Annotated in this window: 49 protein-coding genes and 2 pseudogenes (1 of these 51 running past the window's edge); 22 read left to right on the top strand and 29 right to left on the bottom strand. The window is 72.1% G+C overall.

Going from position 1 to position 56,570, the window contains the following annotated elements; all coding sequences use genetic code 11:
* From AC6EXY_RS12385 to AC6EXY_RS12360, 6 genes and pseudogenes are all read right to left on the bottom strand, one after another.
* Positions 1 to 254, bottom strand: partial view of a cytochrome P450 gene (locus tag AC6EXY_RS12385; protein WP_101833186.1) — the 5' end (the start) only. It extends 1,006 nt beyond the left edge of the window; only the first 254 of its 1,260 coding nucleotides appear in the window; the start codon lies at positions 252 to 254; its stop codon lies beyond the left edge, outside the window.
* On the bottom strand, positions 251 to 880 hold the full coding sequence (locus AC6EXY_RS12380) for a GTP-binding protein (protein WP_499817504.1): 630 nt from the start codon (positions 878 to 880) through the stop codon (positions 251 to 253). The genes AC6EXY_RS12385 and AC6EXY_RS12380 overlap by 4 nt, the downstream gene beginning before the upstream one ends.
* Complete coding sequence (locus AC6EXY_RS12375) at positions 861 to 1,172, bottom strand: DUF742 domain-containing protein (RefSeq protein ID WP_499842339.1); 312 nt, start codon at positions 1,170 to 1,172, stop codon at positions 861 to 863. The genes AC6EXY_RS12380 and AC6EXY_RS12375 overlap by 20 nt, the downstream gene beginning before the upstream one ends.
* A 45-nt stretch (positions 1,173 to 1,217) precedes the next feature.
* On the bottom strand, positions 1,218 to 1,649 hold the full coding sequence (locus AC6EXY_RS12370; protein WP_101833189.1) for a roadblock/LC7 domain-containing protein: 432 nt from the start codon (positions 1,647 to 1,649) through the stop codon (positions 1,218 to 1,220).
* The gene (locus tag AC6EXY_RS12365; protein ID WP_499817519.1) at positions 1,646 to 3,400 is read right to left on the bottom strand and encodes an ATP-binding protein; all 1,755 of its coding nucleotides are present in this window, start codon (positions 3,398 to 3,400) and stop codon (positions 1,646 to 1,648) included. The genes AC6EXY_RS12370 and AC6EXY_RS12365 overlap by 4 nt, the downstream gene beginning before the upstream one ends.
* A 282-nt stretch (positions 3,401 to 3,682) precedes the next feature.
* Positions 3,683 to 3,940: pseudogene (locus AC6EXY_RS12360) on the bottom strand (replication initiator); the annotation flags it as partial.
* Between the two features lie 1,216 nt (positions 3,941 to 5,156).
* On the opposite strand from AC6EXY_RS12360, the gene AC6EXY_RS12355 reads away from it, so the two are divergent.
* The 4 genes from AC6EXY_RS12355 to AC6EXY_RS12340 all read left to right on the top strand — a co-directional run bounded on the left by AC6EXY_RS12355 (position 5,157) and on the right by AC6EXY_RS12340 (position 9,081).
* The gene (locus tag AC6EXY_RS12355; RefSeq protein WP_499817505.1) at positions 5,157 to 6,113 is read left to right on the top strand and encodes an ABC transporter ATP-binding protein; all 957 of its coding nucleotides are present in this window, start codon (positions 5,157 to 5,159) and stop codon (positions 6,111 to 6,113) included.
* Complete coding sequence (locus tag AC6EXY_RS12350) at positions 6,110 to 6,904, top strand: ABC transporter permease (protein ID WP_499817506.1); 795 nt, start codon at positions 6,110 to 6,112, stop codon at positions 6,902 to 6,904. The genes AC6EXY_RS12355 and AC6EXY_RS12350 overlap by 4 nt, the downstream gene beginning before the upstream one ends.
* Before the next feature lie 29 nt (positions 6,905 to 6,933).
* Entirely contained in the window at positions 6,934 to 7,722 is a 789-nt protein-coding gene (locus AC6EXY_RS12345) for a MerR family transcriptional regulator (protein ID WP_499817507.1), read from the top strand.
* 1,122 nt (positions 7,723 to 8,844) lie between these two features.
* On the top strand, positions 8,845 to 9,081 hold the full coding sequence (locus AC6EXY_RS12340; protein ID WP_499817508.1) for a hypothetical protein: 237 nt from the start codon (positions 8,845 to 8,847) through the stop codon (positions 9,079 to 9,081).
* A 65-nt stretch (positions 9,082 to 9,146) separates the two neighbouring features.
* Here AC6EXY_RS12340 and AC6EXY_RS12335 read toward each other — a convergent pair whose 3' ends face one another.
* On the bottom strand, positions 9,147 to 9,839 hold the full coding sequence (locus AC6EXY_RS12335) for a hypothetical protein (RefSeq protein ID WP_499817509.1): 693 nt from the start codon (positions 9,837 to 9,839) through the stop codon (positions 9,147 to 9,149).
* Positions 9,840 to 10,078: 239 nt separating this feature from the next.
* Here AC6EXY_RS12335 and AC6EXY_RS12330 point away from each other — a divergent pair, with 239 nt between their 5' ends.
* Positions 10,079 to 11,158, top strand: a complete 1,080-nt coding sequence (locus AC6EXY_RS12330; protein WP_499817510.1) for a sensor histidine kinase — start codon at positions 10,079 to 10,081, stop codon at positions 11,156 to 11,158.
* Positions 11,155 to 11,940, top strand: a complete 786-nt coding sequence (locus AC6EXY_RS12325) for a response regulator transcription factor (protein ID WP_499817511.1) — start codon at positions 11,155 to 11,157, stop codon at positions 11,938 to 11,940. The genes AC6EXY_RS12330 and AC6EXY_RS12325 overlap by 4 nt, the downstream gene beginning before the upstream one ends.
* A gap of 30 nt (positions 11,941 to 11,970) precedes the next feature.
* Here AC6EXY_RS12325 and AC6EXY_RS12320 read toward each other — a convergent pair whose 3' ends face one another.
* The 4 genes from AC6EXY_RS12320 to AC6EXY_RS12305 form a co-directional block, all read right to left on the bottom strand.
* Positions 11,971 to 12,606 carry a hypothetical protein gene (locus AC6EXY_RS12320; RefSeq protein WP_499817512.1) on the bottom strand — a complete coding sequence of 212 codons (636 nt, stop codon included), beginning with the start codon at positions 12,604 to 12,606 and terminating at the stop codon, positions 11,971 to 11,973.
* Between the two features lie 137 nt (positions 12,607 to 12,743).
* A complete protein-coding gene (locus tag AC6EXY_RS12315; RefSeq protein WP_101832923.1) occupies positions 12,744 to 13,715 on the bottom strand; it encodes an epimerase in 972 nt (323 codons plus the stop codon).
* Between the two features lie 539 nt (positions 13,716 to 14,254).
* Positions 14,255 to 15,034 (bottom strand): SAM-dependent methyltransferase, encoded by a 780-nt coding sequence (locus AC6EXY_RS12310; protein ID WP_101832903.1) that lies wholly within the window; start codon positions 15,032 to 15,034, stop codon positions 14,255 to 14,257.
* Positions 15,035 to 15,346: 312 nt separating this feature from the next.
* Positions 15,347 to 15,871 (bottom strand): PaaI family thioesterase, encoded by a 525-nt coding sequence (locus tag AC6EXY_RS12305; RefSeq protein WP_243407736.1) that lies wholly within the window; start codon positions 15,869 to 15,871, stop codon positions 15,347 to 15,349.
* 667 nt (positions 15,872 to 16,538) lie between these two features.
* Here AC6EXY_RS12305 and AC6EXY_RS12300 point away from each other — a divergent pair.
* From AC6EXY_RS12300 to AC6EXY_RS12285, 4 genes are read left to right on the top strand one after another with little or no spacing between them, the layout of a single operon-like run.
* The gene (locus tag AC6EXY_RS12300; RefSeq protein ID WP_101832924.1) at positions 16,539 to 17,780 is read left to right on the top strand and encodes an ABC transporter substrate-binding protein; all 1,242 of its coding nucleotides are present in this window, start codon (positions 16,539 to 16,541) and stop codon (positions 17,778 to 17,780) included.
* Positions 17,777 to 18,673: a carbohydrate ABC transporter permease gene (locus AC6EXY_RS12295; RefSeq protein ID WP_101832905.1), complete on the top strand. Its 897-nt coding sequence runs from the start codon at positions 17,777 to 17,779 to the stop codon at positions 18,671 to 18,673. Before AC6EXY_RS12300 ends, AC6EXY_RS12295 begins: the two co-directional genes overlap by 4 nt.
* Positions 18,673 to 19,587, top strand: coding sequence for a carbohydrate ABC transporter permease (locus tag AC6EXY_RS12290; protein WP_279354666.1), 915 nt, complete (start codon positions 18,673 to 18,675; stop codon positions 19,585 to 19,587). Before AC6EXY_RS12295 ends, AC6EXY_RS12290 begins: the two co-directional genes overlap by 1 nt.
* Before the next feature lie 9 nt (positions 19,588 to 19,596).
* Positions 19,597 to 20,838, top strand: coding sequence for an ABC transporter ATP-binding protein (locus AC6EXY_RS12285; protein ID WP_243407737.1), 1,242 nt, complete (start codon positions 19,597 to 19,599; stop codon positions 20,836 to 20,838).
* Here the strand turns inward: AC6EXY_RS12285 and AC6EXY_RS12280 are convergent.
* The gene (locus AC6EXY_RS12280) at positions 20,816 to 21,814 is read right to left on the bottom strand and encodes a M56 family metallopeptidase (RefSeq protein WP_499817513.1); all 999 of its coding nucleotides are present in this window, start codon (positions 21,812 to 21,814) and stop codon (positions 20,816 to 20,818) included. The genes AC6EXY_RS12285 and AC6EXY_RS12280 overlap by 23 nt on opposite strands.
* Before the next feature lie 5 nt (positions 21,815 to 21,819).
* Entirely contained in the window at positions 21,820 to 22,290 is a 471-nt protein-coding gene (locus tag AC6EXY_RS12275) for a BlaI/MecI/CopY family transcriptional regulator (protein WP_101832907.1), read from the bottom strand.
* A 94-nt stretch (positions 22,291 to 22,384) separates the two neighbouring features.
* Here AC6EXY_RS12275 and AC6EXY_RS12270 point away from each other — a divergent pair, with 94 nt between their 5' ends.
* Complete coding sequence (locus tag AC6EXY_RS12270; RefSeq protein WP_499817514.1) at positions 22,385 to 22,975, top strand: DUF2231 domain-containing protein; 591 nt, start codon at positions 22,385 to 22,387, stop codon at positions 22,973 to 22,975.
* Here the strand turns inward: AC6EXY_RS12270 and AC6EXY_RS12265 are convergent.
* A complete protein-coding gene (locus AC6EXY_RS12265; RefSeq protein ID WP_499817515.1) occupies positions 22,945 to 23,991 on the bottom strand; it encodes a CobW family GTP-binding protein in 1,047 nt (348 codons plus the stop codon). The two genes, AC6EXY_RS12270 and AC6EXY_RS12265, sit on opposite strands and share 31 nt — an antisense overlap.
* Positions 23,992 to 24,473: 482 nt before the next feature.
* On the opposite strand from AC6EXY_RS12265, the gene AC6EXY_RS12260 reads away from it, so the two are divergent.
* The 3 genes from AC6EXY_RS12260 to AC6EXY_RS12250 are packed head-to-tail and all read left to right on the top strand — an operon-like array spanning position 24,474 to position 31,393.
* A complete protein-coding gene (locus AC6EXY_RS12260) occupies positions 24,474 to 27,656 on the top strand; it encodes a hypothetical protein (protein ID WP_499817516.1) in 3,183 nt (1,060 codons plus the stop codon).
* Entirely contained in the window at positions 27,646 to 30,477 is a 2,832-nt protein-coding gene (locus tag AC6EXY_RS12255) for a CHAT domain-containing protein (RefSeq protein WP_499817517.1), read from the top strand. Before AC6EXY_RS12260 ends, AC6EXY_RS12255 begins: the two co-directional genes overlap by 11 nt.
* 1 nt (position 30,478) lies before the next feature.
* Positions 30,479 to 31,393, top strand: a complete 915-nt coding sequence (locus AC6EXY_RS12250) for a toll/interleukin-1 receptor domain-containing protein (RefSeq protein ID WP_165818476.1) — start codon at positions 30,479 to 30,481, stop codon at positions 31,391 to 31,393.
* 141 nt (positions 31,394 to 31,534) lie between these two features.
* On the opposite strand, the gene AC6EXY_RS12245 is transcribed toward AC6EXY_RS12250, so the two are convergent.
* The 4 genes and pseudogenes from AC6EXY_RS12245 to AC6EXY_RS12230 form a co-directional block, all read right to left on the bottom strand.
* The gene (locus AC6EXY_RS12245) at positions 31,535 to 33,292 is read right to left on the bottom strand and encodes a serine/threonine-protein kinase (RefSeq protein WP_499842337.1); all 1,758 of its coding nucleotides are present in this window, start codon (positions 33,290 to 33,292) and stop codon (positions 31,535 to 31,537) included.
* A 263-nt stretch (positions 33,293 to 33,555) separates the two neighbouring features.
* Positions 33,556 to 35,085, bottom strand: a complete 1,530-nt coding sequence (locus tag AC6EXY_RS12240; protein WP_499818699.1) for a class I adenylate-forming enzyme family protein — start codon at positions 35,083 to 35,085, stop codon at positions 33,556 to 33,558.
* A 58-nt stretch (positions 35,086 to 35,143) separates the two neighbouring features.
* Entirely contained in the window at positions 35,144 to 36,106 is a 963-nt protein-coding gene (locus AC6EXY_RS12235; RefSeq protein ID WP_101832915.1) for an LLM class flavin-dependent oxidoreductase, read from the bottom strand.
* Between the two features lie 54 nt (positions 36,107 to 36,160).
* Positions 36,161 to 37,213, bottom strand: a pseudogene (locus AC6EXY_RS12230) (ABC transporter substrate-binding protein); the annotation flags it as partial.
* A 572-nt stretch (positions 37,214 to 37,785) separates the two neighbouring features.
* On the opposite strand from AC6EXY_RS12230, the gene AC6EXY_RS12225 reads away from it, so the two are divergent.
* Positions 37,786 to 38,178 carry a hypothetical protein gene (locus AC6EXY_RS12225; protein WP_101832917.1) on the top strand — a complete coding sequence of 131 codons (393 nt, stop codon included), beginning with the start codon at positions 37,786 to 37,788 and terminating at the stop codon, positions 38,176 to 38,178.
* 29 nt (positions 38,179 to 38,207) lie between these two features.
* Here AC6EXY_RS12225 and AC6EXY_RS12220 read toward each other — a convergent pair whose 3' ends face one another.
* A complete protein-coding gene (locus AC6EXY_RS12220; RefSeq protein WP_279354667.1) occupies positions 38,208 to 38,336 on the bottom strand; it encodes a hypothetical protein in 129 nt (42 codons plus the stop codon).
* 450 nt (positions 38,337 to 38,786) lie between these two features.
* Between AC6EXY_RS12220 and mptB the strand changes: the two genes are divergently transcribed.
* Positions 38,787 to 40,352 (top strand): polyprenol phosphomannose-dependent alpha 1,6 mannosyltransferase MptB, encoded by a 1,566-nt coding sequence (gene mptB, locus AC6EXY_RS12215; protein WP_133150741.1) that lies wholly within the window; start codon positions 38,787 to 38,789, stop codon positions 40,350 to 40,352.
* Positions 40,353 to 40,514: 162 nt separating this feature from the next.
* Here the strand turns inward: mptB and AC6EXY_RS12210 are convergent, their stop codons facing one another.
* Entirely contained in the window at positions 40,515 to 41,327 is an 813-nt protein-coding gene (locus AC6EXY_RS12210) for an Fpg/Nei family DNA glycosylase (protein ID WP_101832919.1), read from the bottom strand.
* Between the two features lie 131 nt (positions 41,328 to 41,458).
* Here AC6EXY_RS12210 and AC6EXY_RS12205 point away from each other — a divergent pair, with 131 nt between their 5' ends.
* Positions 41,459 to 41,734: a hypothetical protein gene (locus AC6EXY_RS12205; protein WP_133150742.1), complete on the top strand. Its 276-nt coding sequence runs from the start codon at positions 41,459 to 41,461 to the stop codon at positions 41,732 to 41,734.
* Positions 41,735 to 41,966: 232 nt separating this feature from the next.
* Here the strand turns inward: AC6EXY_RS12205 and AC6EXY_RS12200 are convergent, their stop codons facing one another.
* Positions 41,967 to 42,665 carry an NADPH-dependent F420 reductase gene (locus tag AC6EXY_RS12200; RefSeq protein WP_101832926.1) on the bottom strand — a complete coding sequence of 233 codons (699 nt, stop codon included), beginning with the start codon at positions 42,663 to 42,665 and terminating at the stop codon, positions 41,967 to 41,969.
* Positions 42,666 to 42,988: 323 nt separating this feature from the next.
* Here AC6EXY_RS12200 and AC6EXY_RS12195 point away from each other — a divergent pair, with 323 nt between their 5' ends.
* The 3 genes from AC6EXY_RS12195 (at position 42,989) to AC6EXY_RS12185 (ending at position 44,833) form a co-directional block, all read left to right on the top strand.
* Positions 42,989 to 43,393 carry a response regulator gene (locus AC6EXY_RS12195; RefSeq protein WP_499818700.1) on the top strand — a complete coding sequence of 135 codons (405 nt, stop codon included), beginning with the start codon at positions 42,989 to 42,991 and terminating at the stop codon, positions 43,391 to 43,393.
* Positions 43,393 to 43,743 carry a hypothetical protein gene (locus AC6EXY_RS12190; RefSeq protein ID WP_499818704.1) on the top strand — a complete coding sequence of 117 codons (351 nt, stop codon included), beginning with the start codon at positions 43,393 to 43,395 and terminating at the stop codon, positions 43,741 to 43,743. The genes AC6EXY_RS12195 and AC6EXY_RS12190 overlap by 1 nt, the downstream gene beginning before the upstream one ends.
* Positions 43,744 to 43,885: 142 nt before the next feature.
* Positions 43,886 to 44,833 (top strand): carbohydrate kinase family protein, encoded by a 948-nt coding sequence (locus AC6EXY_RS12185; protein ID WP_499818701.1) that lies wholly within the window; start codon positions 43,886 to 43,888, stop codon positions 44,831 to 44,833.
* A 236-nt stretch (positions 44,834 to 45,069) separates the two neighbouring features.
* Here the strand turns inward: AC6EXY_RS12185 and AC6EXY_RS12180 are convergent, their stop codons facing one another.
* Together AC6EXY_RS12180 and AC6EXY_RS12175 are read right to left on the bottom strand one after the other, a co-directional pair.
* Positions 45,070 to 45,441 carry a nuclear transport factor 2 family protein gene (locus AC6EXY_RS12180; protein ID WP_499842336.1) on the bottom strand — a complete coding sequence of 124 codons (372 nt, stop codon included), beginning with the start codon at positions 45,439 to 45,441 and terminating at the stop codon, positions 45,070 to 45,072.
* A 245-nt stretch (positions 45,442 to 45,686) separates the two neighbouring features.
* The gene (locus AC6EXY_RS12175; RefSeq protein ID WP_101833073.1) at positions 45,687 to 46,079 is read right to left on the bottom strand and encodes a TraR/DksA family transcriptional regulator; all 393 of its coding nucleotides are present in this window, start codon (positions 46,077 to 46,079) and stop codon (positions 45,687 to 45,689) included.
* Positions 46,080 to 46,284: 205 nt separating this feature from the next.
* Between AC6EXY_RS12175 and AC6EXY_RS12170 the strand changes: the two genes are divergently transcribed.
* Positions 46,285 to 46,737, top strand: coding sequence for a nuclear transport factor 2 family protein (locus AC6EXY_RS12170; RefSeq protein ID WP_101833074.1), 453 nt, complete (start codon positions 46,285 to 46,287; stop codon positions 46,735 to 46,737).
* A gap of 117 nt (positions 46,738 to 46,854) precedes the next feature.
* Here AC6EXY_RS12170 and AC6EXY_RS12165 read toward each other — a convergent pair whose 3' ends face one another.
* Complete coding sequence (locus AC6EXY_RS12165) at positions 46,855 to 48,255, bottom strand: HNH endonuclease signature motif containing protein (protein WP_499818702.1); 1,401 nt, start codon at positions 48,253 to 48,255, stop codon at positions 46,855 to 46,857.
* A 309-nt stretch (positions 48,256 to 48,564) separates the two neighbouring features.
* On the bottom strand, positions 48,565 to 49,704 hold the full coding sequence (locus tag AC6EXY_RS12160) for a serine hydrolase domain-containing protein (RefSeq protein WP_243407559.1): 1,140 nt from the start codon (positions 49,702 to 49,704) through the stop codon (positions 48,565 to 48,567).
* Positions 49,705 to 50,001: 297 nt separating this feature from the next.
* On the opposite strand from AC6EXY_RS12160, the gene AC6EXY_RS12155 reads away from it, so the two are divergent.
* Entirely contained in the window at positions 50,002 to 51,696 is a 1,695-nt protein-coding gene (locus AC6EXY_RS12155; protein ID WP_207770314.1) for an AMP-binding protein, read from the top strand.
* 117 nt (positions 51,697 to 51,813) lie between these two features.
* On the opposite strand, the gene AC6EXY_RS12150 is transcribed toward AC6EXY_RS12155, so the two are convergent.
* The 4 genes from AC6EXY_RS12150 to AC6EXY_RS12135 form a co-directional block, all read right to left on the bottom strand.
* The gene (locus tag AC6EXY_RS12150) at positions 51,814 to 53,565 is read right to left on the bottom strand and encodes an AMP-binding protein (RefSeq protein WP_243407558.1); all 1,752 of its coding nucleotides are present in this window, start codon (positions 53,563 to 53,565) and stop codon (positions 51,814 to 51,816) included.
* Between the two features lie 220 nt (positions 53,566 to 53,785).
* Complete coding sequence (locus AC6EXY_RS12145) at positions 53,786 to 54,970, bottom strand: thiolase family protein (RefSeq protein WP_101832056.1); 1,185 nt, start codon at positions 54,968 to 54,970, stop codon at positions 53,786 to 53,788.
* Between the two features lie 40 nt (positions 54,971 to 55,010).
* Positions 55,011 to 55,781 carry an enoyl-CoA hydratase-related protein gene (locus tag AC6EXY_RS12140; RefSeq protein WP_101832055.1) on the bottom strand — a complete coding sequence of 257 codons (771 nt, stop codon included), beginning with the start codon at positions 55,779 to 55,781 and terminating at the stop codon, positions 55,011 to 55,013.
* Positions 55,781 to 56,570, bottom strand: a 790-nt coding sequence (locus AC6EXY_RS12135; RefSeq protein ID WP_499818703.1) for an SDR family NAD(P)-dependent oxidoreductase, incomplete at its 5' end; no start/stop codon positions are given. The genes AC6EXY_RS12140 and AC6EXY_RS12135, both read right to left, overlap by 1 nt.

The following is a 56,570-nucleotide window of genomic DNA, read 5'->3' as shown; positions in this document are numbered from 1 at the left end:
ACGACGCCGTCAGACAGCAGCCGCCAGTGCAGGGGATTGCGGGCGAACAGGCGCTCGTTGCGCACCACGTGAAGAATCTCGGGATAGCCCATGACCAGCCAGGCCGGTACACCGGGTTCGAGCTCCACCGGCGCGACCTGCCCCCACCGCTCCCGCAGCACCCGGTAGGCGGCCTGGGGGTCGACGCAGGTGGTGGTCTCCGACAGCGGAGTCAGACCCGTGAAGTCGGACAGCGAATGGCGGGTGGAAATCATCGCTGCGCCCCTGCCAGCCGGGCGGATCCCATCGCGTGCTCGACCAGAGTGATCAGGGCCTGGACCGAGGACTCCTTGTCCAGGGCCCGGCAGGACGTCATCGGCGTATCGGTGGGCAGATCCAGCGCGGCGACGACCTGGTCCAGCGGGATATCCGGCGTATCGGGGAACACATTCACCGCCACGGCGAAGGGCGTGTCGCTCAGTTCCATCTGGTCGAAGACCTCGAAGCTCTCCTCCAGCCTGCGCGTGTCGACCAGGACCAGGGCGCCGATCGCGCCCTCGGCCAGCCCGGCCCAGTGGTCCCAGAATCGTCGTTGCCCCGGAGTGCCGTAGAGATACAGCACGATGTCGCCCCCGAGGGTGATCCGACCGAAGTCCAGGGCGACCGTCGTCGACGTCTTGCGCTCGACGCCCATCAGCGAGTCGACCCCCAGGCTTTGCCGGGTCATCTGTTCCTCGGTACGCAGCGGTACGATCTCGCTCACCGAGTCGATCAACGAGGTCTTGCCGACGCCGAACGGGCCCGAGACCAGAATCTTGACCGATTGGCGCACGGTCGGCGAGACGTATCGGTCCGCCTCGTCACGATCGGCCCCGCGGTGATCAGAGACTACGGAGGCCATGCAGGACCCTTTCGAGAAGCTCGTGGTTCGGGGTATCCGGATCGGCCCCCACCGTGCGCACGGCGAGATGGCCGGTGTCGACCAGGTCCGAGACCATGACCGCCGCGACGCTCACCGGAATCTTCAGGTGGGCGGCGGCCTCGGCCAGCGACAGCATTCCTCGGCACAGCTGCACCAGGGACCGATGCTGACGCGTGGCCGAGGGCGGCAGGCTGGCGTCCGCGTTCGCCACCAGCAGGGTCTCCGGCCGGACCGTGTTGCGGCTGGGGCGCGCCTGGCCACCAGTCAGCACATACGGTCGAATCGGGCCGAGATAGTCCGTGGGGTCGACCACGGCTCAGTGCGGGCGCTCGGCGGAGCTCAACGACTTCTCGCCGATCTTGCGTACCGTCGTGGTCATCTGGTGGGCGACGAGCGCCGGGTCGATCACGGCCTCGGTGATCACACCCAGGTAGGTGCGTTCGCCGGCGCCGCGGAACATCAGCTTGGCGCCGTTGAGCTCGTACACCACGTGGCTGGGAATGCCACCCGCACCATGTTCCGCGGCGACCGCCCTGCCCAGCGACGCCATGGCCGAGCACGCGGCGGCGAGCTTCTCAGCGCCGTCGCGGTCCATGCTGCTGGAGACGGCGGTCACGAAGCCATCGGTGGTGAAGACGAACGCGTGCCGTACGCCTTGCGTCGTCTCGATGTCCTCCACCATCCAGCGGTTGGCGTCGATCCCACGCCAGTGGTCGGTGTGGAGCGTGCCGGTGGCATCGCCGGTCATTCCGTGTCCTCTGCGGGAGTGAGTGGGGCCGGGGGCGGGGTGCGGTCGCCCGTGTCAGAGACGTCGCCAGCGCAAGCGGCGTCCGGTGCGGCGCTCAGAATCGCCGCGAGGAACGCTCCGGCCTCGTCGGCTGACGGCGGCGGCGCGGGCGGGCTCCCGGATGGCAAGGCGGGCGGCGGAGCCTTCTCGGCGAGCGCGGCCTTGCGGGGCGATCGGCGTTGCGGGAGCACCGGTTTCGACGGGCGACCCTCCGCCGCGACCGAGACGGGGTCGCCAGCGGAGGCCGAAGCCGGGGCGGGCGGGGAGACAGCGCCGGGTATCGGGGGCGTGCCGACGGCCGCAGACCCGGCCCGGTGGCGGCCGCGCGCACGACGCGCGGTGGGATTCAACAGCTCGGTCAGCTCGTCGGGCACGAAGACCACCGCCCGGACGCCGCCGTAGACCGACTCGCTGAGATCGACCCGTAGCCCGTGCCGGCGCACGTACTCGCCGACCACCGCCAGGCCGGTCTGCGGCGTCTGGCCGAGATCCGCCACCCGTACGGGCCGGCGCCCTGAGGCGATCTCCCGCGCCTGGTTCAGGCGGAACTCCTCCATGCCCACGCCACCGTCGTCGATCTCGTAGACCACTCCACGCTGCACCGACCGGATCGCGACCAGCACCTCGCTCGTCGACGGCGAGGACTGCGCCGCGTTGGCCAACAGCTCGGCGATGACGCTGATGATCGGTTCGGCGGCGTGCGCGACAACCGCGATGTCCGGGTCGCCGGATGCGTGCACCCGCTGATAGGCGATGATCCGTGAGGCGGCCGCGGTCACGATGTCGGCCACGGCCACTGGCTCCTGCCACTGCTGGCCCGGCGACTCGCCGCACAGCACCGCGAGGTTCTGCGCGTACCGGGCCTGCTGCGCGGCCGCATGGTCCACGCGGTAGCCGCTCTCGAGCACATCCGGTGTCGTCGGATGCGCCAGCACCATGGCCGTGGCTTCTTCCTGCACCCGGTGGGACACGGCCTGCACGTTGCGCGCGAGCCCGACCGTCGCGGCCCGCAGGGCCTCCTCGCGGTCCCGGAAACGATCGTGGACCTGCTCCACCAGCTTCGCGACGACCGCGCCGATCCCGTCCAGCACCCCGACGACCGCCTCGTCACCGGCGGCGTCCGGCAGTGCGGGAACCAGATCACCGGCCGCCAGAGCGGGTAGCTGGTGATCTATGACGAATCGCGCACCCTCCTCCCAGGCGACGATCCGTCGTTCCACGGACCGCAGCGCCTCCCGTGCCTGTCGCAGTGCGTCGCGCAGCTCGACGACCTGGCCGACGATGCCGTCGTAGCGGGCCACGATGTCGGCGTCGCCGTCGAGGACCGCCGGCAACGCGGGCGTAAGGGTGCCCTCGATCAACGCGGGGAGCGCCTCGTGGGAGATGAACGCCAACGCCTGCTCGGCGACCTGCAGCCGCTTCTCCAGCTGACCGATGGTCTCGGCCTGCTCGGCGACGCGCTGATCTCGTCGCGCGAGGTCCGCGGTCAGTCCCTCGGTCCGCTCCTGGAGGCGCCCGAGCTGCAGCTGAGACTCCACCAGCTGGGTGTCCCGTTGGGCCAGCTGCGCACGAAGCTGATCGGCGTGGCCGCGGGCGGCGGCCACCTCCGCGGTCTCCTTCCCGTGCCGGTCGGCGAGACGGGCCGCCAACCCGGCGAGGTACCGCCCGGACATCGACGCGCGGGGCGTCGCTGGCGATGAGGGGTCAGTCATGATCACCTGATAACAGTCGGGTACGGGACAGCGACCGGCGGCTGGCCCGCCAGAACGGCTGGGGCCACCACGGGCTGACCCACGAACCATCGGCCGAATCATCACTTTTTGTAAACGCGGCTTTGTAAACAGTGGGCGGAGTATGTCGTAGAAGGCTGCTCCGAATCGTAGCTGAGAGGCTGACAAGATGAAACCGGGACCCGTCGGCTCGCGTCCTGAAGCGGCGATACAGCGGGTATGCCTGCGGGCTGTGGCGACCTGGTTCGGGAGGTGGATCGCGTCCCGCGCCGCACACGGCAGGCACTTCGACGCCAGCGTGGCCCCACACGGCGCCGGAATGATCGTCGTCTCACCGGTGTCGAGGTCGACCGGGCGCAGCGCCACCGGCCGGATGCACGCGCCCTCCTCGACCGCGACCGCCTCTACGACGTGGCGAGCCAGGGGCTGACGCATCCGGGCCAGCCGTGAACCAGGCCGAGGCTCCTCGGCGCCAGAATGGGCCGGGTCGAGGTCGGCGCCGTCCTGGTCCACGGGGCTCACTGGTCGCCCCACGGGTCGCCATATTCAGTGAGGTCGGGAACCCAGCCATCCGCCCGCCTGCCAGTGCTGGGACGTCGGCCGCCTGCTCGGTGCCATGGCCACGCCAGCCGCCGCCGGCGCCGGACGGGCGGGTCGAGTCCCCAGGACGTAGCCGAAGCCACGTTCGCGGAGGATCTCCACCAAGCGCAGCGCGCACCCCGGACCGGGAACAGGTCCCGGAACGGCAACGTCTCCTTGCGCGGGTGCTGCACCGCCGCCACCACGACCACGCCCGGCGCGCGGCCCTGGGACAGGAACAGCGGCAGCGACGCCGACAGTCGCCTATCACGGCGGTACCGCCTGTAGCCATCAGGCACCCGCCTTGATCGGCGCCCGCGCCACTCCCGACTGGCCACCATCACTGGGCGCGATAAGAGCAGGTACACGAGGTGAGACGACCAAGCTCGCCGTGGCTGAAGGCCGCGTGGATGCTGTACGAGGTTACCTCCGGGCCAATGCAGGACATCCTCAGCGCGAGCCCCGTGTAGCAAGCCCTGCTCCCGCGCGCTCTGGTCGCCCCCAGGTACCGCCGACGCAGCCACACCGCTTTGCCGGCGCTTCTGCCCGGAAGCCTGAGGTCGACCCATGGGCAATGACTCTGGAACGACGGCTGTTTCCTTGCTTGCACCCCTCCGGCGAGTCGGCGAATAAGCAGAGCCCGGGACGTAATTGCCGGCGACGGCGACTACAATCGGCGCCAGTCAAGAGGAGACCGGCCCTGGCACTATCACCTCGTGCACCGCCTGCGCGGCTGTACCTCCCCCGAGCCCTACTGAACCGCTGTGTTCCTCCGGGGTTAGGCGGCGATGGGGCTGACGGCACCGTGGGATATCCGTTCGCGATCGCTCTGATCGGCCTCGTCTCGCCCTCCTGTACGTCTTCAGCAGGAAGCGCTGGCTCTGATCCGACAGACACAGGGAAGCCGGGGACCTCTGGCAGAGGCCGCTCGCGTAGCCCTCTGACCTGCCCCGACATGCTGAACAGGCCGGCGGACCGTCCGTTTCAACGGCGGACGCTCGCCTGCTTTCCGCTGGTTCGCCTGCCGAGCCGCGAGGTTAGGTGGCGGAGCGTCAAGATCAAGAGCTGCGCGCTGGCTCAATGAGCTTGTCGGAGTTGCCGAAGCCTTCGTAGACAGGGACTTGACCTTGACCCTGCGTCAGGGTTTCAGCATGGCGGCATGACCGCTACCACCCCCGCGATCGAGGTCGCCGGACTTACCAAGTCCTACGGCGACCACGTCGTGCTGGACGGCGTAGACCTGACTGTCCCGGCGGGCACCGTCTATGCGCTCCTCGGACCCAACGGCGCCGGCAAGACGACCACCGTCAACATCCTGTCGACCCTGCTGGCCCCCGGTGACGGCGAGATCCGCGTCGCCGGCTTCGACGTACGGCGCGAACCCGGCGGGGTGCGGGCCGCGATCGGCGTCACCGGGCAGTTCTCGGCGATCGACGAGTTGCTGACCGGCCGGGAGAACCTGCGGCTGATGGCCGACCTGGCGCACCTGGACCGGACGACGGCGACCACCGCCGTGACCGTGATGCTGGAGCGCTTCGACCTCGTCGGCGCGGCCGACCGGCGAGCGCAGACCTACTCGGGTGGTATGAAGCGGCGCCTCGACCTGGCGATGACCCTCATCGCCCGGCCCCGACTGATCTTCCTCGACGAGCCGACGGCCGGGCTCGACCCGCGCAGCCGTCGCGACCTGTGGGCGATCGTGCGCGAGCAGGTCGCCGACGGGGTGACGGTGCTGCTGACGACGCAGTACCTCGAGGAGGCCGACCAGCTGGCCGACCGCATCGGGGTCCTCGACGGGGGGCGCCTGGTCGCCGAGGGCACGGCGGCCCAGCTGAAGCGGCGGGTGCCCGGCGGGCACGTGTCGGTGCAGTTCACCGACGCCGTGGGACTGGCCGCGGCGGCGGCGGCACACCCGGAGGCCACTTCCGACGCCGAGGCGCTCACCCTGCAGGTGCCCAGCGACGGCAGCATCGCCGGGCTGCGCCGCGTCCTCGACGGCCTCGACAACGACCGCGTCGCCGGCGTGACCGTCGAGTCCGCCGACCTCGACGACGTGTTCCTCGCGCTCACCGGCCACGCGGCCGAGGCGCCCGCCTCCAGGGAGATCCCCGCATGAGCACCGCCTACACCGTTCATGACTCGGTGACGATGCTGCGGCGCAACCTGCTGCACATCCGTCGCTACCCCTCGTTGTCGGTCATGCTGGTCGCGCAGCCGATCCTGTTCCTGCTGCTGTTCGTGTACGTGTTCGGCGGGACCATGGGCGCGGGCCTTCCGGGCCAGCAGGGCGGCGGAGACCGCGGTGACTACCTGATGTTCATCACGCCGGGCATCCTGATCATGACGGTCGCCAGCGTCGCGCTCGGCACCGCGATCTCGACCGCGAGCGACATGACCACCGGGATCATCGCCCGGTTCCGCACGATGAACATCGCCCGGGTGTCGGTGCTCACCGGCCACGTGCTGGGCGCCGTCCTCAAGACCGCCGGCGCCGTGGTGATCGTGACAGGGTTCGCGTTCCTGCTCGGGTTCCGCTCCGACGCCGGCCCGCTCGACTGGCTCGGCGTGATCGGGCTGCTGGTCCTCATCGCGTTCTCGCTCACCTGGCTGACCGTCGGCATGGGGCTGGCGGCGGACAGTGTCGAGACGGCCAGCAACACCCCGCTGTTCCTCGTGATCCTGCCGTTCATCAGCAGCGCCTTCGTCCCGACCGACGCGATGCCGGCCGGGCTGCGCCAGTTCGCCGAGCACCAGCCGTTCACTCCGATGATCGACACGCTGCGCGCACTCGTCACAGGCGCGCGGCCGGGCTCCGACCTGTGGCTCGCGATCGGCTGGTGCGCACTGATCGCGCTGCTCGGCTACCTCTGGTCGCGTCGGCTGTTCCTGCGCGTGCCCGCGAAATAGGAGACCGACGAAAAGAGGAGACTGGCGCGGTGCTCACGATCAGCCAGCTGGCGTCGTTCGCCGGCGTCACCGTGCGCGCGGTGCGGCACTACCACGCCAAGGGTCTGCTGCCGGAGCCGAAGCGTGACCGTTCCGGCTATCGGCGCTACGACGCCTTCGCCGCCGTCGAGCTCATCAAGATCCGTACGCTCGCCGACGCCGGCGTCCCGCTCGCACGCGTCCACGAGCTTCTCGCCGCGAGCGAGGAGGAGTTCACCGCCGCCGTCGCCGACATCGACCGCCGCCTGCGCGCGGAGATCAGGGAGCGGCAACGGCACCGCGAACGGATCGCGCGGCTCGCGGCCGGAGACAGCCTGGCCCTGCCTCCAGAGGCGGTGGCCTACCTCGACCGGCTGCGTAAGCTCGAATTTTCCGACCTGATGGTCGAAGGAGAGCGGGACGCCTGGATCCTGGTCGCCGCCCAGCTCCCGGAGCACATGCCGCTTTACATGAAGGCGAAGCAGCAGCAGCTCGACGACCCGGCCACGCTCCAGCTCCTCCGCGATCTCGTCGCCGCGGCCAGCTGGGAGGCGGACGACCCGCGGGTGGCGGCTGTAGCCGACCGGCTCGTAGCGCTCTTCGAGGCCGACGCCGAGGGATGGGAGGATCATCAGGCTGAGGGACGGGGGGAGCATCAAGGGGTGATGCCCGCCGAGCTTGCGCAGCTCCTTGACGCTGTATTCCTTGACCTGGTGCCGATCGCCCACCGGCTTCTGGACCTGCTCGAGGAGCGCGGCTGGCGCGGCTGGACCAATCTGGAGCGGATCCGTCCAACCTAGCGTCCAACCTGTCACGAATTCGGCGACGCCGATGCGGTGACGCCGGCAGGGTGGAGACTCCGCTTTCTGGATGAGCATTCCGCTGGTGAAGTCCCGCGCCAGGAGCCGGAAGGGTCTGGTCGGGTCGGCGTTGAAGGAGATTTCCGCCAGCTCGCCGCTGACGTCTACCGGCTCCAGAAACTGCGCTGGTAGCGGCCGGGTGGGGCGGCGTGAGGTCCGGCGGGTGTCTTCGATGCGTCGTGGACCTCCACGTACAGTGCTGGTAAGAGGGTGTCCAGGTCCGTGCCAGGCATGATCTCGACCTTCTGGTGCGGATCCGCTGACTCCCGTCCACCGGGGCGCGCACCGCGGAAGGATTTCATGCAGCCAGCAATCGTCGGGCCGCACGACCCGGACGCCGACACCCTGCCCGGCGGTCAGGGCGCAGCGGTCTTACCACCGCCGACCGGTGACCGTTCCCACGCCGCGGGCGAGGACGGCTCGCCCGCACTTCCCGGGGGAGATCACCAACCGCACCTGGGGCAGCGGGAGCCGGCGGCGGGGACCCCTGTCCCGGGCCCGAGACCCCGCCGGAGGGTCGTGATCGCCGTCCTGGCCGGCGCCGTCGCCGTGCTCGTAGCGGTCCCGATCATCATCTGGGTCACGGGCGGCCACCGCGACCCGGCGCGGAACACGAACGCGGGGCCAGGCGGCTCGGGCTCCCTCGACGGGCAGCTCGGCGAAGGGCATACGCGCGACGACCTGCCGGCGTCCCCGACACTCGCCTCCGACCAGAGGAAAGGGACCCCCGAGGCCGCCCTGCCCTCCACACAACCCACAGGCCGGACCAGGCCCGGTACCGAACCGGTCGTCGTCGCGACGCCACGCGAGGCGACGGCGCAGGGACGGACCCAGCCGGGCGCGCCGGCAGCGCCGGTACAGACTCAGCCGGGCGGAGTGACAGCGCCTATACGGACCCAGCCGGGCGCGCCGGCACCGCCGGCTCCTGTTCCAGCCCCGTCGACGGCCGCCAGTCCTCAATGGCCTTCGGCAGGCTATGACGTCGCGTCGGCTTCGGGCGCGTCTCCCCAGGTGCATGGTTCTGTGACCTGGTTCAACCGGTCAGTCCGAGTGTCCGGGACCATGCGGAGCGGATCGGCCTGCACCCACACCGTCTACACGGGATATGGCTCCCCCACCCAACAACTGGCCCGCTACCAGACGGCAGCGCGGTGTGGCTCGACGGCCGTCGGCGAAACGCTGGACGCGTCCGAGGTGCGGGGCGGGATCGTGACCGTGTACATCGACCTGTATGTCGGCAGCACGCGGGTGGGACGCGACATCTGCACGCGGTCCACGAACCGGTGCACCAGCGGGTGAGGGCACTCGGGGGCCGGGTGCGTCGCCGCGGGCGGCCGCCGACGGTCCGCGAGGACGCGTCTCGGTCAGAACGGCGCAATGACCCCGGTACGCGCGGCCGGTGAGGGGGCGTGTGGCGCCGGCGCCGGGTGCCCGTCGCGGGCGGACTGCCAGCAGGAGGCGCCGAGCCAGCCGATGGAGAGCCCGACGAGCCCGTGCAACACGCTGGTCAGCGCAGTGTCCGGCAGGCGCGCCGCGACCGCGAACGGCGGGAGGGTCAGCAGATAGAGCCACACCGGTGTGCGCGGATGGGCGCCCGCGCGCAGCATGGCGATCCCGAACAGCACGCTGCCGACAGCGAAGACGGCGGCGCTTACCAGCAGCGCGGCGCGGCTCGCCGCGGCGAGGTCGGTGTCGTCGCCGAGCGGGTAGATGACGACGTTGAGGGCGTAGGCGGCCCCACCGAACAGCCCGAGCCCGAGCAGATTGACCGCGAACGCGGTGTCGGCGAATGCCCCCGCGCCCCCGCCCCGGCCCACGGGTGAGGGCCAGGCGTCCGCTCCCGGCCGGCGCGCCACGGTCCCGCGACGCTTTTTGTCCGTGGTCGGCAGGCTGAGGCGCAGCGCCAGCAGCAGCGGAACCGCCAGCGCCGGCGAAACGCCGATGACGAGACTGGTGGCGAGGGTCTCGCCGGTGAACGCTTCGATCAGGCCGGGTACGCCGATGAACAGCCCGGCCGCCAGACCACTGACAGCGCCAAAGCGCAGAAGGAAGACCATGCCAGGACCGTAGGAAGCCGGGGACCGTGCCGACAGTGCCCGTGGACCGCGGACCTGCGGCACCCGAGGTCTCGACCGTGCCGTTGGGCATGGTGCCGTTTCGCATGTTTCGGTGCGCCGCGTCGCCGTCGTACCCTGACGCCGTGTCGCCGCCGGTTCCGTGGGTCGCACCCGTCCTGTATGCCGGCGTACTGGTCGCCGGCGGGTACGCGCGCCTCGCGGACCTGGGTGATACGCGCGTGGTGCCCTTCGTCGGCGGGCTCGCTGCGGCGGCGGTGCTTGATCACGCGGAGCGACGACGGTTCCCGCGGGGGGCTTCACGGCGGGTGGCGGCCGGGCTGCTGGTCGGACGGGCCGCGTTGTTCACGCTGGTCGCGTCCGGTGACGGCGCCGGCCTCGCCCGAGTCCTGTTCCTGCTGCTGCCGTTCACCGCGTACTTCGCGTTCGGCCGCGCGGTGAGCATCGGCGTCGGTGCCTGCTGCGCCGCGGCTGTCATCGCGGCGTTCCAGGTGACCGAACCGCACTGGCACCGGTCGCCGGAACACGTCTCGGACCTGCTGATGTTCCTCCTCGGGTTGGTGCTGACGATCGCGATGGCCGCCGTCGCCGCCGAGGAACGGCGAGCGCGGGCACGCGCGCAGGACACGAACGAGAGGCTGCGGGCGTCGTCGGAGCGGGTGGCCGAGCTGTCCGCGGCGGCGGAACGCAACCGGGTCGCCCGCGACATCCACGACGGGCTTGGGCACCATCTGACCGCGATCTCGGTGCTGTTGGAGCGCGCGGCCGCCTTCCGCGAGCGTGACCCGGTAGCCGCGGCCGCCGCGATCGAGGACGCCCACCGGTCGGCGCGGCTCGCACTCGAGGACGTCCGTCGCTCCGTCGGAGCGCTGCGCGAGGCACCGTTCGGGCTCGCCGCGGCGTTGGCCGAGCTGGCGAGGCAGACTCGGCGCACCGACGACGGCCGGCTGGCCGTGACGGTGCAGACGTTCGGGGACGAGCTCCGGTACCGGCCGGCGGTGCTGATGACGCTCTATCGGGCGGCGCAGGAAGGCCTCACCAATGTTCACCGACACGCGAACGCCACCCGCGCGTCGGTGACGGTCCACTGCGCGCCGACCGAGGCCCGGCTCGTCGTCACCGACGACGGAAACGGGTTCGTGACGGGCACTGGATCCGGGCCTGGCGAGCTGGGGTTCGGCCTGCGGGGCATGCGGGAGCGCGTGGCACTCGTCGGCGGCTCGGTCACGGTCGACAGCGGGCCGGGCCGGGGCACCCGCCTCGCCGTCGCGATCCCCCACCAGGCCGAGCCGGCGCCATGATCGACGCCTCCGGCTCCGGACGAGACACCAACCTCCCCGTCTCGTCCACGCCATCCTCCGGGCCGCCGCCCGTGCGGGTGCTGGTCGTCGACGACCAGCGGCTGATCCGGGAGAGCATCGCCGCGCTGCTCGACATCCAGCCTGGCATCGAGGTCGTCGGCACCGCGGCAGACGGCCGGGAGGCGGTGGAGCGCGCGCTTGACCTCGACCCGGACGTGGTGCTCATGGACGTGCGGATGCCGGTGCTGGACGGCGTCGCGGCGGCGACAGAGCTGGCCGGGCGGGCGCCGGACTGCCGGGTGGTGATGTTGACGACCTTCGACGACGAGGAATACGTGGTGCGTGCCCTGCGTGCGGGCGCCACCGGCTACCTGCTCAAGGACCGGCCGGCCGCCGAGCTCGCCGCCGCCGTCCGGCTGGCCCAGGCCGGCGTCGTCCAGTTCGATCCGGCCGCCGCCGCCCGTCTCACCGCGGCCCTGGACCGCGGTTCTCCCCTTCCGCGAGACCACGCGGAGAAGGAAACGCCCACCGCCACCGGGGTCCCTGGCATGTCATCCGCGGCTGGCTGGCCGGCCACCGGGCCGACGGTCCTGGGTCTGACTCCCCGGGAGATCGATGTCCTCCGGCAGGTCGCGACCGGGCTGAACAACCGGGAGATCGCGGCCCGGCTCCATCTGAGCGAGGGGACCGTGAAGAATCACGTCTCGCGCATCCTCGACCGTCTCGGCCTGCGTGACCGTACCCAGGCCGCCCTCTACGCCCGTGACCACGACCTGCTCTGACCTGCTCGCCGTTGTTGGCGTTCGTGCTGTCTATCGGAGGAATCGGGTTGGGGGCCCGCCGGGGCGTTGCAGGAGCCCGCGGACGGTCGCCGCCGTCAGTTCGTCGTCTTGGCTGGTGGTGGGGATTTGGAAGTCGGCGATGCGTACGGTGGGTAGCCAGCCGTGCTGGGGAGGGACGAGGTCGGCGAGGGCGTCGCGGAAGGCGCGTTGCCGGTGTCGTCCCCCGGGGCCGGGGAACAGCGGTGGGCATGGCCTGGCGAATCCACCGCCCGGTTCGCGGCCGGTGAGTTCCTGTGACCGTCGCAGCCAGCGGTGGGGGTCGTAGCCGAGGGCGATGTCGGCGGGGTAGTGCGGGAAGGTCGCGGCGCGGGCGGCGGTGAAGTGCTGGCGTTCGTCGATCTCTATGGTCTGCTGGCTGCCGTCGGGGTAGCGAGCGATGATGTCGAGGCGTCGACGTTTGCGGGGCGGGGCGGTCTCGGGTAGCTCCTGGCCGGTGAGTGCGCGGTAGATGGTGGTCAGGGGCGTCCAGGCGGCGGCGCATTCCGCGCGGCCGGGGCGCAGCAGCCACGGCGGGCACACCTCCACGTCGAACTCGGCGTCGAGGATCTTCTCCAGTGCGGTCGTGACCCGTTGCTGGGGTCGAGGTGCGCTCTCCAGGTCACTCACGCGGCGACGTCTGCGGGTGTCGCGTGGATGGTGGTGTCGACCTGCCCCGGGTTACCAGAGGTGCTCGTACAAGTAGTCGAAGGCATGGCCCGTTTATAGCGGTACCTGCTGACAGTTCTTCGGGGCGACCACGGTGATCACCGTGGTCGGCTACCGATCGGAGGTCGGGTGCGGGCCACGAGATCGCGGGCGGCCTCGGGCCAGTCGGGGAGCTCGAACACGAAGCCCGCGTCGAGCAGCCGTCCCGGCACGACGCGGCGGCTCTTGAGCAGTAACTCGGTGTCGCTGCGCACCACGAAGGCGCCGATCTCGGCCATCCAACGTGTGGCGGGTAGCCCAACTCGAACACCTGAGGCTCTGCGCAGGCCGGCCATGAACTCGCGCAGGGGCAGGGGACTGGGCGACGCGAGGTTGAACGGTCCCGTGAGTTCATCGCCGGCCAGCAGGAACTCGATCGCGCGCGCGAAGTCGCGGTCATGTATCCAGGACATGTACTGTCGGCCGCCGGCGACCGGCCCACCCAGGCCGAGACGGGTCAGGCGCCACAGCATGTCGAACGCCCCGCCCCGCCCCGGGGCCATCACGATGCTCGTGCGCAGCGCGACCGTGCGAGTATGCGGAGTCAGCGCGTCCGCCTGCGCGCGCTCCCACCGCCGGGCGATGTCGACGCTGAAGGCCCAGTACGCCGGCACACCGGGCTCGGCGCCACCGATGATCCCCGTCACCTCGTCATTGGCCCGGTCGTGGCTGTGCGCGTAGATCGTGGCGGTGCTCATCTGTAGCCACACCCGGGGTGGTCTGGCCGCCCGGGCGATTGCCTCGCCCACAACGATGGCGGCGTCCACCCGCGAGGCCATCATCTCCCGCAGGTTGGCCTCGGTGTAGCGGCAGCTCACGCTGCGCCCGGCCAGGTTGATCACAGCGTCGGCGCCGTCGACCTCGGCCGTCCAGTCCCCAGCGGTCCGCCCGTCCCACCCCACGGTGCGCGCCCCGGGCACACGGACATCTGGACGCCGGCTCACGACGACCACCTCATGCCCCGCGCCGTCGAGAGCGCGGGCAAGCAGAAGCCCCAGGTGCCCGGTACCACCCGGCATGACAATCTTCACGGCGCCGGCCTCCACTCAGAGCCCCGGGCAGCGAATTTCGCCGACCTGGACCTTCGGCGAAATCCTAGTTCTCGTCGGCGCGCGAATCGCGGATCCGGGCTGCCGGTCGGTGTCCCACCGGAGCTGGTCGGGCGGCGGCCGGGGTCTGTTCGCGACACAGGCTGCCCAAAGGCAGCCATGGCCCGGAGGCGTGCGTCCCGCGTTTCATCCTGGCGGATCGTGCTGCACGGGGGAGGCGTTGTGGTGTCGGAGATACGCAACCTGAGGCTGGAGGTCAGGCCGGATCATCTGTTTCGCGGGCTCCGTGAGTCTCCCACGGCCAGGGTGGGTTGCGCCCCACTGGATGGGACAACCTCATGGGCATCTATGCGACAGAGCTCTGCCGCCGTGACGCCGATCGGCGGTCCCCGGAATAGCTGGAGAAGCTCGGCAGGCGGCAACCGGGTGGGCGGGGACAGCTGGCGCGTGACCCGCGACTGAGGATTGCCCGCATGACCGGGTCCCCGCGTAGCCCGCGTGGCGGCGCGCGGCCAGGGAGATCAGGGCTTCTTCGCTACCCCGCAGTGGACGTCGAGCGGCAGTGGGGTGGCGGCGGGCCCGGGGCGCCAGAGGGGGGTGGAGACGACGCCGGGCTCGACCAGGTCGAGCCCGGCGAAGAAGGCGGCGATCTGCTCGGGTGTGCGTGAGTGGTAGGCGTCGGCGCCGGAGTCGCTGTAACGGTCGAGGGCCTCGTCCCGGGCCGGGCTGGAGGTGCCGTCGTTGAGAACGAGGTAGCTGCCGGACGGCAGGGCGTCGACGAGGCGCCGCACGAGGGAGATGGCGTCGTCGAACTCGGCGACGTGGCCCATGATGCCCAGCAGCATGAGGGCCACGGGCGCGGTCAGATCGAGGGTCCGGGCAGCGGCTTCGATGATGGCCTCGGGATGGCGCACGTCCGCGTCGAGATAGGCCGTCGCCCCCTCGGGAGAGCTGGCCAGCAGGGCGCGGGCATGCGCCAGGACCATCGGATCGTTGTCCACATATACGACGCGGGAGTCGGGCGCGAGCCTCTGGGCGACCTCGTGGGTGTTGTCGGCGGTCGGTAGACCGGTGCCGACGTCGAGGAAGTGGCGAACGCCCGCCTCGGTGACCAGGAAGCTGACCGCGCGGGTGAGGAAGGCGCGGGAGGCGCGAGCGACCTCGACGATCGCCGGGAAGATCTCGTACACCTGGTCGCCGGCGGCACGGTCCGTCGGATAGTTGTCCTTCCCGCCGAGCCAGTAGTTCCACACCCGGGCCGAATGCGGCACGGACGTGTCAATCGTGGACAGCTCGGCCATCAGGATGCTCCAAGGGGCAGTTGATCCGCATGACGTCTGTGCTGAGCGCATTCTAGTCGACACGGGGAGCCATCGCCCTTGTTGGCGGGGGCGATGGCGGCGGTGCCGCCACGACCCGTCGCGTCGGCGGCCATGAAGATCGCGCATCGACGCGTGGCCTGGCGGGTGCGCCGGGCGGTGAGCCGTGGCGAGCGTCCCGTAACGGTGCTCACCGCGGCCCTCCGCCGGGCTGTCCGGCCGCCGGCCCAGCGCGGACCAGGACTCACATGTCCGGGCGGGCGGCGCGTGGACGGGCGCGGACAGGTGTCTGCGTCAGGGTTGGCCGGGGCGTAGTTCGACGAACAGGCCCTCACAGTCAGCGCAGAGCACGTCGCCGTCGCGAAGCTCCCCGCGCAGGAGGCGCTTGCGGCCCTCCTCGCGGTCGAACCGGATCTCCACCCGCAGGTCCCGGTCGATCGGCGTGATCGAGCGGTAGTTCACATGCAGATAGGCCGTGCGTGCGACCGGCCGACCGCCGGAGTTCGCGAGACGCCCGAGGATGTCGTCGAACATCAGCGGGATGGTGCCCCCGTGCGCGGCGCCGTTGCCACCGAGGTGAAAGCGGCTGAACCGGACGCGACCGCGAAGCGTCGTCTCGTTCTCCGACAGAATCTCCACCACCGGCAGCAGCGCGGAGCCGCGGCCCGGCACCTCGCGCAGCGAGCCGGCGAGCTGGGACCACTCGTCCCGGGCCGTCGGTTCGAGCCGGTCGGCGATCGCGGTCAGACCGCGGGTCACCTCGGCGACCATCGCGGCATCCGGGACGGCGGCGGTGATCCGGTCCTGCAGGAGCCGCATCGCCTCGATCATTTCCGGATAGCCGGCTGGCGGGACGGGCCTTTCCCGCGGCTTCCACCAGTTCGGCCGCCGCCCGCCGCTCCTGGCCGATACAGTCCCGTCCACCCGCGTCTCCCCGCCGGCGCGCAGCCGGCGACCGTCGCCGCTGCCGTGCCAAAGGCCAGGCTATGGAGGATGACCGTCCTCGCGACGCCGTCAGTGATGCGGCTATCTTCGCGGCACCGATCGCCGTGTGTGTTCTACCGCGCCAGAGTGTGATATACACATTGCGATAGATTGAGAACTGTCCGTATTGATGCTCGATGGCGGGTTTAGTTTCTCGCGCGTTTGGGCATGGCGGTGCCACCATCGGTCACCCGGCCGATGGGAGATACGCCCCGGGGCGGCGTGGCCCGGTTGTCGGTGGCGGAGTGGGACAGCATCTGGCCATCGTCGGCTCGTGCCTGTGTGTCGCCCCTGGTAGCGCGACATGAGGTGGTGAGTGCGGCCCGTGAGAACCCGACCGTTCCGTAGGCCTCGAGAACCTCATCGGGCATCCAGGCGATTCGGTCGCCGGCCGAAAGCGGTGGAACCCGGCCATGATGGCGGTCCCGAAGAGCGGCCCGGCCGCGGCGGAAGGTGCGGGGCGGGCGGACGAGTCCGCCGATCGCCCGCCGCGGCGGGCGCGCTGGCGCTGGTCGCGGGGGCGGCGCTGGCCGGGTGCGGGAGTTCCGGCGGCGGGGGTGACGGACGCGGCGCGGCGGCGCTGAACTGGTACGTCTACAACGAGTCGTCGGGGTCGTTCGCGAAGGCGGCGGCGGACTGTTCGGCGGCGTCGAACGGGCGGTACCGGATCAGCATCAACGTGCTGCCGAACGATTCCGACGGGCAGCGCCAGCAGCTGGTCCGCCGGCTCGCCGCCCAGGACTCGTCGATGGACATCCTCACGCTGGACGTCACCTGGACTCCCGAGTTCGCCGAGGCCGCCTGGGTCGAACCGTTCGACCAGGCGGAGTCGACCCGGCTCACCGACGGAATGCTGCCCGTCGCGGTCCAGACCGGCACCTGGGACAACCAGCTCTACGCCGTTCCGCTGAACACGAACGCCCAGCTCCTGTGGTATCGCAAGGATCTGGTGCCGCGGCCGCCGAAGACCTGGGACGAGATGCTGGCGGACGCGAAACGGCTGGCGGCGCAGGGCAGGCCGCACTACGTCGAGGTACAGGGCGCGCAGTACGAGGGCTACACGGTGCTGTTCAACTCGCTGGTGGCGTCGGCCGGTGGCCAGATCCTCAGCGATGACGGCACCAGGGTGGCGCTCGGCCCGCCGGCGGAGAAGGCCGTCGAGGCGATCCGGGCGCTGGCGCATTCGCCGGCCGCGGACCCGTCCTGGTCGAACCAGCGGGAGGACGACAACCGGCTCGCGTTCGAGACCGGCTCGGCCGCCTTCCAGCTCAACTACCCGTTCATCTATCCGTCGGCGAAGCAGAACAATCCGAAGCTGGCCGCCCAGATCGGCTGGACGCAGTGGCCGACGCTGGTTCCCGGCCAGCATTCACACAGCACGATCGGCGGCTACAACCTCGCGGTCGGCGCCTACAGCCATCATCGGGCCGAGGCGGCCGCGGCGATCGGCTGCCTGACCGGCCGGCAGAACCAGATCCGCACCGCCATCGATGGCGGCCTACCGCCGACGCTCAAGGATCTGTACACGGACAGGAAGTTCATCGACGGCGGTTATCCGTTCGCCCCGGCCATCCACGAGGCGCTGCAGAACGCCAGCGTCCGGCCGCGGACACCCGCCTACCAGAGCGTGTCGCTGCAGATCGCGCACATTCTGTCGCCGCCCACCTCGGTGAGCGTCGGGCGGCTCGCGGACCTGCGCGGGGCGATCTCCGACGCCCTCGACTCGAAGGGACTGGTGCCGTGAGCGCGGGTGCGAAGGCGCCGCTGTCGGCCGGGGCGCGGGCGCAGCGGCGGCTCGGGTGGGCACTGTGCGCGCCGGCCGTCGTCGTCATCCTGGCGGTGACGGGATATCCGATCGGGTACGCGGTCTATCTGTCGCTGCAGCGGTACGACCTGCGTTTCCCGGGCGACTCGAAGTTCATCGGGCTGGCGAACTACGGCACCGCGCTGACGTCGTCGCTGTGGTGGCAGGCACTCGCGGTGACCGCGATCATCACGGTGATCTCCGTGGCGATCCAGTTCGTGCTGGGCATGGCGTTGGCCCTGGTGATGCACCGGGCACTGATCGGCCGCGGCCTGGTCCGCACGGTGATCCTCATTCCGTATGGGATCGTCACGGTGGTCGCCGCGTTCGGCTGGCGGTACGCGTGGACACCGGACACCGGCTACCTGTCCGGCCTGTTCGGCGACGCGACCCCGCTGACATCGCAGGTCTGGGGCATCGCGGTCATCATTCTGGCCGAGGTGTGGAAGACGACGCCGTTCATGGCGTTGCTGCTGCTCGCGGGCCTGGCGCTGGTGCCGGAGGAACTGCTGCGGGCGGCGAAGGTCGACGGCGCGACCGCCTGGCAGCGGCTGACCCGGATCATGCTGCCGCTGATGAAACCGGCGATCCTCGTCGCGGTGCTGTTCCGGGTGCTCGATTCCTTCCGCATCTTCGACAGCATCTACGTGCTGACCGCCGGCGCGTACGACACCCGGTCCGTGTCGATCCTGGGCTACGACAACCTGTTCACCGCGCTGAACCTGGGCGTCGGCTCGTCGTTGTCGGTACTGATCTTCCTCGTCGTGGCGCTCGTCGCGTTCATCTTCGTCAAGGGGTTCGGCGCGGCCGCGCCCGGTGGGGAGGACCGCTGATGGCCACCATCGCCACCACACCCGACGCCCCCGGCGGCAGCAGCGGTGCCGGCGCGGGCGGCAGGACCATCCGGGCACGCGGGCCGCAGCGGGACCGCAACGCCATGCTCGGCTGGACCGCCGCGAACCTGCTCATCATCGCGGTGTCGCTGGTTCCGCTGCTGTGGCTGGTGTCGTTGTCGTTCAAGGCGCCGGCGAGCATCACCGACGGCCACTTCATCCCCCGCCACTGGACCCTGGAGAACTATCGCGGGATCTTCCGTGAGTCGCTGTTCACCCGGGCGCTGCTGAACAGCCTGGGCATCGCACTCATCTCCACGGTACTCGCGGTGATCCTCGGCTCGATGGCCGCCTACGCGATCGCCCGCCTGGACTTTCCCGGCAAGCGGGTGCTCATCGGACTGACCCTGCTCATCGCGATGTTCCCGCAGGTCTCACTGGTCAGCCCGCTGTTCAACCTGTGGCGGCAGATCGGCATCTTCGACACCTGGATCGGGCTGATCATCCCGTACCTGACGTTCTCGCTGCCGCTCGCCATCTACACGCTGTCGGCGTTCTTCCGGGAGATCCCCTGGGATCTGGAGAAGGCGGCGCAGGTCGACGGAGCCACCCCGGCGCAGGCATTCCTGCGGGTTATCGCCCCGCTGGCCGCGCCGGGCATGGTGACCACCGCGATCCTGGTGTTCATCTTCTGCTGGAACGACTTCCTGTTCTCGATCTCGCTGACGTCGACGGAAAGCTCCCGGACGGTCCCCGCGGCCATCGCGTTCTTCACCGGCGCGTCGCAGTTCGCCCAGCCGATCGGGTCGATCGCGGCGGCGGCGGTCGTCATCACCATTCCGATCATCATCTTCGTGCTGTTGTTCCAACGTCGGATCGTCGCCGGGCTGACCTCCGGCGCGGTGAAGGGATAGGCCCGGGCCATGGCGGACATCGTGCTCGACCACGTCACCAAGCGGTATGCGGACGGCCAGCTCGCGGTGGACGACGCGAGCCTGTCCATCGCCGACGGCGAGTTCGTCATCCTCGTCGGCCCGTCCGGCTGCGGGAAATCGACCACCCTCAACATGATCGCCGGCCTGGAGGACATCAGCTCCGGCGAACTGCGCATCGGCGGGGCGGTGGTCAACGACCTGGCCCCGAAGGACCGCGACATCGCCATGGTGTTCCAGAGCTACGCCCTTTACCCGCACATGTCGGTGCGCAGGAACATGGGCTTCGCTCTTGAACTGGCAAAACGACCGAAGAGCGAGATCAACCAGAAGGTCGAGGAGGCCGCCCGCGTCCTCGACCTCACCGAGCACCTGGACCGCAGGCCGGCGCAGCTGTCCGGTGGGCAGCGGCAGCGCGTCGCCATGGGCCGGGCGATCGTCCGCTCGCCGAAGGCGTTCCTGATGGACGAGCCGCTGTCCAACCTGGACGCCAAGCTGCGGGTGCAGATGCGCACCGAGGTGTCCCGGCTGCAGAACCGGCTCGGCACCACCACCGTGTACGTCACCCACGACCAGACCGAGGCGATGACGCTCGGCGACCGGGTCGCGGTGCTGCGCTCGGGCCGGATTCAGCAGGTCGGGACGCCGACCGAGCTCTACGGCCGGCCGGCGACCGTGTTCGTCGCCGGCTTCATCGGCTCACCGGCGATGAACTTCGTCCCGGCCACCGTCGAGGAGGGGGAGCTGCGGACCCCGCTCGGCACGATCAGCCCGGACGACCGGCAGCGCCGCCTGCTGGAGGGCTGGTCGGGGGGCGCCGCCGGGCGCCGGGAACTGATCGTCGGGGCGCGCCCCGAGCACTTCGAGGACGCCGCCCTGGAGTCGGTCACCGGCCGCCCTGGCCTGCGGTTCACCGTTCCGGTCGACGTGCTGGAGCGGCTCGGCTCCGACAGCTACGCCTACTTCACCCTCGACGGCGGCCGGGCCAGCATCGCTGACCTCGACGAACTGGCCCATGACGCCGGCACCGTCGACCTGGCCAGCGGCGCCGAACAGATCGTCGCCCGGCTCGACGCGGCCAGCCGGATCCGGGAGGGCGAGAACGCCGAGCTGTGGCTGGACACCACCCAGCTGCACCTGTTCGACCCCGACACCGGCCACAACCTCGCGTGCAAAACGGACCACTGCGACGGCACGGCAGGGGACGGACTCAATACCAGCGGAGAAGGGTGAGGAAATCCGTGCTCGCGTGCACACACGAGCCGAGTACCAGGGCTGTGACGACGGTCGACATGAGGAGCCAGGCCGGGGAGCCGGTCGCGCGGGGCGGCCCGGCGAGCAGGGCGGCCATCCGCTCCGGCACCGCACCGCGATCGAATCCGCACGCGGTCGGTCCCGCACCGAATCCGGGCGCGAGCTCCCGATCGGGCATCGAATCGGGCATCGAATCGGGCTTGGTGGCGGATCCGGTGGCAGACGCGTTGGCCCGCGGAGCTGTACCTGAGGCGCGCAGGGTCGCGAGCGCGGCCTTGCCCAGGGCCCGGGCGAGCACGGTCCGCTGGCCCGCCGGCTGGGCGGCCCGCTCGTCCGCCCAGCGTTCGCACGCCGCCTCGACGAGCTGGGGTAGGCGCCGCAACAGCGGGTCGGTCGCCGCGCAGCACGCGACCACCAGGCGCAGCCAGTGATGGCGGCCGGCGAGATGAGCCTGTTCGTGGGCGAGGACCGCGGCCCGCTCGGCGGCGTCGAGGCAGTCGACCAGGCCAGTTGTGATCATGATGCGGCTACCCGTCACGCCGCCGATCGCGCAGGCGTCGGGCAACTCGCCGGCAACCACGTGCACCCGCCCGGCGGGCAGGCGCCGGACCAGCCGCTCGGCCCGGGCCAGCTCGCGGGCGAGCCGGACCGTCGCCACCACCAGCGTCACGACCGCGATCGCGACGACGGCCGACGCGCAGGCACCGACCGCGGCGGGTGGCAGCTCGGCCGTCCGCCCCGGCCCTGGCACCGGCAGATCCAGGCGATGCCCGAGGGACGGCAGCCGTTCCGCCAGGCTCGTCGCGAGCAGCGCCAGCGACCACAGCCAGCCGACCGCGGCCACCGCGGCGGTGCCGGTCAGCACCCCCGGCCGCACCCGGTAGGGGATCCGCCGGGCGAGCGCCGGTGCGCCGCACACGACGGCCAGGTTCATCAGCAGCGGCACCCAGACCATGTACCTCATCGCGGACCGGACTCGCGGGTCCCGCCGGGCCCGGACCAGCCGGACTCATGGCTCCCGCCGGACTCGGTCCCGCCGGACCCGTGGGGGGCGTTTTCGGCGGCCGCCAGCAGGGAGAGCAGGGTGGCCTCGTCGTCGGGCGTCAGGCCGGCGACGAAGTGGCTGAGCACCACCGCGCGCCCCCGCCCGTCGCCCAGCAGGCCGCGCATCCGGTCGGCGATCTCCGCGGCGGCGGCGGCCGCGGGCGCGTAGGCGTGGCCGCGACCGGCGGCCGTCCGGTCGAGCAGGCCCTTGCCGTGCAGCCGAGCCAGGGTCGTCGCGACGCTCGTGTAGGCGAGCTCCAGCCCGTCGCCGGCGAGTGCCAGCTGGGTCTGACCGGGGGTGAGTGGGCCGTCCGCATCCCACAACACGCCGAGCACCGCGGACTCCAGCTCCCCGGCGACCCGGCGGTGAGGCTCCCTGCGCCGCATGCCGCAGCAGTCTACCCGCCGACTACGACAGTGGTAGTAGCTACTATCGGCGTAGTACTACTGCGATAGTTGTCAACGGACGAAGGGAGCCTCGATGGGGCCCACCCAGATCAACGGCCTGCCCGCGCACCCGCTGCTGGTCCACCTGGTCGTCGTGCTGGTGCCGCTCGCGGCCCTGATGGCGATCGTCTCGGCGCTGTGGCCCGCCGCGCGTCGGCGGCTGGGCGTGCTGACGCCGCTGGTCGCGCTGGTGGCGCTGGTGAGTGTGCCGCTGACCACGCACGCCGGGGAGTGGCTGGAGGCGCGGACGCCGCCCGACCCGCTCGTGGCACGTCACGCGGAGCTCGGGGATCAGCTGCTGCCGTGGGCGGCGGGGCTGTTCGTGCTGGCGGCGGCGGGCTGGCTGTGGGCGCGCCGTCCCGTTCCCGACGGGCAGGACCAGGTCAGGCCCGCCTCGGGCCACCGTGCCGGCGTGGGCGACGGCCTGCGAGGCAACGCGGTGATGGTCGTGATCGCCGTGCTCAGCGTCGTGGTCGCCGTCGGCTCGGTCGTGCAGGTCTACCGGATCGGTGACAGCGGCGCGAAGGCCGTCTGGCACGGTGCCTACACCTCCCAGGTTCCCGTCGAACCGCAGGTTCCCCCCGCGCGAGAGGGTCAGACGCCCGCGCCGCTGAGGCGGCGGTAGCGGGCCAGGCGGCGCATCCCGTCCGGATCGGGGCGGCCGTCCGGCGACGGGCGCAGGGCGGCCTCGAGCCGGGCGCGGACGGTCGGCTCGTCGAGACCCATGCCGATGGCGACCAGTCCGTGCGGGCCCTCCATGACCGCTCTGGCGGCGACGTGGAGCTGGCCACCGACCACGTTGACGACATGACCGGCGGTGCCGCGGCCGGTGTCGACGACCAGGGTGCCCTTGAGGCGGTACACGTCGGCCGGCAGATCCTCGAGCAGATCGACCAGCGGGCCGGGATCGACCGCGTGCGCCGCGGGGACGGTCACCGACACGGCGTGGTGGTGCGGGCCGCCCTCGTCGACGTGCGCGTGGTCGTGCTCGTCCCGGGCGGCGGCGGCGAAGGGTAGCTCGTCGATCGGGTCGTACGGGGTGGCCGCGTCGAAGACGAGGGCGGGGTCGATGCGCCCATGGGTGGTGGTGACGACGTGGGCGTGGGGGTTGCTCGCGCGCACCCGGTGGGTGATCCGCGCGAGTGTCTCGTCGCGGCCCGCGGGTGGCAGCCGGTCGACCTTGTTGATGAGGACGAGCGAGGCCGACGCGAACCGGGCCGGGGGCAGGCCGCCGGGGTCGACGGTGTCGAAGTAGGCGGCGGCGTCGATCACGTCGACGAGGCCGCCGGGCCGGATGCGGCGCACGCCGCTGAAGCGGATGAGGCGGGCGAGGTTCGGCGGGTCGGCCACCCCGCTGGCCTCCACGATCACCGCGTCGAGCCGCAGCCGCGGCTGGCTCAGCTTCTCCAGCGCCTCGTCGAGCCCGTCGGTGTCCGGCAGGCAGCAGACGCAGCCGCCCGCGATCGACGCCGGCTCGTCGATCTGGCCGCTGACCAGCGCCGCGTCGACGTTGATCGCCCCGAAGTCGTTGACGACCACCCCGAGACGAGCCCCCGGCGCCCGCAGCAGGTGGTTGAGCACCGTCGTCTTGCCCGCGCCCAGATACCCGGTCACCGCGATCACCGGCACCCGAGCTGCCATTGCGCCGCCTCCTCTGTCCGCCGACCTGCCGACCTGCCGAGCATAGATAGATCGCGGACCGGCTCGGTCGAGGCTTCGCTCCCGCGACCGCGACGGTGCGCAGGGCGGTGACACGCCGCGGCAGGGCTGTGAATCTGCCCACGGACCAACCTCGTACTTTTCTGGTGTGGCGCGTCTTGGCCGTGTTTACTCTTGCCATTGTTCCGGCGTCGCGGGCATCGCTGCCGCCCGGCATTCGCCCACTGCCGGAGCGCTCGATGGACAGGGGTGGCCGTTTCTTTTCTTGTCAATGCGCAGGGGCAGTGGGTTCGGGGGTTGGCATCCGGATGTCTCCACCTGGCGGGTCGGGTTCCCGACAGTACGGCCGACATCGCATCGGCCGGTATCGGCTGAGCCTTGTCACGGCGTTCGCGGTTCTGGTGGCCCTGGCCCTTTCGCTTGCGGGCTGCGATGGTGGTTCGACCAGGGATTCGTCCACGCGCGTGGCGACGGTGGCGCGATTCGAGATCTCCTACGCGGCCGCCGCCGACCTGCTCGGCGGGCTGGCGCCGGCGGATGCCGACGAGCAGCTGCGGGACTGGACGAGCACCGCGCTCGCCGCGCGCCTGAATCTGGACACGGCGACCTTTCTCGCTTCGGCCTACGACACGCTGCCCGTGCGAGACCCGGGTTTCGCGGACCTGGCGCGCCAGCAGGTCGGGCCGGGCCGGCTGCTGGCCGCCGGCCGGGGTACGGCGCACGTCCTCGTCCAGGCCGGCGATCCGCACGAGGCGCGCACCATCGGCCTCCTGCTCGACCAGTACCGGACCGATCACGGCTCGGACCCGGATCAGGTCGCGATCGACCGCTACCAGCTCCGATCCGACCTCGACACGATCGAGGTGACCGTCGGCGCTGCCCGGCCGACGCGGGACGTCCGCGCCGCTCACGGCTACCTCACCCTGCGGGTCGACACAGCCGGCGGTCTCGCGGACTTCCTGGCCCGGATCCAGGACCTGTCCGAGCTCAGGAAGGACGGGTCGAAGATCTGGGCGAGCGGCTGGCACTGGCCGGACGTGCCGTCGGCGCCGATCGACGCCGCCGACGTGTCGGCGATCCAGGGCGGCTACCCGGTGGCCGCCGGCCGTCAGCCACCCGGGTTCTCGCTGGATCCGGCCGCCGGACCGCAGCCGAACGACGAGGGCTTCGCGGCCGTGCACACCCTGATCCCGGACCTCGACCAGAACCGCGTCCGGGCCGTCCTCACCGATCAGGCGGTGCGCGTCAGCGTGCGCACGCAGGTGCGCGACGCGCTCCTGCAGGGAACCCCCGCGGGCGACGCGCTGCGCCGCGACGGCCTGCCGACCGACCGCACCCAGCTGTGGGCGCTGCTCAACCTCACCGAGGGAAACCCCGTCTACAGCCAGGCCCGGTATGAGGGCGGTCTGGCCCGGACGAACGTCGGGATGACCCTTTTCTATACCGACTACGTCGCGAAGAACTGGGTCGCCGGGGTGGGCAGCGGCGTGCCGGGCAGGGCGGTCGGCGGATTCGTCCCCGATTCCGAGGCGCGGACGCCGTGGAGCCAGTGCCCGGCCGCGACCGATGCTCACGAGGAGCGCGGGCGGCTGTGGTTCGGGCAGAACGACGCCGCCTTCGCGAGTTCTGGAGACCGGTTCGAGCTGGGCGGGCAGGCCACCCGGCTGTTCGCGCGGTCGAACGGCGCCGGCGGCGGCGAGGTCGAGCCCAGCTTCTCCTTCGGGCGCGGACTGCGGTACTGGGACCAGCACTACCAGGCGATCGCCGACTACGAACCGCAGTACGCCCGGCTCGAACAGATCATGCGCTGGAGCGGCGCGCTGGAATGGCTGCGCGGCACGGGCGCCGCCCTGCCCGCCGTGCCCGACGGCGAGGTCCATCATTCCGACCTCACCTTCGACTCCTGGTACGCGCACAACACCCGGCTGCGGGAACGGTCGCCCATCCCGTTCGTCTCCCCGGCGGCGGCGGGCACGGCCGAGTCGGTCATCCCGACCCCGACGAGGACCTACGGCGACTGCGGCCTTGTCGGCATCGAGGGCGGCGTGTCCCTCGGACACCTCGCCGAACGGACCGGCGGCCGCGACTACCACGCCGACCTGCCCGACCCGCTGCGCCGGGCCGGCCTGTTCGACGAGACGTCGCACGCCGACCCGCGCACCGGCGACGGCTCCATCACCGAGCTGGCCATCGACGACAGCGGCAGGACCGCCGGGCGGGTCCAGCGCACGATCTCCACCACCGGCGACCGTTCGACGGTCAGGATCGACGCGTCGGCCCGCGCGGACATCCCGTTCGGGCCTGTGCGGATCTGGCGCTCCGCCGCCGCCGACCGCACGCTCACCACCACCGTGACCGCCGGTCGGGGCCATGTCTCCCAGCAGGTCGGTTACCAGGGCCACGACCTAGGAACACTCGACGCCCGCAGCGACGCCGACGTCGTCACGATCCAGTGGCGCCGCGGCGCCGTCGACCGGGCCCTGCGGGCCCTGCGGCTCGTGCAGGACCGGTGGGGCGCCCGTCTTCCCGCCGACCTGAGCCTCGGGTCCGTCGGCCTGACCACCTACCGTGATCCCATCGGGACCCTGCTCGCCAAGACTGGCGGCCCCGGTGACCCCTGGCTCTCGATCACGAACGGCACCCGGCCGCCCGGCGACGACCTGGCATTCCGGATCGGCGGGCCGGATCCGAACCACGGCACGCCGACTTTCGCCCAGGCGGCGTTCGTGACCGCGCCGAAGCCGCACGACGCGCAGACCTGGTGGGACGTGCGGCCGGCCACCGGTGACCACGGCGCCCAGGCGGTGTTCGCGCCACCTCCGAACGGCACCGGATCGCGCGTGCGGGTCACCACGCCGGACGGCGCGACCGCGACGATCTTTCCCGTCGGCGACCACGTGTTCGTCCCGGCCGGCGATCCCATCCTCGGACCGAACGGTCTCGCGCAGGGAGCGGCGCTGCTGGCCGAGTTCCCCCGGGTCGCCCGGGCGATGGCGGACGCGGCCAGGACGAAGGACGGCCTGCTGCGCGGCGTGCCGCTCGGCGGGGACGGTGTCGCGCTGGCCGCGGACGACCACATCGAGCTGCTACCCGCCGACCATCCCTGGGCGGAGCGGGTCGCCCGGGCCGTCGCGGCCGATCCCCGCTACGCGACGCCGCTCATCCGGATCGTCGGTGGCCGCGCCGAGCACATCGATCCCGGCCCGTTCACCGCGGTCCCCGGATCCGCGCGGCACGGCATCCCGCTGCGGGACGTGCTCGACGGCGCCGGCACCACCCCGGTGTACCTGCACGACAGTCTGCGGTCGACCCTGCAGGTGGGTCCCGGGATGATCGTCGCGGAGTCGCTGCACCAGGACCTGCGGGTGGGTGTCAACACGGTCCTGCTGGAGCTCACGCTGGCGCACGGCCAGGACCTGGCCGCCCATCCCGATGTCCTGATCCACAGCGGCGGAGGGGCGGCAAAGGTCAACGTCCTGCGTGACCAGACCCAGGCCCTGCCACGCCAGCAGACGCAGACCGCCACCCCGACCGCCTCCCCGCAGGCCTCTGCGGCGCCGTCGCTCGGGGCGGGTCGACCGGGTGCCGGGACGGTCCTGCTCGTCTGCCCCGCGACCGGCTCGGCCGCGACCGCCTGTGGCGACTGACCGACCCGGCGTCCCGCCGGCCCGGTGGCCGACCGGGTTCGCCGCGCCGCGGCTACCGATCATGCTGGCGCCGGGCTTCCCACTCGCCGACGCGATCGCCGCCGCGGACGCCGCGCTGGGCCGGCGTAACGCCCCGGCGGTCGACGCCGCCTACGCGGCCGCGACCCTCCTGATCGCCCCGGGCACGACCACCACCGACTCCGATGGTCGTGGGCACGACCTGTGGATGGCCGTGGCCGTCGATCACCTTGTCGCGCTGCGGCGACTCGGCGCCGTGACCCGCGGCCTGCGCCGCTGCGAGGACTACCTCGGCCGCGCCGCCGCGGCGGGCGTCGACCCGTCGCTGCTCCTGCAGGAGCGGATGCAGCTGCGTGACTGCGCCGCCGACCCGCGGGGCGCCGCCGCCGACGCGGCGGCGATGCGCCGGCTCGCGGCGAGCGGGAAGCGCCCGATCTCCGCCGCGCAGGACGGGCGACTGCTGCGGGCCGAGGCGTCAGCCGCGGCCGCGGCGGGCGACGCCGTCACAGCCTCCCGCCTGCTCGACGACGCGGAACGGGCGCTGCGCGCCGCCGGCTGCGCCGACGTCTCGATCATCGACCGGGACCGGGCGCTGCTCAGGGTGCGCCAGGGGGCGGAGCCCGACGTCGGCGGCGCCCTCGCCGAGATGCTCGACGGTGAGTGGCCGGAGACCGTCGAGAGCCAGTTCCGGCTCGCGTTCGCGCTCAAGCGGCAGTTGCACTTCGAGGCGGCGGCCCGGGTGATGACGACCGTCACCGGCAATCCCGACCTCGACCCCGCGCTGCGCCTGCCCGCCCTGTACGAGCTGGTCACGCTGCTTCTGACGATGCGCGACGACCGCGCCGCCCACGCGTTGCGCCCGCTGCTGGACGCCGCCGCGGCGAGCTGGCCGGATCCGGCGGGCGCCGCCAGGAAGATCGCGCTCCTGCTGTCCTCCGCTCCCGATCCCGATCCCGCTCCCGCTCCCGATCCCGCTCCCGATCCCGAACCAGAACGGGCGGTGCGGCAGGTGCAGCGCCTGATCGCCGCCGACCGACTGACCGAGGCCGAGTCGCGGCTCGCCCGTCTCACGCCGCCCGCCGATCCCCTCGCCGCCGAGCCGGCGACTGATCCTGGTGCCGGCCGGACGGGGACCTCCACCATCGAGGCGGCGCAGGAGGCACGGGACCGGGCCGAGTGGTATCTCGTCGCCGGCGAGCTCCAGCTGGCCCGCTACCGGCAGCTCCGCCGGCCCGAGCTGCTCCAGGCCGCCGTCGACGACCTCGGTCGCGCGGTGCGGGCGACCGCCGGCCGGGCGTGGCTGACCGAGGTCAGGATCCTGGCGACCCGCCTGCTCGGCGAGGCCCACCACTGGCGGGCGGAGTACGGCCAGGCGAGCGCCCGGTGGGCGCAGGCGCATCAGCTGGAGGAACGGCTGGCCGGCCGTCAGATCAGCGACGCGGTGCGGGTCGGCATGCTGGCGCCCGTGCCCGACGAGCACGACGAGCGGGTGCGTTTCGCCGCCGAGCGGACCGCCGAGAACGCCGAGGGCGCCGCGGCGACGGCCGCGCTGGTCGTCGCGATGGAAGCCGCCCGCGGCGCCGCGATCCTCGGCGGGATCCTGCCCGCCGAGGCCGGCCTGACCCGCGACCTGCCCCCGCCCGACGACCACCGCTCCGCCTGGGCGTGGATCCGCGCGACGGCGGACCGCCTGCCCCGCTCGCAGGTCGTCTGGATGATGCACGCGACACCGCTGCGCGTGCATCACGCCGTCATCGGACCGAACCTGCTGCACCACATCGCCGTCGACTGCCGGCGGGGCGAGCTGGGCGACGCCGTCGACGACCTCATGGGTTCGTGGAGCGCGGGCACCCTGGAGTCAGCCGTGGGCCGCGCCGCGTTCGACGCGGGCACGCGCGACATCGCCGCGCGCCTCGACGTCGCCGCGGTGGTCCGCCATCTTCCGCCGGACATCCGCCGGATCGCGCTGGTCGTCGGAGGAGTCCTCGCCGACGTCCCGTTCGCCGCCCTGCCGCTGGCCGTTCCTGTCCGGTCGGCCGGGGCGACGGCGGGCCGCGCGATGCCGCTCGGACTGCGCTTCGCCCTGTCCGACCTCCCCTGCCTGTCCGCGCGGAGCCCGCTCAGCCGGCGCTCCCGACGCGTGCGCGGCGACCGGAGCCTGCTGGTCGACCCGGCGGGGGAGGGGATCACGCCAGCGCGGGGCATCCACGCGCAGGTGCTGGACGGCGCCCGGGCCACCCCCGCCGAACTGGCCGCCACGCTCGCGCGGCGCCGCCATCGCCAGGTGCGGCTGGACTGCCACGGCCGGTACGACCCACTCGACGAGGCCGGGCGCTGGCTGCAGCTGCGGCCCGACGACGCCTCCGGCCGCCTCCCGCCCGAGGCGCTGCAGGCCATGGACCTGCACGGCTGCGGAACGCTCGTCCTCGGTGCCTGCGAGTCGGGGATGGCGACCCGGACCGGCCGGGACGAGCGGCTCGGTTTCGTGCGCGCCGCGCTGCACGCCGGTGCCGCGTCCGTCGTGGCGGCGCGCTGGGCGGCGGCGGACCCGGTGGCCGCCGCGGTGCTCGACCGCTTCCACCACCACCTGCGCCGTCGGACACGCGACGTCGCCCTGTGGCAGGCGCAGCTCGACGTGTGCCGCGCCGCGCCGGACCGGCAGGTGCTGGACTGCGCGCCCGACCATCCGGCCCGGTGGGCATGCTGGACCCTGTACGGGGACGCCGGGTGGCAGACCGGTGCGGGCGTGGCGCGCCGGGGGCTGCGCCGCGCCGCGGACCATGCCCCGATCAGGCGGAGGTGACATGTCGGTCCACGGGCCCCTGGCCGCGCCGCGGCTGTTTCTGTCCTGCGCCGGATCCGACCGGGACGTCGCGGAGCGGATGGCGAGTGAGCTGGGCCGGCACGGCATCGACGCGACCGTCGACCACTGGTGTCCGCCCGGCGCCAACTGGGTGCTGTGGATCAACGATGCGATGGCCGCGGCCGATTTCTACATACTGCTGTGGTCGGCGGCGGCCCGCGACCAGGCGGTGGTGGCGGCCCTGTGGTCGGCGGCGCTGGTCCGCGAGCTGGCCGAGCGGAGCTCCTACCTGCTCGTCGTCCGCCTCGACGACAGCGCGCTGCCCCCGGTGCTGGCGCCCCGGCACAGCCTCGACGGCACCCACGGCCGGTGGAGCGAGGTCGTGCGCGACCTCGCCGGCATCTGGCGGCGGGACCGGGCGGGCGGCGCGCCGCCGGCCGTCGCGGGCGATCCGGTGGCTCCCGAGGCCACCGGCGTGACCGCTCCGACCAGGATGATCCGGGTCCGCAACCAGGTTCTCGGCTTCGCGGTCGTGCTCGCGGTGGCGGAGACGATGACCGGCTGGGAGCTGCTGAGCCTCATCCGCGCCAGGCTCGCGCTGCCCGACGAGCAGACCCGGTTCGCCGGCCAGGTCGGCCTGCGGTTCCGGTACCGGCTCGGCATCGCGGGAGAGCCGCTGCCGGAGGACCCGGCCGCCCTGCTCCATCTGAGCGACGGAGCCCTCGTCGACCTCGAGGTCGTGGTCGAGCCCTTCGGCCCCGTCGGCCCGATGGCCGGAACCACGTCCTACCGGCCGGCGACCTCGGGCGCGCAGGTCCAGGCCGCGGTGCCGCCGGCCGCACAGCGGGCTCTCGTCCGCTCGGCCTTCCGTCATCTCGCGCCGCCGACCGCGTCCTCGCGGGCCGGAACGAGGTGACCGGCCAAGGTCGCGTGACCGGCCAGGGTCGCGTGGCCGGCCAGGGTCGCGTGACCGGCCAGGGTCGCGTGGCCGGCCAGGGTCGCGTGACCGGCCAGGGTCGCGTGGCCGGCCAGGGTCGCGTGGCCGGCCGGGGAGGGATCAGTCGGCGGTGGTGAGCTGCCAGTGCTGGAAGTTCCCGCCGTTGCAGTCCTGGGTGTAGACGTCGCCGTCGGGGTTGCTGTCCAGGCACTCGGTGGTCGAACGGTTCTCGAACTGCCAGCCGAAGTTCGGCGAGCGCGTCGGGAGCCACACCTGGTCCACGGCGTCCGAGCAGGTCCTGGTGAACACGGAGCCGCGGTACCTGGTTCCGTCCGGAGCCGGATTTGCCTTCGCGCCCAGACAGCGGCCCGTCTGTACGTTCCGGAGCCGGTAGCCGGCGCCGGTGGCGGCCGGCACCGCACGCCAGTGCTGGTAGAGGCCGTTGTTGCAGCCCAGCGTGTACGCCGAGCCGTCCTCGTTGCCGTCCAGGCAGAGCAGCGTGGACGTGTTGACATAGGTGCTCGGGCCGGCCGGGGACTGGCTGGGGGTGGGCCGCGCCGACGGCGTCGCCGGTGGACGTGACAGAACGCCCGTCAGCGAGGCCACGGCCGACGGCGATCCCGCCGCGCCCGAGCCGCCCGTCACCACGAGGGAGACGGCGACGACGATGCCGATGACGGCGGCGGCCACCAGGCCCGCGACGGCCCAGGTCCGCCGCCCGCGCTGACCTCCGCCGCCCGCGCCGCCCGCGCCGCCCGCGCCGCGCGTGTTGGCCGGGTGGGCCGCGTCGGTGAACGGGAGACGGCCGGCGGACGGCGGTCCGAGAGACGGCGCCGAGGGGTGGACCTGCGCTGGTGGGGGCGTCAGGCCGGAGAGGACCTGTGTCGGCCCGGCCGCCGCGGCGGCAGCGGCGCTGTGGACCGCTGCCGCGTGGGCTGTGGCGGCATCGTCGTCGGGGCGGGTGCTGAGCACGGTCGGCAGGTCGACCTGGCCGTCCCCGGCGAAGGGTGGCCGGGTGAGCCGCGGCAGCGCCTTCTGGCCGGCCAGACTCGGCAGGAGGGCACGCAGGCTGTCCATGCCGGGCCGCTCGACCGGATCCTTGGCGAGCATCGACGCCACGACGGCCCACACCTCGTCGCGCAGGCCCGCCGGCCGGCCCGGACGCTGGTTGAGGTGGGCGTGCAGGACGGACAGCGGCGGGCGTCCGGTGAACGGCGTGACGCCGCACAGCATCTCGTAGAGCATGATGCCGGCCGCGTAGGTGTCCGTCGCCGGACTGACGGACCGGCCCTCGATCACCTCGGGAGCCATGTAGTGCGGCGTGCCGAGGATGCTCATCGGCTCCGTCAGCCGCGTGCCGGCCTCCACGACGGAGGCGATGCCGAAGTCCGAGACCTTGGGCCGGTAGAGGCCGCCCTCGCCCGCGCCGGTGCCGCTGCCGTGGGTTCCGTCGCCGTGGGCCAGCAGCACGTTCTCCGGCTTCAGATCACGATGCACCACGCCGAGCGCGTGCGCGCTGGCGAGCCCGGTCATGATCTCCAGGATCAGGGTGGCCGCCTCGGCCGGCGGAAGGGTGCCGCGCCGGGTCAGTTCGGCCCGCAGGTTGGGACCGGAAACGAAATCCATCACAATGGCCAGATCGCCGCCCTCGGCGACCAGGTCATGCAGGGCGACGACGAACGGGGACCGCACCCGCAGCAGGATGTCGCGTTCCCGCATGAACCGGGTGATGATTACCGGATTCGCGGCGAACTCCGGTAGCAGCATCTTGAAGGCGAAGACATTCCCGTCGCCGTCGTGGCCGGACCAGACCTCCCCCATACTGCCCCGGCCGACCCTGGTATCCAGGGTGTATGAGCTTCCCAGCCGTCTCGACACCGTGATCTTCCGCCACCTCAACGTTGATCATCTGATGGGTGCGGCGATTGTATCCAGTGTCGCGGTGTCCCAAGCCGGGCCTGGGATGATCTGAGGGCGCCCTACCGGCTCATCGTGAAACAGCAACGTGCTCTGCGGGCATTGTTGCGCGGCGAAAAGGCGCTGGTCAGTCCAGTCGTGTCGATGCCGTATCCCTCCGGTGTGCCGCGGCTCGCGGGTCGTCTGCCCGACTCCCGCCGGCGACGTCGCGGTCCATACCCGGGCTAGCGCGGGCTGGGCGGGGTGGACTGGTCGGCGAAGGCCTGGCGGAGGGTGTTCTTGACGACCTTGCCCATCTGGTTGCGGGGGAGGTCGTTGACGATGACCACGTGCTTGGGCTTCTTGTAGCCGGCGAGCGAGGCCTGGGTGTGCGCTATGACGTCGGCCTCGGTCAGCGCGGCGCCGGGCTCGGGGACGATGTAGGCGGCGACGCTCTCGCCCCACACGTCGTCCGGCACGCCGATGACCGCGACGTCCCGGATGGCGGGATGGGACAGCATCACCAGTTCCAGCTCGCGAGGGTAGATGTTCTGGCCGCCGGAGATGAGCATGTCCTTCTTGCGGTCGACCAGGTAGATGTAACCGTCCTCCTGGCGGGCGAGGTCGCCGGTGTGCAGCCAGCCGCCGCGCAGCGCCTGGGCGGTGCGTTCCTCGTCCTTCCAGTAGCCGCGCATCACGGTGTCGCCGGCGAGGCACAGTTCGCCGATCTCGCCCGGCGGGCAGGGGCGGTCGTCCTCGTCGAGGATCTCGACCCGGACGGTCGGGGACGGCCGGCCGACGGAGGTGAGCAGCTTCTCCTCGCCGTCCAGTGCCCGCTGGTGGTCCTCGGCGGACAGCCGGGTGAACATCATGGTCGACTCGGACTGGCCGAAGCCCGAGGTCGGCTTCGGGATACGGCGCATGACGCGACGGGCCAGGTCCGGGGACATGATCATGCCGCCGTAGCCGACGCGGCGGATGCGGCTGAGATCCCGGTCGGGCAGGGACGGGTCGTCGAGCAGGAAGGCGAGCATGGTCGGCGCGAGCGAGATCTGGGTGATCTGGTGGCGGTCGACCAGGTCGAGGAAGGGGCCGGAATCGTAACGCGGCATCAGCACGATGAGGGCGCCGCGCAGGTGGTAGCAGAAGGTCTGCAGGCCGGAGGCGTGGCACATCGGCAGCGCCATGAGGAAACGCTCGTCGTCGCGCAGGTCCCAGTCGAGCGCCGACATCATCGCGGCGGACACGACGTTGCGGTGGGTGAGTACGGCGCCCTTGGGGAAGCCGGTCGTGCCGCTGGTGTAGATGATGAACGCCGGGTCGTCGTCGGCCAGGGTCGGCCAGGCGTAGGGGGACGGCGGGGTGGTGGAGTGGGCGTCGGCGGCGGCCGGGTCGTCGAGGAGCAGGACAGTTGTGGTGGCGGGGAGCTCGTCGGCCAGGGGCGCGAGGGCCGACCACAGCGCCGGCTCGGCGATCAGCACGCCGGCGCCGCAGTCCCGCAGGATGCCCGCCCACTCCCGGGGATGTAGCCGGTAGTTGAGCAGGACGAGGGTCCGCCCGGCGCAGGGGACCGCGTACTGCGCCTCGACGAACTCGGCGCGGTTCGTCGAGAGCAGGGCGACCCGGTCGCCGGGAGCGCTCACGCCGTCGAGCGCGCCGCCGAGACGGCTGACCCGGCCGAGGAGGTCGCCGAAGGTCAGCACTCGGTCGCCGTCGACGAGCGCCTCCGCATCAGGGGCGAGCCGCGCGTTGCGAAGCAGCAGGTCGAACAACATGGACTTCCTTTCTGGCACGGTCAGGCCTTCTGGCACGGTCAGGACGCCGACGCGCGGGTCAGGCGGGGACGCGGAGCAGCGGCGCGACCCGGGACAGGACGTCGGCGGCCATCGCCGCCGGGTCGACGCCGTCGGTCGGGGCGAGGATCAGGTGGCGGGCGCCGGCGTCGAGGAACTCCTGCAGCCGGGCGGCGACCAGCTTCGGCGGCCCGAACGCGGCCACCCGTTCGACGAAGGTCGTGAACCGCTCCGGATCACCGGCCTGACCGGCGCCGACGTAGCTGATCGCGCGTGACAGCGCCGTCTCGGCGTCGTCGTCGAGGCTCACGTAGACGAAGACCAGCCACTCGAATCCGCTGGTCAGATCGCGGTCCGGCCCGGCCAGCCGGTGGATCGCGGCGACCGAGCGGGCGTACTGCTCCGGGGTGTAAAGGAACGGCATCCAGCCGTCGCCGAGCCGGGCGGCGCGCCGCATCGCCGGGTTCTTGCGGCCCGCGACGAGGATCGGCGGGCCCTGCGGGTGGGCCGGCGACGGCTCCACCCGCGCGTCGTCGACCTGCCACAGCGCGCCGCGGAACGGGGTCGACCGGTCCGCCCAGGCGGCGCGCAGAAGACCGATCTGCTCGTCGAGGCGGGGGCCGAGCCCCGTCCGGGGAACGCCGACGGCGTCGAACTCCCGCTGGTACTCGCCGCCGGTGCCGACCCCGACGCTGACCCGTCCCCCGGACAGGCGGTCGATCTCGGCGAGCTGTTTGGCAAGCACCATCGGGTTGTAGAGCGGCAGAGGGAACACGGCCGACCCCACCCGGACCCGGGTGGTGACGGCCGCGATGTGGGCCAGGCTGGTCAGCGGCTCCGGGACCGGCCGGCCGATCGTGATGTGCCCGGACGCCCACAGCGAGTCGGCACCGGCGTCCTCGAGCGTGCGCGCGAAGTCCGACAGACTCCCGGATTCTCCCGGCGCGGCGAGAAAGCCGATCCCGGGCCGTCCCGCCGCAGGAATGTCGCCGTTCACCGTCACCTGTCGCTCCTTGTTCTGTCATGACTTCGCGCGCGGGCGCGCTCCGTGTACGTCTTACGTCAGCGGCCTGCGGGTGTTCAGGTCGAGTCCGTGCATGGCGCCGGGCGCGAGGACGAACTGGCCGTTCTCGACGCGCAGGAAGAAGACCTGCGCGTTGCTGAGCCGCTCGAAGCCCTTGACCGTGCCCTTCGCGGACGGCGTCCACGTCGGCAGGATCCCGAACAGGTCGATGTTCGTCGCGGTGCCGAAGAAGTCGTTCATGCTTGTCGCGGTCAGCTTGCCGGTGACCTTGGCCGCGACCTGGGCCGCGACGTGCACGGACAGCCAGGCCCGCAGGCTGGTCGAGTTGCGGATGCCGGCGGCGCTGTCGCCGCTGGCCTTCTCGGCGTCGAGCTCCTTCGCGTAACGCGCGAGGCCCGGGTACTCCTTGACCGCCGTGACCGGCGGCTGGGCGCTCACCACGCGCAACTGGGGCGCGGCCGGGCCGAGGTCGGCGAGGCCGGTCTGGATCTGCGAGTCGACCGCGCCGAGCGGGCCCTTGTAGCCGGCCTGGCCGGCGGCCTTGATGAAGGCGAGCGCGGCCTCGTTCGGAACGAGCAGCATTCCGCCGTCGGCGCCGGAGGCTTCCAGGGTCGCGACGGCGGGGGCGAGGTCCGTGGTGGACGCACCGATCTTGATGTCCTCCTTGACATCGAGACCGCTGGCGCGGGCCGCGGTGCTGGCGCTCTTCGAGGTCTCGGCGGCGATGGCGATGTCACGGCGGATCATGGACACCGACTTCACGCCGTCGGCCTTCATCTGCGGAGCCAGACCGCCGAAGATCAGCTGGGCGCCGGCGTCGAAGCGGTAGCAGACGGCGCACTTGCTCTCCGCCGCGGTCGCGCCGACCGAGCCGACACAGGGCACCTTGGCCGCGGCCAGGACCTCGGTCAGGGGCTGCGAGAACTGCGAGTTCGACCCGACGACCGCGACGGTGCCGTCACGGGTGGCGGCCCGGGCGCACTTGACCGCGTCGTTGGGGTTGTTGTTGTCCTCGCACCAGCGGATCTCGATCTGCTTGCCGCCCACGCCGCCCGACGCGTTGATGGCGCGTGCGGCGGCCTTGGCGGCGGCGAGGTTCTCGAGCGCCGCTAGGCCAGCAGTTCACGGCCACTGGCCGCGTCCAGAAGTACCAGCTCCGCGAACGCGGCCTCACCCCCACCACCAGGGACCGTCAGGCCACCTCCGCGTAGCCGCCGCCCGCCGCCCGGCGCGGTATCGGGCGGTGTCCGCCGCCCGATACCTACGCCTGGCCGCCGGAGACCGGCACCTCGCGAGCCGTGCCCACCACCGATTCGTACTGCTCGCGTATCCGTCCCGGAGGGATGCGCGACGGGAAGTACTTGATCCTTCCGGATGCGCGAACCCGATCTACCGGGAGGCCATCCCAGGAGTCCTGGCCGCGAACGTCGCCACGAACGTCACCGCCGATTCACGCAGCTTCGTCCTTTGGTCTGGCATCCGAGCAAGGGTGATCCCCCTGATTGTCGGACTGGCCCAGCTCGACCGCTTCCTCGACCGCCTCGCGCCGCCCACCGGCACGGATGGTCGGTGATGTGGTGTGCCGGCGGGCCGGGGTGATGCGGCGCGGGCGGGGCGCTCCCTTGACAGGTTGATCCGGAGCCGGCAGGATCGAATGTATGTTCGATCTCCTCGGTCTCCGACCCCACCCGCGGATCGCGCATCAGGACCATCATGCGTCGCGCACGCAGGTCCATTCGCCGCTGGGTGGTGCCGAGGCGCGTCCTCGGCCCGTTCCGGCGGCTTCCACCGCGCCGGCCTCGTCATCCGCTTCGGGGGCACCGTGCCTGCCGCCGAGCGTAGCCCGTGTCGCCGCGCGCACGAGGCTGTCCGCGGAACTGCTCGCGGCCATCCTCACGGTGGACGGCCGCTCCCGCGCCACTCTCGACGACATGGAGCGCGCGGACGCCCTCGCGGACGTCCTGCTCGCCCGCCGTCGGCAGCGGGTCGGCGCACACCGCACCGAGTTCAGCACGAACCGGCCGGCCGCGGTGCGTGTGGCTGTGCGCTGAGCCGAGGCCGCGCTGGCGGACGCCTCGCGTCAGGCCGCCAGGTGCTGACGCAGCGCCGACTGGAAGCCGGTCAGGCGCGGATCCTCGGAGCCGCGGTCGAGCCAGGTCATGGCGAGCGCCGTGTGCAGATCGGCATCCGTCACCTCGACGGCGGCCACCTCGCCTCGTCGGCATGCGGGCGCACGGCGAGCACCGCGGGCAGGACATGCACGCTCACCGTCTCCAACGCGCCGACGGTCAGCGTGGCCCAATTCCTGGGCCGCCTGTGTGACACTGCCCGTCCGGGCGACCGCCTCGAACGTCCGCAGCTCCATGCCCCAGTTTCCCCCTGCCCGCTCCGCCGACGTGGCCTCGGCGCTTCCCTGGCCCCGGCGGATCTCCCGGTCACAGTCGATCTTCTCGGACCAGGCGACGGCCCAAGCCCGCTGGCGTCCCAGGCGTCGCCGGATTCCCGGGGATGTTCATCGGATATTCGGCTTGCCGGGGGAGATGCGCGATCCGCCGGCCCATAGCCTCCGTTGCTCGTGGCCGCGCGCTTTCCAGGCATCCGACTTCCCGGCCTGTCCCGTTCTCCTGGCATGTACCTCCCTTCCGGCCGGTTCCGGCGGATGTGGACGCCACCTGAGGTGGTGCTGATCGGTGCCGCCGGGTTCGTCGGCGTGGTTCTGGTGGTGGCCACCGGCGGGCGGCTTGCCCGGCAGTCCCTCGCCAGCCCGCCGACGTCCTGGCTGGGCCTGCTCAACCCGGTGAACCTCACCGAGTCCTCCGGCCTGCCGGCCCTGCTGGTCGGCGGGGTGGCACTGACGCTGCTCGCGTGGCTGCGCGCCGGCATGCGTGCCCACCGCGGCATCCTGTCGCCGCGGCAGGCCGTCGGGCTGCTCGCCGTGTGGTCGATACCCGTCTGCCTGGGGCCGCCGATCCTCAGCCTCGACGTCTACAGCTACGCGGCGCAGGGGATGCTGCTGGCCACCGGCTTCGATCCTTACCACGCCGCCCCCACCGCGCTCGCCGCCGGAAGTCCGCAGCTCGCCGCGGTCGACCCGCTCTGGCGGTCAGCGAACGCGCCGTACGGCCCGCTGGCGGTGACCTTGTTCCGGCTGGCTCACCTGGTCGCCGGGGGAAGCCTCATCGGGGTGATCGTGCTGCTGCGGTTGCTGGCGCTCGCGGGCGTGGTGCTGATCGCCGCCTGCGCGGTCGCCGGCGCCCCCAGGCATCGGCGTGCCGACGCCCTCGTGCTCGCCGCGCTCAACCCGATCGTGCTGTTCCAGCTCCTCGGCGCCGCCCACCTTGAGGCGATCATGATGGGCCTGGTGGTCGCGGGCCTGCTCGCCGTCCAGCGTGGCCGGGCGGTGACGGGACTCGTTCTGCTGACCGCGGCCGCGGCGATCAAATGGCCGGCCGTCCTCGCCGTCGCCGCCGCCATCGCCTGGCGTGCCGGCGCACCGTCCCGGCCGAGCTGCGAAGACGCTCGCAACGCATCGCGCGGTGACGGGCATGGTGGTGGCGAGCTTGCGGCGGGCTGGCGGCGGCGGGCGCCGGCCCGGGTCGCTGGGGCCGCACGCGATGCGATCGTCGCCGGGGCGGCCTTCGCGGGGCTGGCGGCGCTCGTCCCGGACGGGCTCGGGTGGGTACGCACGGCGACGACTCCCGCGACCGTGCTGACGGGTTACACGCCGACCAGCATCGCCGCCGATCTGCTCGGCTGGGGCGCGGGCCTGCTCGATCTCGATCCCTCACCCGCCGGCATCCTGACCTTCACCCAGCACGCGGGGCTCGCGGCGACAGGCGCCGTGTGCCTGTGGACACTGGCCACCATCCGGGCCCGGCCACTCACCGCCAGCGCGGGGGCCATGCTGCTCGCGCTCGCCGCCCTCGGGCCCGTGCTGCACCCCTGGTACCTCACCTGGGGTCTCGTGCCGCTGGCGGTGCGGCCCGGCGGCCCGGCACGGATGGCCGTCCTGGCGATCGCCTCGGCCGGCTCGTTCCTCGGCCTGCAGCACTGCTCCCTGCTCGTCGCCGACCATCCCGCCGCGCTGCGGTGGCTGCGCGAACATGGCGGCCTCGTGGCCCTGGCGGGTTACGTGGCGGCCGCGGCCCTGTGCGCGGCGGTGAGCCGTGGGGCGGCTGTCACCGCGTCCAGGCGGGCTGCCGTCGCCGCGTCCCGACGCGCCTGACGGCCCATCTACCGGCCCCCGCCGGAGTCTCCACTCGCGGCCGCGGCCTGCGCACTCGCGGTCGGAGCCTGCACTCGCGGTCGGAGCTTCCACTCGCCGCCGGAGCTTCCACTCGCAAGCGCCCGCACGCGCCAGGCCTGGGCGTCGGGGTGGCGGGCGGGTTCAGCGGGTGGGCTGGCAGGTGGGGCACCAGAACAGGTTGCGGCCCGCCAGGGTGGTCGAGCGGACCTCGGTCGCGCAGACAAGGCAGGGCAGGCCGGCACGGCGGTAGACGTAGACCTCGCCGCCATGGTCGTCGACGCGGGGCGGACGGCCCATCGCCTCGGGAGTGTGCGCGGGGCGGACGGTGTCGATCCGGCCTGTGCGCACCCCGTCGGCCATCAGCGCGGCCAGATCGGCCCACAGGATGGCCCACTGCTCGTCGGTCAGGTCGCGGCCGGGCAGCATCGGGTCGATGCCTGCGCGGAAGAGCACCTCGGCCCGGTAGATGTTGCCCGGGCCGGCGACCACCGCCTGGTCCATCAGCAGCGCGGCGATCGTCGTGCGGCTGCGGCCCACGCGCCGCCGGGCCAGCTCCGGATCGGCGTCGGCGCGCAGCGGGTCGGGGCCCAGCCGGTCGCGCAGCGCTTTCACCTCGCCGGGACCCAGCAGCTCGCAGGCGCTAGGCCCGCGCAGGTCGGCGTAGCCGGCGGGGGCGGTCAGCCGCAACCGGACGGCACCCGTCGGCGCGGGCGGCGGACCGGCCGCGAGCGTGCTTGTCCCGTAGATACCGAGATGGACGTGCAGCATCTGGTCGTCGTCGAAGCCGAGCAGCAGGTGCTTGCCGTGCGCCTCGGCGGTGGTCAGCACCCGCCCGTCCAGGCGCCGGGCGCCGTCGGCGAACCGGCCCTGCGGGCTTGACGCGCCGACCGCGACGCCGCCGAACATGCGCCCGTGTGCGGCGGCCAGCCGGTGCACGGTGTGACCCTCGGGCATGGTGGGCCGATCATACCGGCGGCCCGGCATCGCGAGATCGCAGGGATCAGGCCCGGGAGCGGCCGAGCGAGAGTCTGTTCCGCTTCGTCGTGCGGCCGCCGGCGCCGCTGCGTGCGGGGGGCCGGCATCGGATGGCCTTACGGCTCACCCTCGGCGCCGGCCAGGTGATGGCCGACCACTACGGCTTCATCCCGTTGACCCGATGCGAGCTGTTCCACCTGCGGCTGCGGTTCTCGCCGACGCGGCCGCCCGCCGGCGTCTGGCTGCTTGACGGCGTACCGCCCCGCACTGCCGACGACGACCCCGCCGGCCTGCCATCCCTCAACCTGGACGCGGTCGGAGAGAGCCTGCTGACCTTCCCGGCGCCCCGCGAGGGGCGCAGCCACGGCGCCTGCTGGCGGTTCTGACGCGCGGCCGGCGGGATGTCGTCTGCGTGCTGGTGCTGGTGCTGGTGTTGGTCGGTCGACATCGTGGTCGCCTCCTGTGCCCCGGAAGGCCCAGTCCGGGAGTGGCTCACGATGACGCCGCGAGGCGCCGCGCCGACAGGCATGCTCCTGGCGGAACAAAGGTCGGATGACGGTCATGACCCGCCGGCGCCGACGGACCGCCCTGCCAGCGAACGGCGGGTGGGCAGGTAGGTCAGCCGGCCGGGGTGTCGGCGTAGCGGCGGGCGGAGGCGAGCGCGGCGCGCAGGGTCGCGGCGTCCACCTGCGCACCGGCGTCCCCGGCGGTGCCATCGGCGCCGAAGTACAGGTTGGCGTAGGCGGCGGTGTCTCGCTGGTAGCGCCAGCCCTCCGCCAGCGGTCCGGCGTCGACGGCGTCGTAGCCGAGGGCGTCGAGAACGTCGGTGGCCGTTGCCTTGGCGGTCGCGTCATCACCGGCGATCGCCAGCGCCGAGCGGTCCGGGGCGCCGGCGGGCCGGGCCAGCGACAGCAGGTGCTTGTAGTAGATGTTGTTGAAGACCTTGACCACCTTCGAGGTTGGCAGGTGCGCGGCGAGCAGCTCGCTCGTCGTGGTCGACTCGTTCTCCAACTCGGGGAAGACGCCGTCCCGCTGCGGGTAGTAGTTGTTGGTGTCGAGTACCACCTTCCCGACCAGCGGTTCGACCGGAACCTCGCGGTAGGCGCGCAGCGGCACGGTCACGACGACGAGGTCACCCGCGGCGGCGGCCTGCGCCGCGGTGGCGGCCCGGGCCCGCGGCCCCAGCTCCGCCACCAGATCCTGCAAGGTCTCCGGGCCGCGCGAGTTGCTCAGCACGACGTCATATCCGGCGGCGACGGCGAGTTTCGCGACCGTTCCGCCGATGTTCCCGCTGCCGATCAGTCCAAGGGTCGTCATGCCGTCGACAACTCCGAGCGGCACGGTCGACATTCCCCGCCCCGTCTCCCCTGCTCCCACCCCGCCGTCTCCCTTGCTCCCGCCGCGATCCTCGAACGCGCCCAGGGCGCGGCCGAACAGGCCCTCGCCGAGCTGCGGACGGTGGCCCGCGGGATCCTGCCGCCGGTGCTCGCCGACCGCGGGCTCGCCGACCGCGGGCTCGCCGGCGCGCTCGTAAGGACTCGCCGCCGACTGCCCCGTTCCCTGTCGGCTCGACGTCGACCTGACTCGCCGCTGCGCCGCGTCGGTCGAGGCGACGGCCTACTTCGTGGTCGCCGCTGGACGTGGTCGCCGCGGCGGGGACCAGGCAGGACGCCCTGGCCGCCCTCGACGTGCACCGACCCGACGTCGCCGTCCTCGACGTGCGGATGCCACCGACCCACACCGGCGAGGGCATCGCCGCGGCCGTCGAGGCGCGGCGGCGTTGCCCTGAGCTGGGCATGCTGGTCCTCTCGGCCTACGTCGAGCAGACGTTCGCCACCGAGCTGCTCGTCGACGGCGTCGGCGGCCTCGGATACCTGCTCAAGGAGCGGGTGGGCCGGGTCGGGGAGTTCCTCGACGCCGTGCACCGCGTCGCCGCCGCGACACCGCCATCGACCCGGAGGTCGTCGCGCAGCTGTTCGCCCGCACGCGGCGCGACCCGCGGCTCGAGCGGCTCAGCCCCCGCGAGCCCGACGTGCTTGCCCTGATGGCCGAGGGCCTGGACAACGGTGCCATCGCCGAGCGACTCGTCGTCACCGAGGACGCCCTGCACAAACACATTCGCGCCATTCGCGCCATTCGCGCCATCCGCGCCAAGCTCGACCTGGCGCCCGCCGATCGCGTGGACCGACGCGTCGCCGCCGTCCTGCGCTACCTCGACGGCCGTCACGACCGTGAGCGACCATCCGGTCCACCGAAACCACGTCCACGGACGGCCGCCGGGACCGGGGACTCATGGACCGGTGAGGCTCTCGTCCTGGGGCGCAGGCGGGGCCGCCCGTGCCGCCAGCATCACCCTGCCGGTGAGGCCCTCGCCCTGGGGTGTCGAAGTCTTTGACGGTCGGAGTCCTCGACGGTGGACGGTCCACCCCTGGCATCGCCGTGGTCAGGACGGAGTTGGCTTGCGGGCTCCAGGCATGCTGGCATTGGTGCCGCCTGAGGACGGATTCGTGCGAGGTGGGGTGACGGTGGGTCGTGGGGTGACCGTGGTCGTGGCCGGGGTGGCGGGCGTGGCGCAGACGGTTCCGGTCGACGGGTTCCCGGTCCACTACGTCCCCGTGCGGTATCCCCGGCACGGGCTGCGGCTGGAGGTCGCCGGCGTCGGGCTGAACGTCGCGCGCGTCCTGCGTGCGCTCGGGACGTCGGTCTCGCTGGCCGCCCTCGTCGGCCGCGATCCGGCCGGCCTGCTCGTGCGGGCCGAACTGACCCGCCTCGGTCTGCTCGGCGGCGACCAGACAGCCGGCGGCGACCTCTCGGCGGACGGCGGGCCGGCCATTGGCAGCGGTGTGCTGGAAGTGGGATCGACGCCGACGTCCGTGGTGCTGGTCGAACCGGGCGGCGCGCGACAGGTGAACACCGACCTCAAGGACCTGCCGGACGCGGAGTATCCCGCCACGGTGTTCAACGCCCTGTTGGCCGGCGCGCGCCTCGCGGTCGTGTCCACCATCGGATTCGCCCGGCCGCTGCTGACCATGGCAAGGTCCGCCGGCGTGCCCGTTGCGGTGGATGTGCAGACGGTCGGCGGTGTGGACGACGCCTGTCTCCGGCCGTGGCTGGAGGCCGCTGACGTTCTTTTCTGCTCAGCCGAGCGGCTCGGTACCGATCCCGCCACGTTCGCGGCGGATGTGCTGAAACGATTCCCGGCCCGGATCATTGTGGTCGGAATGGGCGCGGACGGCTGCCTGCTCGGCATTCGCGGCCAGGCCGTACGGCGTTTTCCCGCGATCGCGCCGCACGGCGTGGTCGACACGACCGGCGCCGGCGACGCGTTGTTCGCGGGCTTCCTGCACTACTGGCTCGCGACCGGCGACGCGGCGATGGCCGCCGACCACGCCGTCCTCGTCGCCGGCTGTGCTGTGGGTACCCCCGGTGCCGGTACACACGTCGACGCCGGCCACATCGCCGATCTGCGTACCCGCACCAGATGATCTGACATAGTCCTGCCGCCTGCCGCCTGCCGCCTGCCGCCTGCCGCCTGCCGCCTGCCGCCTGCCGCCTGCCGCCTGCCGCCTGCCGCCTGCCGCCTGCCGCCTGCCGCCTGCCGCCTGCCGCCTGCCGCCTGCCGGAGTGGCTGAGTGGCTGAGTGGCGGAAGGGCGACGTGGCGAGCCTGCCGACGTGGTGTCGTGGTGTCGTGGTGACGTGGCTGCTTCGCGGACTGGTCGGTCAGGCGGCGGGCAGGCGGTCCAGGAAGCCGCTCACCGCTCGGATCCGCCCGTCGTCGGCGAGGGCGATCACATCGAAGCCGGCGACGGGCGCCGACCCGTCCGCGCCGGAGACCAGCTCCCAGGAGAACCGGGCGATGTGGTGGTGGGCGTCCGGCGAACCGGAAAGCCGGAACTCGAAGCCGGGGAACTGCTTGTGCACTCCGATGATCGTGGCCGTGATCTCCTCGTGGCCCGCGATGTCCACCACCGGATCGGTGTAGCTGGCGTCCCGCGTGAACGCCGCGGCGACTGCCCTGCGAACCTCGTCGTCCGTTTCCGCGTTCCACGCCGCGAAATAACGCGAAACGGCGTCGTCATGTGAGGTCACCATGTATTCCTTCCGTTGCCCGCGCCGCGGAGAATTTTTTCTCCCGCGCGGGAACAACGATGCCGCGGGTGCTCGAACCGGTCGATTACCGCAGAGGTAAGCGTCCTCCGCGCGGGTGGGCGGCGGCACGGTGAGGCCTGCCAGCGCGCGGCGGCGCCGAAGCGTCCTCCGCGCGTGGGTGGCGGCGCCGCATCCGGTCCTGGGCGTGTCGCGCCGAGTGGAACGTCCTCCGCGCGTGGGTGGTGGGCTCACCGATGTTCTGGCGATGGTGGCGGGCAGGCCACGCAGGTGCGGGCGGACGGACGGGCCGCCAGCCGGCCGGCGTCGATGCGGCGCCCGCAGGTCTGGCACACGCCATAGGTGCCGGCAGCAAGCCGGCTGATCGCGGCGTCGACCTCGACCAGCCTCGCTGCGGCCTGACGGAGCGTGGCGCGCATCTGCTCCCGCTCGAACGGCATGGAGGCGCCCTCGATGTCGTGCTCATCGTCAGCGTCCCGATCGGCAGTGTCCTCGAGCACCCGACCGAACTCGGCGCGTAGCGCGTCAACCCGGGCGGCGGCATCGGCCCGTTCAGCCAGGAGTCGGCCACGCGGCTCGTCCGGCCAATGGGGCTCGTCTGGTCTGTCCGGCTCGACCTGCATCGTCGGCTGACCTCCTGCTGGCGGCTGTACCCGCCGGGACAGCAGGGGGCACGCGACGTTGGCTGCTCATTGGGTGCTTCGAGGCCCGAGGAACGTGTCCAGGTCGCCACGGTGCGAGAGGATCGGACAGGGTGTCACGTCATCGGCCGACGTGCGGAGGCACAGGCCGGTCGGCGCATCGCCCCATCCTGAGGGGAGAGTCCGCATGCGACCACCGCTACCGCCGTTCACCGAGCAGACCGCGCGCCAGAAGGTGCAGGCCGCCGAGGACGCCTGGAACACGCGGGACCCGGTTCGGGTCGCGGGCGCCTACACCGAGGACTCGATCTGGCGCAACCGTGACGAGATCTTCCAGGGCCGGGACGCCATCGTCGACTTCCTCACCCGCAAGTGGGCGCGGGAGCATGACTACGCACTCCGCAAGGACCTATGGGCGTTCACCGGCAATCGGATCTCCGTTCGCTTCCAGTACGAGTGCCGCGACGACGGCGGTCAGTGGTGGCGCAGCTACGGCAACGAGCAGTGGGAGTTCGCCGAGGACGGTCTGATGCGTCGGCGTGAGGCGAGCATCAACGACGTCGCGATCGCCGAGGCCGACAGGTTCATCCACGGCCCACGCCCGCCCGAGGACGCCGGCCGACCTCTGCCCATGCCATGACCAAGATTCACTGACAGCGGCTACCGACAGCGGCTACCGCCAGCGGCTCGGAGGCAGCGGCGCACCGACCTCGGTGGGTGCCGCGACGATCGATCCACTCAGGCCCGTGAGCCTCGATCATGGCTGGCGGAAGTTGGGGAGTGGTCGGTTGTAGGGGTTTCGGCGGGGTCGGCGGTGAGGGTCGATGTGTGGGGGTGGGATGAAGGAGGGCAGGCCGTCGGGTTCGAAGGTGATCGTCCACTTGTCGTGGTGGACCTGTCGGTGGTGCTGGCCGCAGAGCAGGATCATGTTCGACAGTGCGGTGGGTCCGCCGTTCTCCCAGCCGGTGACGTGGTGGCATTCGGTCCAGGCGGGTGGCCTGTCGCAGGACGGGAACGCGCAGCCGTGGTCGCGGGCTGCGAGCGCGCGGCGGATGGCGGGGGTGGCAACGCGGTGGGTGCGGCCGACGTCGAGGGGGACGCCCGCGGGGTCCAGGATGATCCTGGTGATCTCGGCGTCGCAGGCCAGGCGGCTGAGGACGCCGCGGGGCAGCGGTAGTCCCCAGCTGGTGGTGGCCGGGTCGAGGCCGCCGGCGAGGAGTGTGTTCCAGGGCACGAGCACTGTCAGGTGCGGGCGAACTCCACCGGAGAGGGGAACGGCGGCGGCGTTCAGGGCGCGGGTGACGAGGTCGAGGAGGGCGTCGGCCTGGCGGCGGCGGGGGCTGCGGGGGTCGGGGGAGCCGTCGGTGGCGGGGCGGGGTGCGGCGAGGCCGTCGAGGGCGGTGCGTAGCAGCGCGGCGCCTTCGGCGTCGAGTTCACCGCTGATCAGGGTGGTGCCGCGGGGGGTGTCGGTGAAGGTGAGGCCGCGGACCTGGGCGGGGTCGGGGGAGGGACGGTCGTCGTCGTCGCCGCGTCCCGACCGGCGGGGGGCGCCACCGTTGTCGCAAGCGCCGCTGTTGTCGTTGCCGCCGCCGGTCGGGGGGCCGTCGGGTTGGCCGTCGCGGCTGGCGGCGGTGGGGTCGCCGCCGCCGGGGGAGGTGTCGACGCGGGTGAGCTGCTCGCGGATACGGGCGGCGAGCCGGACGAGCCGGTACGGGTCGAACGTGCCGGCGTAGTCGATCAACATCTGTTCGGCGGTGGCACGTTCGGTGTCGGTGACATCACGGGGCAGACCCTCGATGGCCTCGCGGATGACGTGGGCGTGCTCGACGGTGATCTCCCCGCGGGCCAGCGCCTCCCCCGTCGCCGCACACGGCCCGTTGCCGACCGCCAGCGCCAGGCTGACCTGACGGCGGGACTCCCGCGAGGCCAGCGCCAACCGGTCCCGCAGCAGGCTCGCGACGTCGACCGCGCCCACACGAGCCGCCAGGCCACGCTCCTGCGCCTCGACGATCAACCGGCCGCGTAGCGCCGCCACCCGGCCCCCCAACCGGCCCGCCTTCTCCAACAGCATGTCGAGCTCTCCGTCGGACAGCCGCCACGGCTCCTCCGACAACAACACATCGAACAACTCACCAAGCACCGCGAACCGGCCAGGCATGCCACCCCCAGCACCGTCAGACGACGGCGGGTGCACGGACGCGGAAGCGGAGGAGGGACCGGCGGCCTCGGGGAGCGTGTCCGGACCGGCGTCGGACGGATCGGACGGTGGAACGGGAGGCGAGCCGAGAGGGTCGGGGGGCGGGCCGGAGGGACGGCCTGTGCGGCAGGACGTCGCACCGGTCCGAGTGTCGATGACCATGAAACAACGCTAGATCAGGCAGCCCGGATCATCGAACACATGTTCTGACCTGTGGACAGCTGGAACGCGCCCTCACGGCTGTGGACAAGGTCGCGGCCGCAGGTGAGCTCAGCTGACGGTCGCGGCGGCCAGGTTCGCGAGGTTGACCAGGTAGGAGACGCCTCGGCGGGTGTAGTCGTAGCCGCTGAGCGGGTAGCCGTTCGTCAGGCAGGCGACCGAGAGATCGGCCTCGGGATCGTAGAAGCCGAGCTGGTAGGCGGCGCCGCCATGGCCCCAGGTCGCGGGGGAGCCGACGGTGGGCAGCCAGCTGCCGTTGTAGCGACCGCTGATCGTGGTGAACAGGCCCATGTGCGTCGGGATGTCGCCGCCGCCGTAGAGCTGGTCGCCGTGCGGCGCCTCGCTACGCCGGACCCGGGTGGCCTCGGCGACGATCTCCGGCGACCACCGGCCCGAGTGAACGACGGCCTGGTAGTGCAGCGCGACGTCGGCGGCGGTGCCGACCAGCGAGTGGCTGGGTTCCCCGGCCGCGAGGATCTCCGGACGGGAGACGTACCACGGCCCCCAGGGATCGACCTCCTGGTCGTCGGATGTCCGGTCGGTCGCGATCATCGGTGCGACCGAGTCGGCCTGCCGCTCCACCGGGACGCCCAGCTCCAGCGACAGGCCGAGCGGTTCGCACAGGCGGGTGCGCAGGTACTCGGCGATGGTCACCCCGGTGCGCCGCCACACCAGCTCGGCAATGATCCATGCCGCCGAGGTGAGGTGGAACTCCAGCCGGGCTCCCGGCGGGTAGGTGAGCCGCCACCGGCCGAACGCCGCCATCCGCTCGTCGTGCGACAGCATCTTCGGATAGCCCAGCGGCGCGAACGGGAGTCCGGCGGTGTGGGTGAGCACCTGTTCGACGGTGACGACGTCCTTCCCGTTCGTGCCGAACTCGGGGATGATCGACGCGATCGTGTCATCCAGGCTGATCAGCCCCTGGTCGAGCAACTGCCAGGCGATCGAGGCGACGACCGTGCGGCCGGCGGACTGCAGCACGTAGCGGCGCGTCAGATCGGTGTCGCCGAACGCGGCGTTCAGTACCAGCTGGCCGCCGCGCGCGACGGCGAGCTGCGCTGACGGCAGCGGAAACGTCGCCATGGCATCGCGGACGTGGCGCACCAGCGCCTCCAGCCGGACCGGATCCACTCCGGCGTCTGCCGGCTCGACGACCTCCTGCGACGCGACCCACCCGGTTGCCGTACTCACGACCAGACCTCCCATGCCCGCTCTACCTGCCCATGTCGCTCCGGGGCCGGCCGACTCGACGTGATGCCGCCCGTGGTGCACGTCACAGTAAACAGTATCCGGCATTACGGTCGGATTGCACCGATCTCACCGCGCCTGTGCTTGTAGGCAGCGAACATGGGTTGGCGGCGTGAACCAGCCCACGTCGATTAGTGTCCGGTAATAGGGGATGTGACGGGCGGCACGGGAGGTGCCGGACCCGCGTCCACCGAACGGGAACGAGGGTCTTCGCATGTCGATGCGCTGGGAGGCGTCACGGTGAGCACGCTCGAGACAGATCCGGTTGATCAGGCCGGGAGTGGCGCCGCGGACGAGCCGGTCTGGGCAGGGGCGCTCCTGCCCACCGACGCCGAGCTGCTCGCCCGCTACACGGCCGCCGGCTGGTGGGACGGCTCCACCCTGGCCAGCGCGATCGTCGAGGCGTTCAGCCGGAACCCGTCGTCGCCGGTGCGCGTCCACTCCGCCGAGCATCCCTACGAGGGCACCTACGCGGATGTGCTGAGCGCGGCGCGGTCGCTGGCCCAGGCGTTACGGGCGCGCGGCGTGGGGCAGGGCGACACCGTCGCCTTCCAGCTGCCGAACTGGTCCGAGTCGCTGGTGTGCTTCGCCGGGATCGCGCTGTCCGGCGCGACGCTGGTGCCGATCGCGTCGTACTACCGCGAGAAGGAGCTGCGCCACATCCTGAGCCGGTCGCGGGCGGTGGCGCTGGTCATCCCGCGCCACTTCCGCGGACGCGACTACCTGGCCGAGGCCGAGGCGCTGCGCGGGGATCTGCCGGCGCTGCGCACCGTGGCGGTCGTCGGCGACGGTCCGCTGCCGAGCTGGGCCACCTCCTTCGCCGACCTGGTCGCGGGCGCGGCGGACGAGCAGCCGGTACCGGCGGTCGATCCGGGATCCCCGGCGGCGATCGCGTGGACGTCGGGCACGACGTCGGACCCGAAGGGCGTGCTGATGTCGCACCGCGCCCTGGTGTCCGAGGTGCGCCATCACATCGTGCCGAGCCAGCCGGGGACGCTGCCACGCCTGGGTGGTGCGCCGCTGGCCCACGTCACCGGCATGCTCGCCGTCGGGCTCGCGCCGGCGTTCCGGGGTGTCGGCATCCATCTGGTCGACATCTGGGATCCGGCTCGGGTGCTCGCCATCATGGCCGAGTTCGGCCTGCCGCCGGGGCTCTACGCACCGGTGTTCGCCACCTCGCTGCTTGACCATCCCGACTGCACGCCCGCGCTCGCGGCGCTCATGGGCGCGGCGTGCCTGGGCGGCGCGCCCGTGCCCGGCCCGCTGGTCGAGCGGCTGGAACGGGCCGGCGTCGTCGTAGCCCGGGGGTATGGGAGTACCGAGCATCCGTCGATCACGCTGTCCCTGGTCACCGACCCCGAGGTGCCTCGCCTGACGACCGAGGGGGCCGTGCAGGCCGGCGTCGAGGTGCGGATCGTCGACGAGGAGGAGCGCGACGTCCCGTTCGGCAGCCCGGGCGAGGTTCTCAGCCGCGGGCCGGATCTGTTCTCCGGCTACCTGGACCCGTCGACCACGGCAGACGCGGTCGCGCCTGGCGGCTGGCTGCGCACCGGCGACATCGGCGTGCTCAGCCGGCACGGCGACGCCGACTGGCTGGCGATCGTCGACCGCAAGAAGGACATCGTCATCCGCGCCGGGATCAACATCAGCTCGGCGGAGGTCGAGGGCGCGCTGTCCGGGATGCCGGGGATCGCGGAGGTCGCCGTGATCGGCGTGCCTGACGAGAGCGTCGGCGAGCGCGCCGCCGCGGTCGTCCACCCCTTCCCCGGGCAGACGATCACCCTCGACGACATCCGCAGCCATCTGACCGGCATCGGCATGGCCAAGCAGAAGTGGCCGGAGCGGCTCATCACGTCCGACGAGCCGCTTCCGCGCACCGCGTCCGGCAAGATCCGCAAGCCGGATCTGCGTCGCCTCGCCCGCGACGCGGACTGACGGCGGACCACGCCGCCGGCCCGGGCCGACCTGGACTCAGGCGCGGCCGGGCCGGCGGTGCCTCGGGGCGGTGCGCCGGTTGGTCTCGGGGCGCACCGCCCACGGGTCGGCGAGCGGTCAGCTGGCGGCGCCGGCGCGCAGGTCGAGCGCCTGGCCGCGGAGGTCGTTCTTGAGGACCTTCATGCTCGCGTTGCGGGGCAGGGAGGCCACCACATGGACGGCGCGAGGCACCTTGAAGTTGGCGATGTGCTCGCGGGACCAGGCGATGAACGCCGCGGGTTCGATGGTGGCGCCGGGGCGCGGCACGACGAACGCGACGGCGACCTCGCCCATCCGCTCGTCGGGGACGCCGACCACGGCGATCTGCTCGACGTCGGGATGGGCGCCGAGGATGCGCTCGACCTCCGCCGGGTAGACGTTGAACCCGCCGACGATGACCATGTCCTTCATCCGGTCGGTGATCCGGATGAAGCCGCGCTCGTCCATCTCGGCGACGTCGCCGGTGTGCAGCCAGCCGTCGGGGGTGATGACCTCGGCGGTGAGCTCCTTGTCCTCCCAGTAGCCGCTCATCACGTTGAAACCACGACAGAGCAGCTCGCCGGGCGTGCCGCGCGGCACCTCCCGGCCGGCCTCGTCGACCACCCGGACCTCCACGCCCAGGGCGGCGCGGCCGACGGTGGTGGTGATGTCCTCGAAGGAGTCGACATCCGGGTAGGTCGTCGTCACCAACGAGGTGGCCTCGGTCAGGCCGTAGGCGCTGTGGGTCACCTCGGCACCCAGCTCGTCGCGCATCCGCTGGATCAGACTGGGCGGGACGGAGGCCGCCGACGCCATGGTGACCCGCAGCGCGGACAGGTCGAACCGGGCCCGGTCGGGCGCGTCGAGGATGCCCTGGAACAGGGTCGGCGGGCCCTCCAGGACGGAGATCCGTTCGCGGTCGAGCAGCGTCAGCACGGTGGGGACGTCGAAGACGGCCAGCGGCAGCATCGTCACGCCGTGCACGACGCAGGCCATCCAGCCGGCCTTGTAGCCGAACGTGTGGAAGAACGGCGGGATGATCAGGTAGCGGTCGCCGGCGCGCAACCGCATCACCTGTGCCAGCCAGGCGTGGGCGCGCAGGGACTGACCGTGGGTCAGGACGACGCCCTTGGGGTGTCCGGTCGTGCCGGAGGTGAACATGATGTCGGAGATCGACTCCGGGGTGACCGCGTCGATCCGGTCCCGCGCGGCCTCGACCGGCACCGAGGCGCCAAGTCGCAGCCACGCGTCCCACGACAGCCGCCCCCCGGCCGTGGCATCCCCGGCGGACGCGGCGGCGGAACTCTCGGCGGCGGCGGAACTCTCGGCGGCGGAGTCGACCGCGGTGGTGCGGTCGCCGTCGAGGGCGATGACGTGCTGCAGGGCGGGGAGGTCGGGATCGGCGGCGCACAGCATGCCGTGGTAGTCGGTGTCGAGGAAGTCGGTCACCAGGAAGATCGCCTTGGCGCCGCTCTTGCGCAGCACGTAGGCGGCCTCCTCGCCGCGGAAACGGGTGTTGACCGGCACCAGGACGCCGCCGGCACCCTGGATGCCCAGGGCCGCGACGACCCAGCGCAGCATGTTCGGTGCCCACACGCCGACCCGGTCACCGGGCTCGATCCCGAGCGCGATGACGGCCCGCACGGCGTCCTCCATCGCCGCCGCGAGTTCACGGAACGTCAGACGGGTGTCACCGTCGATGATGGCTTCGTGGTCGGGGAAGCGACGGGCGGCGATCCGGGCGGCGTTCGGGATCGTGCGGATCTCCAGGTCCCACCGTCGGTGCAGTTCGGCGGGGACGTAGCTCCACAGGTCCGTCGCGGTGCCCGGGTTCTGGTCGTGTGCTGCCACCGTCGAGTCCTCCTGGTCGAATGCCCGGTCCAGCCGATTCTGGCCTGCCTGGAAATCCATGCCTGATGACCAACTCGATTTGCTTGAAAAGTCGGTTTTCCGTGGGCGAAACGTTGGTGGGGCCGGCCACGCGGTCAGGCGTGGCCGGCCCCGGCCGGACAGATGGTCGCGGCTCGGATCACGCGCGCGAGCGGCAGCGCGTGGCCCGGACCGCGCCGGATCAGATCCGTTCGATGATCGTTCCCGTGCCGAGGCCACCACCGCAGCACATGGTGACCAGGCCGTAGCGGCCGCCGGAACGCTCCAGCTCGTTGACGAGCCGGGTGATCAGGATGCCGCCGGAGGCGCCGAGCGGGTGGCCGAACGGGATGGCGCCGCCGTTCACGTTCACCTTCTCGATGTCCGCGCCGAGCTCCTTCTGCCAGGCGAGCACGACGGCGGCGAACGCCTCGTTGACCTCGAAGGTGTCGATGTCGTCGATGGACAGGCCGGTGTCGGCGAGCAGCTTCTGGGTGGCGGGGATGGGCCCGGTGAGCATCTTCACCGGGTCGGAGCCGACGAGGACGGAGCGCACCAGCCGGGCCCGTGGGGTAAGCCCGAGCTGCTCGGCCTTCGCGGCGGTCATCAGCAGCACGGCGGAGGCACCGTCGGCGATCTGCGAGGACGTGCCGGCGGTGTGCTTCGCACCGCCCGGCCGGTCCGGCAGGTTCGTCTTCAGCTTGGCCAGACCCTCCAGCGTGGTGGGCCGCAGCGCCTCGTCCGTCGTGTACGGCTTGTGGCCGACGACCTTGCCCTCGTCGTCGGTGACCGGCGCGTTGATCGGGACGATCTGGGACTGGAAGCGGCCCTCGGCGATCGAGCGGGCGGCCCGCTGCTGGGCGAGGAACGCGTACTCCTCGAGGTCGAGCCGGGACAAACCCCAGGCCTCGGCGATCCGCTCGGCGCCCTCGAACTGGGTGGTGACCTCGTAGTGCTCGGTGTAGCGCTCGTTGCGGCCGGTGCCGAACTTCGGGTCGGTGCTGGAGCCCATGGGGATCTGGTCCATGGACTCGACGCCGGCGGCCACCGCGATGTCGACGAGGCCGGAGGCGACCAGGCCGTGTGCGAGCGTCGTCGCCTGCTGGGAAGATCCGCACTGGGAGTGCACCGTGGAGGCGCCGACCTCCAGGGGCAGCCCGGCGGCGAGCCAGGCGTTGCGGACCACGTTGCCGGCCTGCTGGCCGACCTGGCTGACACAGCCGGCGACGACCTGCCCGACCAGCGCCGGGTCGAGGCTGGTGCGGTCGAACAGGCCCCGCAGCACATCGCCGAGCATGTCGGGGGACTGCACGTCCTTCAGCGATCCCTTGCGCTTGCCGATCGCCGAACGGCAGGCGTCCACCACCACGACCTCGGTGCCTGTCATCACGCCACCCTTCGATTTCATATCATTTAATTGTCTGATTTTAGCTTTGAACGGTCCAGGTCTGTGGACCGATCGAGCGCCATTCCTCACGTCTGGCGTACTCGACGGCCAGTGCCTTGGTCAGCGGGCGATCGATGTTCCCGTCGTGCAGGTCGCGGACGATGCGCACCAGGTCCTGGTTGGCCGCGGCGATCCGCCCGGCCTGCTCGACGGCGTGCTCGACCAGCCGTTCCTCGGGCACGACCTGGGTGACGAGGCCGGCGAGCAGGGCCGCCTGGGCGTCCAGACGCAGCCCGCCGAGGCTCATCGCCTTCGCCGTGCGGGTCCCGACGATCCGGCCCAGGCGTGCCGTCAGCCCGCCGCCGGGGAAGGCGCCGACCTTCAGGTGGGTGTCGGCGAACATCGCCCCGGGGCCGGCGACCAGCCAGTCCAGGCCGAGCGCGAGCTCGAGGCCGCCGGTCACGCACCAGCCGTTGACCGCGCCGATGACCGGCTTCGGCAGCGTCCCGAACCGGCGGATCAGCCGGCTCGCGGAGCGCCGGTCGGCCCCGGCGGCGGCGAACCGCTTCAGGTCGAGCCCGGCGCAGAACGCGGACCCGGAGCCGGTGAGCACCGCGGCGCGCAGCCCGTCGTCGGCGACGAAGTCGTCGAGCGCGGCCTCCAGGGCCGCGATCAGCTCCGGGGACAGCGCGTTGCGCGCGTCCGGCCGGTTCAGCGTCAGCAGCAGCACCCCGTCGGTCGACCGCGTCAACAGCACGTCGGCCGCGTCGTTCGACGGTTCGCTGGACGATTCGCTCGAAGGACTGGTCATCAGAACACTCCGTATCCGCCGTCGATGCGGAACTGGTCGCCGGTGTGGAAGGACGAGGCGGAGGAGGCCAGGTAGACGGCGATACCGGCCCAGTCGGCCCCGGTACCCCAGCGCCGCAGCGGAATCCGCCCCATGATCTTCTCGCTGACGGCGGGATTGTCGAGCCAGCCGTCGAAGACGGGGGAGACCGTCCAGCCGGGCAGCACGGAGTTGGCCCGGATGCCGTAGCGGCCGAGCTCCACCGCCAGCGACCGGGCGAGCGCCGTCACGCCCGCCTTCGCGGCGGAGTACGCCTCCTCGCGCGGCGCTCCGAACAACGCCGCGATGCTCGAGGTCAGCACGATGCTGCCGCCCTCACCCTGGGCGATCATGTGCTTGGCGGCCTCGCGGGTGGTCAGATAGGCGCCGTCGAGGTCGACCTTCATCATGTGCTGCCAGGACTCCAACGTGGAGTCGACGAACCGGGGAGCGGTCATCGAGTTCGCCAGCGCCGCGTTCGCGAAGCAGGAGTCGACCCGGCCGTACTCCTCGACGAGCCGGTCGAACCCCCGGCTGACCGCGTCCTCCTCGGTGATGTCCACCTGGACCGCGCTCACCCGACCGCCGTGCGCGGCGAGCTGCTCGGCGGCGGCCTTGTTCTTGTCCGGGTTGCGGCCCCAGACGCACACGTCGGCGCCCGCCCGGGCGAGGCCGTCGGCCATGCCGAGGCCGACCCCGGAGTTGCCGCCGGTGACCAGGGCGACGTGCCCGGTCAGGTCGAGAGGATGGACGGGCGCGGTCACGCGGAAC

The organism is Frankia sp. RB5 (genome assembly GCF_059816245.1).
The sequence above is the reverse complement of the archived record's forward strand: the minus strand, read 5'-3'. Positions and strand labels throughout refer to the sequence as shown.

What these genes read in the sequence shown, in the direction of transcription:
- AC6EXY_RS12250 (WP_165818476.1), top strand. Translation starts at nt 30,479, where the DNA reads ATGTCGGTCCACGGGCCCCTGGCCGCGCCGCGGCTGTTTCTGTCCTGC.
- AC6EXY_RS12165 (WP_499818702.1), bottom strand. Translation starts at nt 48,255, where the DNA reads ATGCCTGGCCGGTTCGCGGTGCTTGGTGAGTTGTTCGATGTGTTGTTG.
- AC6EXY_RS12240 (WP_499818699.1), bottom strand. Translation starts at nt 35,085, where the DNA reads ATGTTGTTCGACCTGCTGCTTCGCAACGCGCGGCTCGCCCCTGATGCG.
- AC6EXY_RS12265 (WP_499817515.1), bottom strand. Translation starts at nt 23,991, where the DNA reads ATGGCAGCTCGGGTGCCGGTGATCGCGGTGACCGGGTATCTGGGCGCG.
- AC6EXY_RS12205 (WP_133150742.1), top strand. Translation starts at nt 41,459, where the DNA reads ATGGCCTTACGGCTCACCCTCGGCGCCGGCCAGGTGATGGCCGACCAC.
- AC6EXY_RS12305 (WP_243407736.1), bottom strand. Translation starts at nt 15,871, where the DNA reads ATGCGGCTCCTGCAGGACCGGATCACCGCCGCCGTCCCGGATGCCGCG.
- AC6EXY_RS12285 (WP_243407737.1), top strand. Translation starts at nt 19,597, where the DNA reads ATGGCGGACATCGTGCTCGACCACGTCACCAAGCGGTATGCGGACGGC.
- AC6EXY_RS12175 (WP_101833073.1), bottom strand. Translation starts at nt 46,079, where the DNA reads ATGCAGGTCGAGCCGGACAGACCAGACGAGCCCCATTGGCCGGACGAG.
- AC6EXY_RS12325 (WP_499817511.1), top strand. Translation starts at nt 11,155, where the DNA reads ATGATCGACGCCTCCGGCTCCGGACGAGACACCAACCTCCCCGTCTCG.
- AC6EXY_RS12280 (WP_499817513.1), bottom strand. Translation starts at nt 21,814, where the DNA reads ATGGTCTGGGTGCCGCTGCTGATGAACCTGGCCGTCGTGTGCGGCGCA.
- AC6EXY_RS12310 (WP_101832903.1), bottom strand. Translation starts at nt 15,034, where the DNA reads ATGGCCGAGCTGTCCACGATTGACACGTCCGTGCCGCATTCGGCCCGG.
- AC6EXY_RS12200 (WP_101832926.1), bottom strand. Translation starts at nt 42,665, where the DNA reads ATGACGACCCTTGGACTGATCGGCAGCGGGAACATCGGCGGAACGGTC.
- AC6EXY_RS12355 (WP_499817505.1), top strand. Translation starts at nt 5,157, where the DNA reads ATGACCGCTACCACCCCCGCGATCGAGGTCGCCGGACTTACCAAGTCC.
- AC6EXY_RS12290 (WP_279354666.1), top strand. Translation starts at nt 18,673, where the DNA reads ATGGCCACCATCGCCACCACACCCGACGCCCCCGGCGGCAGCAGCGGT.
- AC6EXY_RS12335 (WP_499817509.1), bottom strand. Translation starts at nt 9,839, where the DNA reads ATGGTCTTCCTTCTGCGCTTTGGCGCTGTCAGTGGTCTGGCGGCCGGG.
- AC6EXY_RS12340 (WP_499817508.1), top strand. Translation starts at nt 8,845, where the DNA reads ATGCGGAGCGGATCGGCCTGCACCCACACCGTCTACACGGGATATGGC.
- AC6EXY_RS12380 (WP_499817504.1), bottom strand. Translation starts at nt 880, where the DNA reads ATGGCCTCCGTAGTCTCTGATCACCGCGGGGCCGATCGTGACGAGGCG.
- AC6EXY_RS12350 (WP_499817506.1), top strand. Translation starts at nt 6,110, where the DNA reads ATGAGCACCGCCTACACCGTTCATGACTCGGTGACGATGCTGCGGCGC.
- mptB (WP_133150741.1), top strand. Translation starts at nt 38,787, where the DNA reads ATGTGGACGCCACCTGAGGTGGTGCTGATCGGTGCCGCCGGGTTCGTC.
- AC6EXY_RS12370 (WP_101833189.1), bottom strand. Translation starts at nt 1,649, where the DNA reads ATGACCGGCGATGCCACCGGCACGCTCCACACCGACCACTGGCGTGGG.
- AC6EXY_RS12365 (WP_499817519.1), bottom strand. Translation starts at nt 3,400, where the DNA reads ATGACTGACCCCTCATCGCCAGCGACGCCCCGCGCGTCGATGTCCGGG.
- AC6EXY_RS12275 (WP_101832907.1), bottom strand. Translation starts at nt 22,290, where the DNA reads ATGCGGCGCAGGGAGCCTCACCGCCGGGTCGCCGGGGAGCTGGAGTCC.
- AC6EXY_RS12225 (WP_101832917.1), top strand. Translation starts at nt 37,786, where the DNA reads ATGTTCGATCTCCTCGGTCTCCGACCCCACCCGCGGATCGCGCATCAG.
- AC6EXY_RS12145 (WP_101832056.1), bottom strand. Translation starts at nt 54,970, where the DNA reads ATGACAGGCACCGAGGTCGTGGTGGTGGACGCCTGCCGTTCGGCGATC.
- AC6EXY_RS12270 (WP_499817514.1), top strand. Translation starts at nt 22,385, where the DNA reads ATGGGGCCCACCCAGATCAACGGCCTGCCCGCGCACCCGCTGCTGGTC.
- AC6EXY_RS12190 (WP_499818704.1), top strand. Translation starts at nt 43,393, where the DNA reads ATGGCCGAGGGCCTGGACAACGGTGCCATCGCCGAGCGACTCGTCGTC.
- AC6EXY_RS12180 (WP_499842336.1), bottom strand. Translation starts at nt 45,441, where the DNA reads ATGGTGACCTCACATGACGACGCCGTTTCGCGTTATTTCGCGGCGTGG.
- AC6EXY_RS12170 (WP_101833074.1), top strand. Translation starts at nt 46,285, where the DNA reads ATGCGACCACCGCTACCGCCGTTCACCGAGCAGACCGCGCGCCAGAAG.
- AC6EXY_RS12140 (WP_101832055.1), bottom strand. Translation starts at nt 55,781, where the DNA reads ATGACCAGTCCTTCGAGCGAATCGTCCAGCGAACCGTCGAACGACGCG.
- AC6EXY_RS12210 (WP_101832919.1), bottom strand. Translation starts at nt 41,327, where the DNA reads ATGCCCGAGGGTCACACCGTGCACCGGCTGGCCGCCGCACACGGGCGC.